The organism is Saccharopolyspora sp. NPDC045941 (assembly GCF_056431445.1).
Window position 1 is genome coordinate 56,117 of the sequence record NZ_JBWKKU010000019.1, and the last position, 55,594, is coordinate 111,710.

At 70.8% G+C, this 55,594-nt stretch carries 56 protein-coding genes (2 of these 56 cut by a window edge); 25 read left to right on the forward strand and 31 right to left on the reverse strand.

All coding sequences use genetic code 11. The features are described 5' to 3' along the window. The 7 genes from AC07FN_RS17590 to AC07FN_RS17620 form a co-directional block, all read left to right on the forward strand. Window positions 1-851, forward strand: partial view of a sigma-70 family RNA polymerase sigma factor gene (locus AC07FN_RS17590; RefSeq protein ID WP_478396561.1) — the 3' portion only. It extends 433 nt beyond the left edge of the window; the window shows 851 of its 1,284 coding nt (coding positions 434-1,284); its start codon lies beyond the left edge, outside the window; its stop codon occupies window positions 849-851. A 63-nt stretch (window positions 852-914) separates the two neighbouring features. Next, the gene (locus AC07FN_RS17595) at window positions 915-1,178 is read left to right on the forward strand and encodes a hypothetical protein (protein ID WP_478396562.1); all 264 of its coding nucleotides are present in this window, start codon (window positions 915-917) and stop codon (window positions 1,176-1,178) included. A gap of 193 nt (window positions 1,179-1,371) precedes the next feature. Then, window positions 1,372-1,881: a hypothetical protein gene (locus AC07FN_RS17600; RefSeq protein ID WP_452617736.1), complete on the forward strand. Its 510-nt coding sequence runs from the start codon at window positions 1,372-1,374 to the stop codon at window positions 1,879-1,881. Next, a complete protein-coding gene (locus AC07FN_RS17605; protein WP_478396563.1) occupies window positions 1,851-3,269 on the forward strand; it encodes a hypothetical protein in 1,419 nt (472 codons plus the stop codon). Before AC07FN_RS17600 ends, AC07FN_RS17605 begins: the two co-directional genes overlap by 31 nt. Further along, window positions 3,266-4,606: a VWA domain-containing protein gene (locus AC07FN_RS17610; RefSeq protein ID WP_478396564.1), complete on the forward strand. Its 1,341-nt coding sequence runs from the start codon at window positions 3,266-3,268 to the stop codon at window positions 4,604-4,606. The genes AC07FN_RS17605 and AC07FN_RS17610 overlap by 4 nt, the downstream gene beginning before the upstream one ends. Window positions 4,607-4,758: 152 nt before the next feature. Further along, window positions 4,759-5,871 (forward strand): ATP-binding protein, encoded by a 1,113-nt coding sequence (locus AC07FN_RS17615; RefSeq protein WP_478396565.1) that lies wholly within the window; start codon window positions 4,759-4,761, stop codon window positions 5,869-5,871. After that, on the forward strand, window positions 5,868-8,627 hold the full coding sequence (locus AC07FN_RS17620) for a DUF5682 family protein (protein WP_478396566.1): 2,760 nt from the start codon (window positions 5,868-5,870) through the stop codon (window positions 8,625-8,627). The genes AC07FN_RS17615 and AC07FN_RS17620 overlap by 4 nt, the downstream gene beginning before the upstream one ends. 118 nt (window positions 8,628-8,745) lie before the next feature. On the opposite strand, the gene AC07FN_RS17625 is transcribed toward AC07FN_RS17620, so the two are convergent. After that, window positions 8,746-9,159, reverse strand: a complete 414-nt coding sequence (locus tag AC07FN_RS17625; protein ID WP_452617731.1) for a winged helix-turn-helix transcriptional regulator — start codon at window positions 9,157-9,159, stop codon at window positions 8,746-8,748. Between the two features lie 139 nt (window positions 9,160-9,298). On the opposite strand from AC07FN_RS17625, the gene AC07FN_RS17630 reads away from it, so the two are divergent. Beyond that, entirely contained in the window at window positions 9,299-9,955 is a 657-nt protein-coding gene (locus AC07FN_RS17630) for a maleylpyruvate isomerase N-terminal domain-containing protein (RefSeq protein WP_478396567.1), read from the forward strand. A 167-nt stretch (window positions 9,956-10,122) separates the two neighbouring features. Here the strand turns inward: AC07FN_RS17630 and AC07FN_RS17635 are convergent, their stop codons facing one another. Both AC07FN_RS17635 and AC07FN_RS17640 read right to left on the reverse strand, forming a co-directional pair. After that, window positions 10,123-10,380 (reverse strand): helix-turn-helix domain-containing protein, encoded by a 258-nt coding sequence (locus AC07FN_RS17635; RefSeq protein ID WP_478396568.1) that lies wholly within the window; start codon window positions 10,378-10,380, stop codon window positions 10,123-10,125. A gap of 67 nt (window positions 10,381-10,447) precedes the next feature. Beyond that, window positions 10,448-11,335, reverse strand: coding sequence for a TrmH family RNA methyltransferase (locus AC07FN_RS17640; protein WP_478396569.1), 888 nt, complete (start codon window positions 11,333-11,335; stop codon window positions 10,448-10,450). A 303-nt stretch (window positions 11,336-11,638) separates the two neighbouring features. Here AC07FN_RS17640 and AC07FN_RS17645 point away from each other — a divergent pair, with 303 nt between their 5' ends. Beyond that, window positions 11,639-13,936 carry an ATP-binding protein gene (locus AC07FN_RS17645; RefSeq protein ID WP_478396570.1) on the forward strand — a complete coding sequence of 766 codons (2,298 nt, stop codon included), beginning with the start codon at window positions 11,639-11,641 and terminating at the stop codon, window positions 13,934-13,936. Between the two features lie 103 nt (window positions 13,937-14,039). On the opposite strand, the gene AC07FN_RS17650 is transcribed toward AC07FN_RS17645, so the two are convergent. Further along, a complete protein-coding gene (locus tag AC07FN_RS17650) occupies window positions 14,040-14,543 on the reverse strand; it encodes an ester cyclase (RefSeq protein WP_478396571.1) in 504 nt (167 codons plus the stop codon). A 212-nt stretch (window positions 14,544-14,755) separates the two neighbouring features. Between AC07FN_RS17650 and AC07FN_RS17655 the strand changes: the two genes are divergently transcribed. Beyond that, window positions 14,756-14,995: a hypothetical protein gene (locus AC07FN_RS17655; protein WP_478396572.1), complete on the forward strand. Its 240-nt coding sequence runs from the start codon at window positions 14,756-14,758 to the stop codon at window positions 14,993-14,995. Next, window positions 14,992-15,195 (forward strand): hypothetical protein, encoded by a 204-nt coding sequence (locus AC07FN_RS17660; RefSeq protein WP_452617722.1) that lies wholly within the window; start codon window positions 14,992-14,994, stop codon window positions 15,193-15,195. Before AC07FN_RS17655 ends, AC07FN_RS17660 begins: the two co-directional genes overlap by 4 nt. A gap of 239 nt (window positions 15,196-15,434) precedes the next feature. Here AC07FN_RS17660 and cynR read toward each other — a convergent pair whose 3' ends face one another. Further along, window positions 15,435-16,322 (reverse strand): transcriptional regulator CynR, encoded by an 888-nt coding sequence (gene cynR, locus AC07FN_RS17665; RefSeq protein ID WP_478396573.1) that lies wholly within the window; start codon window positions 16,320-16,322, stop codon window positions 15,435-15,437. Between the two features lie 117 nt (window positions 16,323-16,439). Here cynR and AC07FN_RS17670 point away from each other — a divergent pair, with 117 nt between their 5' ends. The 4 genes from AC07FN_RS17670 to AC07FN_RS17685 all read left to right on the forward strand — a co-directional run bounded on the left by AC07FN_RS17670 (window position 16,440) and on the right by AC07FN_RS17685 (window position 18,677). Continuing rightward, window positions 16,440-17,036, forward strand: coding sequence for a carbonic anhydrase (locus AC07FN_RS17670; RefSeq protein WP_452617719.1), 597 nt, complete (start codon window positions 16,440-16,442; stop codon window positions 17,034-17,036). A gap of 28 nt (window positions 17,037-17,064) precedes the next feature. Continuing rightward, entirely contained in the window at window positions 17,065-17,646 is a 582-nt protein-coding gene (gene cynS / locus AC07FN_RS17675; RefSeq protein ID WP_478396574.1) for a cyanase, read from the forward strand. A gap of 39 nt (window positions 17,647-17,685) precedes the next feature. Beyond that, window positions 17,686-18,183 carry a nucleoside deaminase gene (locus AC07FN_RS17680; RefSeq protein WP_478396575.1) on the forward strand — a complete coding sequence of 166 codons (498 nt, stop codon included), beginning with the start codon at window positions 17,686-17,688 and terminating at the stop codon, window positions 18,181-18,183. Between the two features lie 230 nt (window positions 18,184-18,413). Beyond that, on the forward strand, window positions 18,414-18,677 hold the full coding sequence (locus AC07FN_RS17685; protein ID WP_478396576.1) for a mycothiol transferase: 264 nt from the start codon (window positions 18,414-18,416) through the stop codon (window positions 18,675-18,677). 48 nt (window positions 18,678-18,725) lie between these two features. Here AC07FN_RS17685 and AC07FN_RS17690 read toward each other — a convergent pair whose 3' ends face one another. After that, window positions 18,726-19,118: a DUF5997 family protein gene (locus AC07FN_RS17690; RefSeq protein WP_478396577.1), complete on the reverse strand. Its 393-nt coding sequence runs from the start codon at window positions 19,116-19,118 to the stop codon at window positions 18,726-18,728. A 60-nt stretch (window positions 19,119-19,178) separates the two neighbouring features. On the opposite strand from AC07FN_RS17690, the gene AC07FN_RS17695 reads away from it, so the two are divergent. Beyond that, a complete protein-coding gene (locus AC07FN_RS17695) occupies window positions 19,179-19,934 on the forward strand; it encodes a LysR family transcriptional regulator substrate-binding protein (RefSeq protein ID WP_478396578.1) in 756 nt (251 codons plus the stop codon). 435 nt (window positions 19,935-20,369) lie between these two features. Here AC07FN_RS17695 and AC07FN_RS17700 read toward each other — a convergent pair whose 3' ends face one another. Beyond that, window positions 20,370-21,839: an FAD-dependent oxidoreductase gene (locus AC07FN_RS17700; protein WP_478396579.1), complete on the reverse strand. Its 1,470-nt coding sequence runs from the start codon at window positions 21,837-21,839 to the stop codon at window positions 20,370-20,372. A 4-nt stretch (window positions 21,840-21,843) separates the two neighbouring features. Beyond that, window positions 21,844-22,761, reverse strand: coding sequence for an AurF N-oxygenase family protein (locus AC07FN_RS17705; RefSeq protein ID WP_478396580.1), 918 nt, complete (start codon window positions 22,759-22,761; stop codon window positions 21,844-21,846). Window positions 22,762-22,935: 174 nt separating this feature from the next. On the opposite strand from AC07FN_RS17705, the gene AC07FN_RS17710 reads away from it, so the two are divergent. Further along, a complete protein-coding gene (locus tag AC07FN_RS17710; protein WP_452617710.1) occupies window positions 22,936-23,505 on the forward strand; it encodes a dienelactone hydrolase family protein in 570 nt (189 codons plus the stop codon). A 337-nt stretch (window positions 23,506-23,842) separates the two neighbouring features. Here the strand turns inward: AC07FN_RS17710 and AC07FN_RS17715 are convergent, their stop codons facing one another. The 5 genes from AC07FN_RS17715 to AC07FN_RS17735 form a co-directional block, all read right to left on the reverse strand. Beyond that, complete coding sequence (locus tag AC07FN_RS17715) at window positions 23,843-24,322, reverse strand: (2Fe-2S)-binding protein (protein WP_478396581.1); 480 nt, start codon at window positions 24,320-24,322, stop codon at window positions 23,843-23,845. After that, window positions 24,315-25,163: an FAD binding domain-containing protein gene (locus AC07FN_RS17720; protein ID WP_478396582.1), complete on the reverse strand. Its 849-nt coding sequence runs from the start codon at window positions 25,161-25,163 to the stop codon at window positions 24,315-24,317. Before AC07FN_RS17720 ends, AC07FN_RS17715 begins: the two co-directional genes overlap by 8 nt. Beyond that, complete coding sequence (locus tag AC07FN_RS17725) at window positions 25,160-27,532, reverse strand: xanthine dehydrogenase family protein molybdopterin-binding subunit (RefSeq protein WP_478396583.1); 2,373 nt, start codon at window positions 27,530-27,532, stop codon at window positions 25,160-25,162. Before AC07FN_RS17725 ends, AC07FN_RS17720 begins: the two co-directional genes overlap by 4 nt. A 148-nt stretch (window positions 27,533-27,680) precedes the next feature. Next, the gene (locus tag AC07FN_RS17730) at window positions 27,681-27,872 is read right to left on the reverse strand and encodes a DUF397 domain-containing protein (protein WP_478396584.1); all 192 of its coding nucleotides are present in this window, start codon (window positions 27,870-27,872) and stop codon (window positions 27,681-27,683) included. Window positions 27,873-27,890: 18 nt separating this feature from the next. Then, window positions 27,891-28,757, reverse strand: coding sequence for a helix-turn-helix domain-containing protein (locus AC07FN_RS17735; protein WP_478396585.1), 867 nt, complete (start codon window positions 28,755-28,757; stop codon window positions 27,891-27,893). Window positions 28,758-28,876: 119 nt separating this feature from the next. On the opposite strand from AC07FN_RS17735, the gene AC07FN_RS17740 reads away from it, so the two are divergent. After that, window positions 28,877-29,179: a hypothetical protein gene (locus tag AC07FN_RS17740; RefSeq protein ID WP_478396586.1), complete on the forward strand. Its 303-nt coding sequence runs from the start codon at window positions 28,877-28,879 to the stop codon at window positions 29,177-29,179. A 166-nt stretch (window positions 29,180-29,345) separates the two neighbouring features. Here AC07FN_RS17740 and AC07FN_RS17745 read toward each other — a convergent pair whose 3' ends face one another. The 5 genes from AC07FN_RS17745 to AC07FN_RS17765 form a co-directional block, all read right to left on the reverse strand. Then, a complete protein-coding gene (locus AC07FN_RS17745) occupies window positions 29,346-30,539 on the reverse strand; it encodes an MFS transporter (protein ID WP_478396587.1) in 1,194 nt (397 codons plus the stop codon). A gap of 482 nt (window positions 30,540-31,021) precedes the next feature. Further along, complete coding sequence (locus AC07FN_RS17750) at window positions 31,022-32,407, reverse strand: M1 family metallopeptidase (RefSeq protein ID WP_478396588.1); 1,386 nt, start codon at window positions 32,405-32,407, stop codon at window positions 31,022-31,024. Continuing rightward, the gene (locus AC07FN_RS17755; RefSeq protein ID WP_478396589.1) at window positions 32,400-33,251 is read right to left on the reverse strand and encodes a M20/M25/M40 family metallo-hydrolase; all 852 of its coding nucleotides are present in this window, start codon (window positions 33,249-33,251) and stop codon (window positions 32,400-32,402) included. Before AC07FN_RS17755 ends, AC07FN_RS17750 begins: the two co-directional genes overlap by 8 nt. 114 nt (window positions 33,252-33,365) lie before the next feature. Beyond that, on the reverse strand, window positions 33,366-34,616 hold the full coding sequence (locus AC07FN_RS17760; protein ID WP_478396590.1) for a dihydrolipoamide acetyltransferase family protein: 1,251 nt from the start codon (window positions 34,614-34,616) through the stop codon (window positions 33,366-33,368). A 24-nt stretch (window positions 34,617-34,640) separates the two neighbouring features. Further along, on the reverse strand, window positions 34,641-36,818 hold the full coding sequence (locus tag AC07FN_RS17765; protein ID WP_478396591.1) for an alpha-ketoacid dehydrogenase subunit alpha/beta: 2,178 nt from the start codon (window positions 36,816-36,818) through the stop codon (window positions 34,641-34,643). 455 nt (window positions 36,819-37,273) lie between these two features. Here AC07FN_RS17765 and AC07FN_RS17770 point away from each other — a divergent pair, with 455 nt between their 5' ends. The 6 genes from AC07FN_RS17770 (at window position 37,274) to AC07FN_RS17795 (ending at window position 42,545) form a co-directional block, all read left to right on the forward strand. Beyond that, a complete protein-coding gene (locus AC07FN_RS17770; protein WP_478396592.1) occupies window positions 37,274-37,819 on the forward strand; it encodes a VOC family protein in 546 nt (181 codons plus the stop codon). A 243-nt stretch (window positions 37,820-38,062) separates the two neighbouring features. Then, the gene (locus AC07FN_RS17775; RefSeq protein WP_478396593.1) at window positions 38,063-38,740 is read left to right on the forward strand and encodes a GntR family transcriptional regulator; all 678 of its coding nucleotides are present in this window, start codon (window positions 38,063-38,065) and stop codon (window positions 38,738-38,740) included. Further along, window positions 38,733-39,470 (forward strand): SDR family NAD(P)-dependent oxidoreductase, encoded by a 738-nt coding sequence (locus AC07FN_RS17780; protein WP_478396594.1) that lies wholly within the window; start codon window positions 38,733-38,735, stop codon window positions 39,468-39,470. The genes AC07FN_RS17775 and AC07FN_RS17780 overlap by 8 nt, the downstream gene beginning before the upstream one ends. A 243-nt stretch (window positions 39,471-39,713) precedes the next feature. Next, complete coding sequence (locus AC07FN_RS17785; RefSeq protein WP_478396595.1) at window positions 39,714-41,060, forward strand: MFS transporter; 1,347 nt, start codon at window positions 39,714-39,716, stop codon at window positions 41,058-41,060. 72 nt (window positions 41,061-41,132) lie between these two features. Continuing rightward, complete coding sequence (locus tag AC07FN_RS17790) at window positions 41,133-41,648, forward strand: VOC family protein (RefSeq protein ID WP_478396596.1); 516 nt, start codon at window positions 41,133-41,135, stop codon at window positions 41,646-41,648. Between the two features lie 99 nt (window positions 41,649-41,747). Then, the gene (locus AC07FN_RS17795) at window positions 41,748-42,545 is read left to right on the forward strand and encodes a thioesterase family protein (RefSeq protein ID WP_478396597.1); all 798 of its coding nucleotides are present in this window, start codon (window positions 41,748-41,750) and stop codon (window positions 42,543-42,545) included. A 7-nt stretch (window positions 42,546-42,552) separates the two neighbouring features. On the opposite strand, the gene AC07FN_RS17800 is transcribed toward AC07FN_RS17795, so the two are convergent. Genes AC07FN_RS17800 through AC07FN_RS17860 form a run of 13 tightly spaced genes read right to left on the reverse strand, consistent with a single transcriptional unit; the run spans window position 42,553 to window position 55,038 of the window. Then, the gene (locus AC07FN_RS17800; protein WP_478396598.1) at window positions 42,553-43,506 is read right to left on the reverse strand and encodes a discoidin domain-containing protein; all 954 of its coding nucleotides are present in this window, start codon (window positions 43,504-43,506) and stop codon (window positions 42,553-42,555) included. Window positions 43,507-43,510: 4 nt separating this feature from the next. Beyond that, window positions 43,511-44,071 (reverse strand): phage tail protein, encoded by a 561-nt coding sequence (locus AC07FN_RS17805; RefSeq protein WP_478396599.1) that lies wholly within the window; start codon window positions 44,069-44,071, stop codon window positions 43,511-43,513. Continuing rightward, window positions 44,068-46,041 carry a putative baseplate assembly protein gene (locus AC07FN_RS17810; protein ID WP_478396600.1) on the reverse strand — a complete coding sequence of 658 codons (1,974 nt, stop codon included), beginning with the start codon at window positions 46,039-46,041 and terminating at the stop codon, window positions 44,068-44,070. The genes AC07FN_RS17805 and AC07FN_RS17810 overlap by 4 nt, the downstream gene beginning before the upstream one ends. Further along, the gene (locus AC07FN_RS17815) at window positions 46,041-46,457 is read right to left on the reverse strand and encodes a GPW/gp25 family protein (protein ID WP_478396601.1); all 417 of its coding nucleotides are present in this window, start codon (window positions 46,455-46,457) and stop codon (window positions 46,041-46,043) included. Before AC07FN_RS17815 ends, AC07FN_RS17810 begins: the two co-directional genes overlap by 1 nt. Next, window positions 46,454-46,768, reverse strand: a complete 315-nt coding sequence (locus AC07FN_RS17820; RefSeq protein ID WP_358566273.1) for a PAAR domain-containing protein — start codon at window positions 46,766-46,768, stop codon at window positions 46,454-46,456. Before AC07FN_RS17820 ends, AC07FN_RS17815 begins: the two co-directional genes overlap by 4 nt. A gap of 37 nt (window positions 46,769-46,805) precedes the next feature. Beyond that, window positions 46,806-48,605 carry a VgrG-related protein gene (locus AC07FN_RS17825; RefSeq protein ID WP_478396602.1) on the reverse strand — a complete coding sequence of 600 codons (1,800 nt, stop codon included), beginning with the start codon at window positions 48,603-48,605 and terminating at the stop codon, window positions 46,806-46,808. Beyond that, complete coding sequence (locus tag AC07FN_RS17830) at window positions 48,605-49,321, reverse strand: CIS tube protein (protein WP_478396603.1); 717 nt, start codon at window positions 49,319-49,321, stop codon at window positions 48,605-48,607. The genes AC07FN_RS17825 and AC07FN_RS17830 overlap by 1 nt, the downstream gene beginning before the upstream one ends. Before the next feature lie 13 nt (window positions 49,322-49,334). Further along, window positions 49,335-49,760 carry a phage tail protein gene (locus AC07FN_RS17835; RefSeq protein ID WP_478396604.1) on the reverse strand — a complete coding sequence of 142 codons (426 nt, stop codon included), beginning with the start codon at window positions 49,758-49,760 and terminating at the stop codon, window positions 49,335-49,337. A gap of 23 nt (window positions 49,761-49,783) precedes the next feature. Next, window positions 49,784-52,432, reverse strand: a complete 2,649-nt coding sequence (locus AC07FN_RS17840; RefSeq protein ID WP_478396605.1) for a hypothetical protein — start codon at window positions 52,430-52,432, stop codon at window positions 49,784-49,786. Between the two features lie 4 nt (window positions 52,433-52,436). Beyond that, complete coding sequence (locus tag AC07FN_RS17845) at window positions 52,437-52,595, reverse strand: DUF6760 family protein (RefSeq protein WP_478396606.1); 159 nt, start codon at window positions 52,593-52,595, stop codon at window positions 52,437-52,439. Further along, window positions 52,592-53,056: a hypothetical protein gene (locus tag AC07FN_RS17850; RefSeq protein WP_478396607.1), complete on the reverse strand. Its 465-nt coding sequence runs from the start codon at window positions 53,054-53,056 to the stop codon at window positions 52,592-52,594. Before AC07FN_RS17850 ends, AC07FN_RS17845 begins: the two co-directional genes overlap by 4 nt. Beyond that, complete coding sequence (locus tag AC07FN_RS17855) at window positions 53,053-53,493, reverse strand: phage tail protein (RefSeq protein WP_358304911.1); 441 nt, start codon at window positions 53,491-53,493, stop codon at window positions 53,053-53,055. The genes AC07FN_RS17850 and AC07FN_RS17855 overlap by 4 nt, the downstream gene beginning before the upstream one ends. A 30-nt stretch (window positions 53,494-53,523) precedes the next feature. Then, the gene (locus AC07FN_RS17860; protein ID WP_478396608.1) at window positions 53,524-55,038 is read right to left on the reverse strand and encodes a phage tail sheath family protein; all 1,515 of its coding nucleotides are present in this window, start codon (window positions 55,036-55,038) and stop codon (window positions 53,524-53,526) included. Window positions 55,039-55,268: 230 nt separating this feature from the next. On the opposite strand from AC07FN_RS17860, the gene AC07FN_RS17865 reads away from it, so the two are divergent. Further along, window positions 55,269-55,594, forward strand: partial view of an eCIS core domain-containing protein gene (locus tag AC07FN_RS17865; protein WP_478396609.1) — the 5' portion only. Its footprint extends 868 nt past the window's final position; only the first 326 of its 1,194 coding nucleotides appear in the window; its start codon is at window positions 55,269-55,271; its stop codon lies off the right edge, out of view.

Sequence of the window (55,594 nt, forward strand, 5' to 3'; positions counted from 1 at the left end):
AGATGGTGCTCTGGCACGTGGAGATCGAGGGCGAATCGCCGTCGAAGGTCGCGCCGATGCTGGGCATGACGGCCAACGGCGTTTCCGCGCTCGCCTACCGGGCCCGCGAGGGCCTGAAGCAGCAGTACCTCCAGGTGCACCTGATGCGCATGGACGCGGAGGCCGTCGAGTGCCGGTCGGCGATCGACCGGCTGGGGTCGTGGACCCGCGAGGGCCTGTCGAAGCGGGAGACGACTCAGGTCAACGAGCACCTGGGCAAGTGCGACCGGTGCGCGGCGCTGGCGGCCGAGCTGATGGAGATCAACGGCGTGCTCAAGGCGTTCATCGCCCCCGTGGTGCTGGGCGGGACCGCGTCGGCCACCGGATACCTCGCGGTCTCGGGCAGCGGGAGCCTGGTCGGCGCCGGGGTGGTCGGCGTGGTGCGGTCGAACCCGCGCAAGAGCACGGCGGTGGGTGGCGCGGTGCTGGCCGCGCTGGCGGCGCTGGGCATCGCGCTGGCGGCGAACCAGGCCGATCCGCCGCCGCTGGCCGCCGCACCGGTCGACCCGGAATCGCCGACCCAGCAGTCGCAGGGCCAGGCCGCAACCCCGCCGCCGGCGGCTCAGCCCAACCCGGCTCCGCCGCCCGCCCCGCCCGCGCCGCCGGCTCCCGGGCAGCAGCCGGTGCCGGGGACTCCGATGGAAGACGGCGTGCCGTTGCTCCCGCCGCTGCCGCTGGTGCCGCCGGGTCAGCAGCACATCGCCGACGTCGAAGCGAACCTCCCGCTGCCGTTGCTGAACCGGAGCGTGGCGGTCGATCTCGACGTCGACCGGGACCGGGTCCAGCTGGACGCCGGCGTGACCCCGGGCTAGTGCCGCACCGGGGAACGCCGGCGTCGCATTCCGCGTCCGCTTGATCGCTCACCTCGACAGTCGGTGGTGTTCGTTCGCGAGTTGGAGCCGGCGCAGTCGCAGCAGCTGGTCAAGATCGTCCGCATCCGCCACGACGAACAAGAGCGCGCCGCCCGCGCATGCGTGATCAACGACGAGCATCGCCGCGGCGACCTCATCGCGCGTCGGGGATCGCGGTCGCGCCTGTTCGAGCACGAGCAGCCGCGCGCGAGCGCCTCGCCGTTGCCGACCGGGAAGAACCCGTCGCGACGGCCGTGGCCGGGTCGTGAGTGTTTTGGATCGCCATAGCAGTCCAAAGTGCTCACGACCCAGCGGGCGTCACCCGCCACCCGGAGCTGCTGGAGGGGCTTGGCGGCACGTCGTCGCCGGGCGAGAGCTCCGCGTGCGGCGCCCTGAGCGCCATGATCGGGATTGTCGGGGGTCGCAAGTACGTTCGTCGCGTCGCGTCGTTGCGGCGTGGAATCCGCTTGGTGCATTGGAGATGGTGTTGGAAGCTTGGGAGACGTCGAGCACGGCGCGGGTGCTGCCACCCGCGCGGCCGCGCAAGCTCGCCAAGGTGCCGTTCGTCGAGCTGGCGGACGGGCGCTTGCAGGGCGTGGTGTCCAGCGGGTCGGACATCGAGCGGGTCTACGTCTCGTCGGTCGCGGCCGGTGACCACGCGTTCGCCTGCAGCACCAACAACAACCGGCCCTGCGGCGGTGCTCGCGGCTCGTTCTGCAACCACATCCGGGCCCTGATCAACGAGGCGGTCCTGCAGTACGGCGCCGGGCGCGTCGCGCGCTACCTGAAGGTCGAGATCGCGGACGAGGAGGCGGGCGCTCTCGCCATCGCCGACGGCATGAGCAGCGCGAATCCGCCGCAGGCAGACAGCAAGGCCGCCGCGACCGTCTTCAGCCGGTTCTTGCGCCACCTGGCCTACCTGGAGCTCGCCCCGTCCACCGCGCCGCTGCCGGAGATGCAGTGGTTCCCGCCGACCAGGGCGGTGGCGTGATGCGCGCCGATCTGCTCGCCGAAACCATCGCCGGGTTCGACGAAGCCCTGGCGGCCGTCGACGCCTTCGACCGCGCGCTCGTCGGCGGCCTGCTCCGGCCGCAGCCGGCCCAGGCCGCGGAACTGGCCGAACTCGCCGACGCGGTCGCGGGAACGCCGCTGGCCGCCGCGGTCGCCGAGGCGGCCGAGAAGGCGGCGGCCGGCGCCGCGGGAGAAGACCACTTCGTCGCCCTCGCCGCCGCCCGCACCGCGCTGCTCGGCTCCGTCCACGATGCACTGATGGCCCGGGTGGCGGAGGCGACCGGCCGGGCCGCAGGCGACGATCCGGCCCCGGCGACCGGCGGGCAGCACGGGGCGAACCTCCTCGCGGCCGCCCGTTCCTGGCTGTCCGACCTGGCGCGATCCGGGTGGCGGGGCATCGACCACGACGTGGTCTCCGCCTCGGCGCAGGTCGTCTCCGCGATACTGCCGGACCCGGCCCTGCGCCGGCTGGCGTCGCTCCTCGACGGCTTCGCCGCCGAACTCGCGGCGTCCTGTCCGGGCACGGCGCTGGCGCGCATCCCGGCGCGCCGCTGGGCAGACCTGTGGTCGCGCGCGATGCTGCTGACGCTGCCCGGGGCTGCCGACGTGCCGGAGACCGGCACCGCCACCGGCCGGCTCCTGCCCCTCGGCGTGGACGTGCACGAGCACGCGACCGCGGTGCAGGCCCAGGTCCACGCGGTGTTCGAGCCCGCCGACGGCGCCGCGCCCCGCCTGGTGCGGGCGAGCGTGTCGGCGCCCAAGCCCGACACCATCGTCGGAGCGGGCCTCTGGCAGCTGCTCCGCCCGCACATGGCGCTGCTGGCGGCGGTCAGCGAGGGCCGCTCGATGAACCTCGACGGCATGCCGATCACCGCCGAGGGCGACCTGATCTGGAGCGACGAGCACGCCCGCCCGGGCGAGCCCGCCGACGCCTTCGCCACCGCCCGCGTCGCCCTGGCCACCGCGACCGTTCCGGCGACCGCGCCGCTGGACCGGCACCCGGCGCGCATCGCCGTGCCCGTCTTCTTGGAGGGCTACGCCGCCGAAGTGGACGGCGACGCAATGGTTTTCGCCATCGCCGGGCACCGCTTGGCCGTCGACGCCGACCGCATTCCGGCCGCCGGGCCGCTCACCCCCGAAGCCGTCGCGGCGTCGAGCGCGTGCATCGGCCTGCTCCGCTGGGATTCCGGAGCTTTCGGCATCCAGCCGCTCGCCGTCGAAACCACCAAGCGGAAGAAGGCCGTCGCGGTCCACGCCGGGGCGTGGGCCGGCGGCACCACCGACAAGGCCGGCGTCAAGGCGGAGAAGGCCGCCACCGACGCCGCAGCGGTGCTGCGCGAGCGCGCCGGGAGGCTGTTGCGGAAATGACCGAAGAGACCATCTCCCACGACAACCGCCGCCAGGTCCTGTACTGGCGGCTGCTCGCCCGGCTCTTCGACGACGAGGAGCAGGCGACGCTGGAATCCGCGAGCGTCGCCGTGGTCGAGGACATCGGCCTGCCGCCCGCATTGCTGGACCCGCAGGTCTCCGTCGACTCGATCGTGCAGCGCCATCCGGACCTGGCCGCCGAGTTCGACGGCCTGATGACCCCGGAGTCCACATCGGACGATGACGAGCGCGACCGGGCCGCCGAGGTGCGGCGCGCGGCGCTGGTGTCGAAGGTGCTGCTCAACGTCTTCAACTCCGGCAGCGGCACGGTCACCGCGGGCCAGCTGTCGCGCTGGCAGTCGGACGCGGGCTGGCTGGAACGCGCGCTCGGCTGCAAGCCGGGGGAGCTGCGGGGCGGTCGATCCGGTGGCTCCGGCGGTGCGCACGGCCTCGGCCAGGAGCTCGGTGACATCGAGGCCGACCTGGTCAAGCGGATGCACCTCCGCGAGGTGCTGGCCGATCCCGCGCTCGCCGCGCAGCTGACCCCGAGCATGTCGCTGATCGAGCAGTTGTTGCGGGACAAGAGCAATCTGTCCGGCGTGGCGCTGGCCAACGCCAAGGCGCTGATCCGCCGCTTCGTCGACGAGGTCGCCGAAGTCCTGCGCACCCAGGTGGAGAAGGCCACCGTCGGCGCCGTGGACCGCTCGGTTCCGCCGAAGCGGGTGTACCGGAACCTGGACCTCGACCGCACGATCTGGAAGAACCTCACCAACTGGAGCCCGGAGGAGGAGCGGCTGTACGTCGACCGCCTCTTCTACCGGCACACCGCCCGCAAGACGACGCCGCAACGGCTGATCGTGGTCGTCGACCAGTCGGGCTCGATGGTCGACTCGATGGTGAACTGCACCATCCTGGCGTCGATCTTCGCCGGGCTGCCGAAGGTCGACGTGCACCTGATCGCCTACGACACGCAGGCGATCGACCTCACGCCCTGGGTGCACGACCCGTTCGACGTGCTGCTGCGCACCAACCTGGGCGGCGGGAACGACGGACCGGTGGCGATGGCCATGGCCCGGCCGAAGATCGCCGAGCCGCAGAACACCGTCATGGTCTGGATCTCGGACTTCTACGAGTTCGACCGCTCCCAGCCGCTGTTCGAGGGAATCGAGGCGGTCCACCGGTCGGGCGTGAAGTTCATCCCCGTCGGCTCGGTGACCAGCTCCGGCCGCCAGGAGGTCAACCCCTGGTTCCGCGAGCGCTTCAAGGCCCTCGGCACGCCGGTGATCTCCGGCCACATCCGCAAACTCGTCCAAGAACTCAAGACATTCCTCGGGTAGGAGACCGGTTTCCGGCCTCGCTCCTGCAGGTGCGGAGGCCGTGCGCGTTTCGGGGCGCTCAGGCACCCCAAAACAGTCACGGCCCCGTGGCCGGCGGAAGCGTCGAACCGCGAAGTCCAGCTCCAAGACAAGCACTGAGAAAGGCTCTCAACATGTCCGACCTGTTGCGCGCTCCGGCCGAGATCAAGTACGCCGAGGAGCTGGACTGGCTGGAGTCGATCGACGACGGCCCCAAACCGTTCGCCTGGCGGCTGTCCCCGAAGATGGTCCGCCTGTTCGTGCTCGGCTCCGAGCGCGCCGACGGCCTCGACCGGGAGATCGCGCCGAAGTGGTTCGGCGACCGCAGTTTCGTCGAGCGCTCCATCGTCACGCTGGCCTCCGACCGCGGCCTGCTGCTGATCGGCGACCCCGGCACCGGCAAGAGCTGGCTGGCGGAGCTGCTGGCCGCCGCGATCAGCCGGAACTCCACGCTCGTCGTGCAGGGCACCGCGGGTACCACCGAGGACCAGATCAAGTACTCGTGGAACGTGTCCATGGTCATCGCCAAGGGGCAGTCGCGGGAGTCGATGATCCCCTCGCCGATCATGACCGCCATGGAGACCGGCGCGATCGGCCGCTTCGAGGAGCTCACCCGCTCCACCAGCGACGTGCAGGACGCGCTGATCTCGATCCTGTCGGAGAAGTACATCTCGGTCCCCGAGCTCGACGGCGACAACATCGTCTTCGCCAAGCCGGGCTTCTCGATCATCGCCACCGCCAACAGCCGGGACCGGGGCGTCAACGACCTGTCCTCGGCGCTCAAGCGCCGCTTCAACTTCGTGCGAATCCCGGTGGTGACGAACAAGAAGAGCGAGGCGGAGATCGTCCGCTTCCGCACCGAGGAGCTGTTGCGCCGCCACCAGATCGAGCTCGACGTGCCGCCGACGCTGCTGGACGTGCTGCTGCGCAGCTTCGCCGATCTGCGCGCCTCCGCGGCCGCGGCCGGCAGCGACGACGAGAAGCTGGAGTCGGCGCTGTCCACCGCCGAGCAGATCGGCGTGCTCGAAGACGCGATCCTGCACGGCAACTTCTTCGGCGAGCACGCGCTGACCGCCCGCACCCTCGCCTCCTCGCTCGTCGGATCGCTGGCCAGGCGAGCGCCGGAGGACCTGGCGATCCTCAACAAGTACCTGCACGGCGTCGTCGAGCCGCGCAGCAAGGACGAGGGCGGATCGTGGCCGGACTTCCTGGAGGGCGGCCGCGACGCGATCGCCACCCTGTCATGAGCGGCGCCTTCGACGCGCTCCGCACGCAGCTGCGGGAAGCCGCCGCGGCGTTCGCCGACGGGCCCGATGCGCTGGAAGGCATCCTGCTCGGCATCGTCGACGACGTCGACCGCGCGCAGCGCGAACCGCTGGAGATCTTCCCGGTCTGCCACCACTCGCCGGCCTCGGCCATCGCGATGGCCCGGCGGCTGCGGGAGAAGCAGCCGAAGGTGGTCTACCTGGAGCTGTGCGAGGACATGGCGCCGCTGCTGACCGAACTGCGCAACTGCCGGCTCCCGGTCGCGGTGCAGGCGTTCGCGACCGAGGTCGAGGGCTTCCCGGTCGAATGGTCGCCGCTGTCGGTGGTCGCCCCGATCACCGAGGCGTCGGCCGAGTACCAGGCGATCGCCTACGCGCTGGAAACACCGGGCGTCGAACTGGTCCTCGTCGACCGCTCCTCCGACCACGTCTTCCAGTGGGAGGAGCCCGCCGACCCGGACGCGCCGCAGGCGGCGGAGGAGGCCGCGCTGCACGGCGACGCGCGCGGCGTGGAGATCGGCGACCTGCGGCCGCGCTTCGCGGAGCTGGAGGAGCACCTGCTGCGCCACGGCCGGGTGCGGCACTGGTCGGAGTGGTGGCACCAGTACGTCGAACTGCCGCTCGGCGACAGCGACCACGACGCCTACCGGCAGGTCATGCTCCTGATCGGCAGCCTGTTCCGCCGCCTCGCGCCCGGGGATCAGCAGCGGGTGCGCGTGGACGAGGACCGCGAGCGCTACATGTGGACCAGGATGCGCGAACACCTGGCCGCGACCGGCGCCGATCCGGCGGACTGCCTGTACGTCTGCGGCGCGTTCCACGCGGCCAGCCGCGTCGCGGAGTTCGGCGTGCACGGCACGGACACCTTCGAGATCAGCCCGCCCAGCGCCAGCAAGTGGCAGCACGGCCTGATCCCGTCGAGCAACGCGGCGATCGAGGCGCAGTTCGGCCTGGCCGCCGGTTCGGTGTCGATCGCCGCGACGGAGTGGGCGAAGAACCTCAAGCGCACCAAGGTGCAGCCGTTCCGGCTCGCCGGGCAGGCGGGTGCGAAGAAGAAGCCGGGGAAGACCGTGCCGCCGGTCGATCCCGCGCCGGCCGGCCCTTCGGACAAGCTCTCCGGTTTCCTCCAGCGGCCGCCCGTCCTCGACCGGCTGGACGAGGCCGAGCTGCTGGGCTGGTCGGTGGACATCGTGCGCGCCGCGCGCCGCAACGGCTACCTCGCGTCCACCGCGGACGCGATCGCCGTGTTCGAGACGTCGATCCTGCTGGCCGGGATGCGCGACCGGGCCAAGCCCACGCCGTACGACTTCCAGGACGCGGCGATCACCTGCATCGAGAAGGACGCCGTGCCGGGCAGGCGCGACGTGCGCCGCCTCGTCGAGATCATGATGGGCGGCGACCGGATCGGTCAGGTCGGCTACGACGCGCTGCCGCCGCTGGCGCGCGACGTGCACGACCGGCTCGCGCCGCTGGAGCTCAAGCTCCAGCAGCGCGGCGTGCAAAGAGCGTTGCTGGACATCGCTTCCCGGCCGAAGCTGGCGCAGTGCTCGGACGTGCTGTGGATGCTGCGCTACCTGCTGCCGCGCGGGGCGGCGCGGCCGATCATGGGCGAGCGGCGGCTCGGCGAGCGGCCGATCCAGGAGTCGTGGGACGTGGCGCTCGGCACCCACCAGCGGGCGCTGATCGAACTCGGCTACGAGGGCGTCAGCATCGAGCAGGTGCTGGAGCAGCGCCTGCGCAGCGCGGCGTACGGCCCGCGCGCGACCACGGCCACCGTCCTCGAAGCAGTCGAGGACGCGACGCTCTACCTGCGCAGCCGGCGCCTCGCCAACGAGTTGGGCACGCGTGCCCTGGAAGTCCTGGCGACCGAGCGCAGCGTTGATGGCGCGCCGGAAGTCCTGCGCCGGGTGCGCCGACTGCTGGCGTACTACCGGACCAGCGAGCCGGTGCTGCCGCCGTGGATCGAATCGTTCGTCAGGACCGGCTACGCGCACTACTGCACCCTGCTGCCGACGGCGTTCACCGACGAAGACGCGACCGTCGACCAGGTCGCCGCCATGCTGGGCTTCCTGTTCAGCATGGAGGGCCTGGCGCTGTCGCTGGGCTGCGACCGGGCGCAGCTGGAGCTGGCGTTCGCGCAGTCGCATCCGCAGGAGCCGGCGAAGCTGGCGCTGCTGTGGGCGGCTCAGGTGCAGCTCGGGCAGCTCTCCCGCGCGCAGCTGCGGGCGCGGTGCGACGAGTTGCTCGCCAACCCCATGGTGGTGCCTGTTTACCCGCGCTACCTCAGCGGATTCGTGCACGCGCTGGAGCCCGTGCCGGGCCTGACCGACTTCGTCGTGGAAGCGGTGTCGAACGCGTTCCGGCGGCTGCCGGACCCGATGCTGCTGCCGTGGTTGCCCAGCCTGATCAGCACTCTGCGCTCCGGCGGCGCGGAGCTGGCGCCGATGCTCATCCGCGAGGCCGGGCGGATCTTCCCCGACCGCCTCGCGGCGCTGGACGAATGGGTGCCGCCGTGGCTGGCCCAGCCGACGCCGGAAGCGGTGCCGCCCCGGCGAGCGCCGCGCGGGAGCGGGGTCGCGCTGCTGGCCGCACATCCTGCGACCTGCGACGCGGTGGCGGATCTGCTGGGCTGCGACGGGGCGTGGCAGCCGGCCGATTCCGGTGGGGCGGGCGCCGAGCTGCTCGGCCGCTATCCGGAAACGGCGGCAGCGCTGGCGGAACTGCTCGCCAAGCCGTGACGTCGGCGCGGTGGCCCGGGTCTGCGGGCCACCGCGCGAGGTCCATAGTGGATGGTTTGCCGTGGGCTGCGGGATCGTTCGCGGCGCGTCATCGGCAACGCGCTCATGGCGCTCCCCGTTACCGGATGTCGTGGTCCGGATGGGTCTGGTCGTACTGCTGCCGTGCCTCCGCGATGACGGCGCGATGGGTGAGGGACCAGTCGGCGAGCGCTTTGACCAGGTGGGTCAGGCTGGTCCCGGTCTCGGTCAGGCGGTAGTCGACCTGGGCCGGGACGGTCGGGTACACGGTGCGCAGGATGAGTCCGTCGCGTTCCAGCCTGCGCACGGTGAGCGTGAGCATGCGCTGGGAGATGCCGTCGATCGCGCGTTGCACCTCGCGGAAGCGGCGCGGCCCGCCGGCGAGTTCGACGATCACGAGCACCGACCACTTGTCCCCGATGCGGTCCAGGACATCGCGGATCCCGCAGTCCGGATGATCCGCGCGTCCGCAGGGATCCAGACCGGTGGTTACCCCGGTGTGCGTCAGTGACATCGAACTGCCTCCTTGTGGCCGGTGCGCGAGCTGATCAGGATCAAGCGTAGTTACCGAAGAGAACCACGACGGGAAGACCATGACTGACTTGATCTTGGTGACCGGAGCGAGCCGCTTCCGCTCTCGGTACGGTCCTGCCATGTCCCGATCAGCCGAGACCGGCCGCATCCCGTCCCCTGTCACCGCTGACGACCTCGACCTCGCCGTGCGACTTGCCGTGGCGAGTCTTCGCGGCGCGCCCCAAGCGGCGTGGGATCGCAAGGCGGGTTCCCTGGAGTGGGACTGCTGGGAGACCGTTGAGCACCTCAGCGACGACCTCTTCGCGTACGCGGTCCAACTGGGCCCCAGGACACCGCCTTTGGACGGCGAGGTGCCCTTCGCCTGGGAGAGCCGGCGGCCCGGTGGCCCCGCGAACGCCGTCCACGCGAATCGGGCTGCGGGGCCTGCCGGGCTGTTGCAGGTGCTTGAGGCAAGCGGCGCACTGCTGGTCGCCATGGTGCGCACCACGCCGCCGCAGACCCGCGCCTACCACGTCTACGGCGTCTCGGACGCCGAGGGCTTCGCCGCGATGGGGATCGTGGAAACCTTGGTGCACACCCACGATCTGGCCGAGGGCCTCGGGGTTGCCTGGACCTCGCCTGCCGATCTGTGCTCGCGGGTGCTCGCCCGGCTGTTCCCCAACGCCCCGAAGACCACGGATCCCTGGCCGACCCTGCTGTGGGCCACCGGACGCGCCGAATTGCCAGGGCACCCTCGTCTTTCCACCTGGCGCTGGGACGGGACACCTCGGGCGTAGACCGAGACTGCGCGGCGAAGGGCACGTAGCCGCCCGACGCGCAGATGCCCAGCACGCCGATGCGCCCGGCGTCGACGTCGTCGCGGACGGTCAGGTGCGACATGGCATTGCGGAAGTCGTCGGCGCGCTGGAAAGGGTCCTCCAAGCCGCGCGGTTCGCCTTCGCTCTCATCCGGTGGGCGGAGTCGAAGGCCAGCGCGATGAAGCCGGCTGGACCTTCTGCGCGTTGCGTCGCCGCGGACGGGAGGTGTCCTTGCCGGCGAGCTCGAACATGTACTCGCGCCCGTCGTCGTCGAGGTGCAGCACCCGGGCGATGGTATCCAGCACCGGCGCGGAGGACTGCATCCGACCCTGCTCCACGCGCGTGTAGTAGTCGGTGCTGATGGTGGCGAGCAGCGCGACCTCCTCGCGGCGCAAGCCCTTCACGCGCCGGGAACCGCCGGACCTGTGAGGGGGACAGATCCGTCCCTGGCTGCGCGGCGGGTCCGCGCGATCAGCCGGCGGCGGGGAAGCCGCGCTGCCGAGCGGCCTCGTACAGCACCACGGTCCCCGCCGAGGCCGCGTTGAGCGAGCTCGCGGCGCCTCCGATGGGAACCCGGACGATCTCGTCGCACAGGTCGCGCCAGGTCGCGCTCATCCCGGAGGTCTCGTTGCCGATCACCAGCAGGACGGGCCGGGTGAAGTCGAATTCGGTGATCTCGGCGGTGCCGCGCTCGTCGGTGCCCACGACCGCGATCGGCACGCCGCGCCGCCGGTGCCCGTCGACCCAGTCGAGCACGTCCTGCGGCGACGGCACCCGGACCGCGGGGACCGAGAAGAGCGAGCCCGTGCTGGCGCGCACCGACTTCGGGTCGTAGACGTCCGCGGCGTGCCCGCTGACGATCAGGCCGCCGGCGCCGAAGGCGTCCGCGGAGCGAGCCAGGGTGCCGATGTTCCCGGGGCTGGTGGGCCGGTCGAAGACCAGGCCCAGGAAGTCCTGCCCGACCGGCAGCCGGTCGAGGTCGTCGGCGGGCAGGGCGGCGACGGCGATCAGCTCCGGCGCCTCGGACTCGCGTTCGCCGAGTTCCCAGAGCAGATCCGGGTGCACCTCCACGGCGGGCGCATCGCATTCGTCGATCAGCCGCCGGGCCCAGGTGGACAGCTTCCGGCCCGACGGGTACAGGAGGTTGCGCAGCGGCCAGCCCTGCTCGACCGCCAGCGTGATCGGCCGGACGCCGTGGATCAGGAACTCGCCGGAACGCTGCCGCTTCGTGCGGTTCGACAACAATGCTTGCCACTGCTGGAAAAGCGCGTTCCGGGTGCTGACCCGGAGTCCTCGGGAACGGCCACCCCCGCGCTGCTCCTGGCCCTTTCGTCCCCGGTTACGTCCTGCGTCCGACACCGGAGAAGGCTAACAGGCGGCGGCGCCCGCGAGCGCTCGGCGGTCCAATGTCGACCGACGCCCGAGAACGCCGGACCGACGGCTCCGGCCTGCCGCCCGCGTCCCCGCCCGCACGGTTCCGCGCGATCTTGCGGCGCGGGGCCCAGGTGCGCAGTTCGCATTCTGGGCCGCACCCGCCGTAGGCTGGCGGTGGAGAAGGCGGGCGCTGCGCGCCCGGTGCCGCTACTTCGTTGTGGGGCCGAAATGGCCAGTCGAACGTCGCGCAGGCTGGTGGGAAATCTCCCCGCCGAGCGAACGAGTTTCGTGGGTCGTCGGCAGGAGTGCGCCGATGTGCGAGAACTCCTGTCCCGCTCCCGGTTGGTGACGCTGACCGGCGTCGGTGGGGTCGGGAAGACCCGGCTGGTACTGCGGGTCGCCGCGCAGCTGGGCCGCGCCTACCGGGACGGCGTGTGGCTGGTCGAGCTGGCCGAGGTGCGCGACGACGACCTGGTGGTGCACACCATCGCTCAGACGCTCGGCATCCAGGACTGGTCGTCCCGGGGCGTGGACTCCGTGCTCGCCGAGTACGTCCGGGACAAGGACGTCCTGATCGTGCTGGACAACTGCGAGCAGGTGCTGGACGGGTGCGTCAAGGCCAGCGCCGTGCTGCTCGACGCCGCGCCCGGGCTGCGGATCCTGGCCACGAGCCGGCAGCCGCTGGACGTCTACGGCGAACACGTCCTCGTCGTGCCGACGTTGCCGGTGCCCGGCCCGGCGGAGGTCGACGGGGGCGCGGGCACGTCCAATTCGGTTCGGTTGTTCATCGACCGGGCTTCGGCCGCGGGCTTCCGGTGCCCCGGGGGCCGGGAGAGCACCATCGTCGAGTTGTGCCGGGCGCTCGACGGGATCCCGCTGGCGATCGAACTGGCGGCGGCCCGCACCCGGTTCCTGTCGCTGGACGAACTGCTGTTGCGGATCGGCGACCGCTTCCGGCTGCTCTCCAGCGGGAACCGCACGTCCCTGCCGCGGCACCAGACGCTGCAGGCGACCATGGACTGGAGCTACGAGCTGTGCTCGGCCGAGGAACGCATGCTGTGGGCGCGGTTGTCGGTCTTCGCCGGCGGCCTGGACCTGGCGGCCGCCGAGCACGTCTGCAGCGGCGACGGCCTCACCCCGGACCGCGTGCTGGACCTGATCGCGTCGCTGATCGACAAGTCGATCCTGATCCGCACCGCGAACCCGACCGGCGATCTTCCCGCCGGCACCCGCTACCAGCTGCTGTCGACCGTCCGCGAGTACGGCCAGAGCCTGCAGGACGAGGAGGAGCGGGCCCGGCTCCGCCTGCGGCACCGGGACTGGTACCTCGGCCTGGCCGAACGCGCCGCCCGCGAATGGTTCGGCCCGCGCCAGCTCGAATGGCGCGCCCGGATCACCACCGAGCACGACAACCTGCGGGCGGCCATGGAGTTCTGCGCGTCGAAGCCTGAGCACGTGCAGGCCGGGCTCCGCCTGGCCGGGGATCTGTGGTTCTACTGGACGGCCTGCGGGCTCATCGCAGAGGGACGGCAGTGGCTCGACCGCCTGCTGGCGCTGGATGCGAGTCCGACCGCGGCCCGGGGCACCGATCTGTGGGTCTGCAGCTGGCTGGCTTCGCACCAGGGCGACGTGGCCTGGGGCCGGTCCACGGCCGAACGGTGCATCGCGATCGCCGAGGAGCTCGGCGACCCCAGCCTGGCGTCGTTCGGCATGCACTTGCGCGGCGTCGCCGCGTTGGCCGAAGGCGAGCTGGAGCAGGCCCACGACCTGTGCATGCAGGCGTGGTCACGGCACCGCACGCGCGAGGAGATCACCAGCCCGATGGTCATGTCGCTGGTTCAGGCGGGCCTGGTGGCGTGCCTGCAGGGCGATGATGAGAACGCGATCGAGCACGCCGAGGAATGCCTGCGGATCACGTCGAAGGCCGGCGAGCTGTGGACCCGCTCGTGGTCGCTCGTCGTGCGCGGCCTCGCGCGCTGGATGCGGGGCGACGCGAAGGCCGCGATCGCGGATCTTCGCGAGGGCATCGGCATCAAATGCCGCTTCAACGACCTGTTCGGCCTCGGGGTGGCGGTGGAGGTCCTGGCGTGGTCGCACGTGTCGCTGGGCGAACACGACCAGGCCGCCAGGCTGTTCGGCGTCCTTGGGCGCATCTGGCCGCTGGTCGGGATCCCGCTGCTGGGTTCGCAGCAGCTGATCGACTACCGGAGCCGGGCCGAAGCCGAAGCGCGCGCGGAGCTGGGGGACAGCGTCTTCGACAAGCTCGCCGCGGAAACCGCCAAGCTACCGCTGGCGCAGAGCCTCCCGATGATGGTGCGGGGCCAGGCCCGGTCGGTTCCGGTGCAGAGCGCGGCCCCGCCGGCCGGGGACCGGCGGGGCGGGCCGCTGACCCGGCGCGAACTCCAGGTCGCCGAGGCCGTCGCCCGGGGTATGTCCAACAAGGAGATCGCGGCGAACCTGGTGATCAGCCAGCGCACCGCGGAGGCGCACGTCGAGCACATCCTGACCAAGCTCAACTTCGGCTCGCGCACCCAGATCGCGGCGTGGGTCGCGGCACAGCGCAAACACGAGGGGGCCACCTACTAGCGGGCAACCGCCCGGGGCGGGGCCACAGCCGCCACTGGTCGTGAGTGGTTATGGCCGTTCCAGCGGCCATAACCACTCACGACCACCGACCTGCCGAAGCGGATCAGCTCGGTGTCAGGCCGATGCCGATCGGCGCGTTCTCCTCGCCGCGCATCTGGCGCAGCACGGTCTCGTTGTCGAAGTAGATCCGCTCCGCGAGCAGCTTCGCGGCGTCGTCCGAGCGGAACAGGTAGAACGCCGCCAGCTCGAACGAGACCCGTTGGCCGGTCGGCGGGACGCCGCAGTACTCGCCCTGGTGCGTGCCGCTGACCGTCACCTCGCGCACGGACGATCCGGGCATGTCGTACTCGGCGTTCACGGTGACGCGGAAGTCCGGAACGGCGGTCTCCAAGATCTGGTAGAAGTCCTGGACGCCCTCGAACCCCGCGTACCGCGTGCTCAGCGGGACGACGTCGTAGTAGGCGTGCTCGTCCTGGGTGAAGGTGCCGTACACCCGCGACCAGTCGTGGGCGTTCTCCGCGTCGATGTGCTCGGCGATCGTGCGGCGCTGCAGTTCGATCCGTTGTCCGTCGCTGGTCGCCATGTCGGCCCCCGATTGCTCAGCCATGGCAGTACTTCCGCGTTCGAGCCTACCCGTCAGGTATCCGGAGCCCGTGCGCTTCCGCCGTGCGCGCTCACCGGCCGGGGAAGCGGTGACCCGTACAGAGGCGAAGGTCCCGGATTTAGGTAGTCACTACGTAGAACTCCCGTGTTCCCCCGGGGGCCTCGCGGGCCAAGCTGGGTTCCGTACCGAACAGATACCCCTCAGGAAAGAACACCATGCACACCCCCCGGTCCACCACCGAACACCCGGCAGTCCGCACGCTCGAGCTACGTACCCCGTCCCGCCAGCGGCCCCACGTCTACCGAAACCTGTTCATGGGCACCTGGATCTGCGATCAAGAAGGCACCCGAGCCAACCCCGGTCCGGAACACGCCCGCACCGTCTACCGCACGCACCTCGACGCGGTGCAGGCCGCCGTCTACATCGAATCCGCGCAGCAGCCGGTCGCCGCGTGAACGGCGAAGACGACGATTTCCCGGGCAACGAGATGATTTTGCACAAGTGCACCGAGGCGGAGCTCGACGACCGGGCCCGCCGCGCCGAGCACCACATGAACATCGCCCTCGAATCCCGCCGCTGGAACCTCGCCCAGCGCTACCGCGAAGAGATGCGCGCCGTGGCGGCGGAATCCGCCCGGCGAGACCGGCGGGGCTGAACGCGGTGACCTGGTGGTCCCGTCACTGGCAATTCCACCAGCGTGCCCGCCGTGTGCCCGGAGGCCATCATGGCCTGGCTGGACGCCGGACGTCCCGAGCCGAACGAGATCGCGGACCGGATCGACCGGGCGGTCGAGGGCGTGATCCGGGCGGCCGGAAGTCCCTGAATCCAGGGGAAAACCGACTGCGTCGCGACGCAGGTCTTAAGTAGACGATTTCTTGGTGGGCGTCGGTCCGGTTACGCCTGAGCCCAGCGGTGCGTCAGCTGGATCAGCGCCCGGGCGGCCGCGCTGAGGTAGGCGTTCTCGCGGCGCAGGACGCTGACGGTGCGGCTCGGGAGCCCGGGATCGAGCGGGATCGGGTGGAGGCGGGGGTGCTCCCGCGTGATGGCGTCCGGCAGCACGGTGGCCAGCGCGGTGCGCTGGATGATCTCGGTCAGCGCGGTGATCGTGTTGGTCTCGACCGCGATCGGCATCTGCGCCCGGTGCTGCGCGAAGTAGGCATCGATGTGGCCCCTGGTGGCGAAGTTCTGGCTGAGCAGGGCCAGCTGGTGCTGCGCCGCTTCGGCGATCGGCAGCGGCCGGGTCCGCCCGGCGTGCGGATGGCCGGGCCCCACGACGAGGCTGAGGGATTCGGCGAACAGCGCGGTGCTCTCGATGCCCGGCAGGTGCGCGCCTTCGAAGGCGATGCCGAGGTCGAGTTCGTCGGCGAGCAGGGCGGATTCGATCCGGTCCTGGGTCATCTCCCGGACGTCCAGGCGGATTCCCGGGTGCCGGTCGTGGAATTCGCCGGCGAGCGGCCCGATCAGGTAGGCCGTGAAGGTCGGCGTCATCGCCAGGCGCAGGTGGCCGCGGGTGAGGTCCTGGACCTCCAGCACCGCGCGCCGGCCTGCGGCCAGGTCGCGCAGCGCCCGCCGGGCGTGGTCGGCGTAGGTCGCGCCCGCGTCGGTCAGCCGCACGGTGCGGCCGGTGCGGTCCAGCAGTTGCACGCCCAGCGACTTCTCCAGCTGCTTGATCTGCTGCGACAGCGTCGGCTGGGAGATGTGCAGGTCCTCGGCGGCGCGGGTGAAGTTCGCGTGCTCGGCGACCGCGAGCAGGTAGCGCAGATGGCGCAGCTCAAGGGGCATGCCACGACTATAGATGAGATCAATCGTGATCATGCGAAGTGCGACTTGGACACTATCGCCCCTGCTGGTGCACGGTTGAGTGGTCGGTCCACGCAGAAGTCCGGAAGGAGAGTGGGCATGCACCACCTCGCCGAGGGAATCCACCGCTTCCAGGAAGAGGTCTTCCCGGCCAAGGCGGACCTGTTCGCCGGCCTCGGCGCCGTCCATCGGCCGAGCACGCTGTTCATCGGCTGCTCGGACGCGCGAGTCGTCCCAGAGCTGATCACCCAGCAGGAGCCGGGCGAGCTGTTCGTCATCAGGACCGCGGGCAACCTGGTGCCCGCCTACGCCCCGGGTGCGGACGGCGTCACCGCGAGCATCGAGTACGCCGTCGCGGTCCTGGGCGTGTCGGACATCGTCGTGTGCGGTCACTCCGCCTGCGGCGCGATGACCGCCATCGCCGAGGGCCACGACCTGACCGGCATGCCCGCCATCGCCGACTGGTTGCGCCACGCGGACTCCGCTCCCGGCCGCACCGCGCCCGGCGATCGCGATGCCGTGGGCGCGCTGGTCCGCGACAACGTCGCCGCGCAACTGGCGAACCTCGCCACGCACCCGTCGGTGGCGCGGGCCCTCGCGAAGGGCACCGTGCGAATGCACGGCTGGATCTTCGACATCCCGACCGGCGCCGTCGACGAGCTCGACGCCGGCGACCTCCGCCCCCAGGTCGCCTGACCTCGGCTCGTGCGCGTTGTGGAGCGCCATGGCACTCCACAACGCGCACGAGGCAGAACGCAACCGCCCCGACACCGCGGGCGGACCCGCTCAAGCCCCGCCGCAGCGCGCGGCGGCCACCCGAGAGGAAGCAAGTCCCATGCCGCACGCCCAGTTCGACCCCACCGCCCGCCAGTCCGTTGCCGCGGCCGCCGTGGAGGCCAAGACCCGCAAGAACCTGACCTGGCAGCAGATCGCCGAGGCCGCCGGCTTGTCGCCGGCCTTCGTCACCGCCGCGGTCCTCGGCCAGCACGCCCTGCCGGAGGCGTCGGCCAAGGCCGTCACCGAACTGCTGGGCCTCGACGACGACGCCGAGATGCTGCTGCAGACCATCCCGACCCGCGGCTCCATCGACGGCGCTGTCCCGACCGACCCGACCATCTACCGCTTCTACGAGATGCTCCAGGTCTACGGCACCACCCTGAAGGCCCTGGTCCACGAGCAGTTCGGCGACGGCATCATCAGCGCCATCAACTTCCGGCTGGACGTCAAGAAGGTCGCCGACCCCGAGGGTGGCGAGCGCGCCGTGATCACCCTCGACGGCAAGTACCTGCCGACCAAGCCCTTCTGAGGCGGAACCCGAACCAGCGCAACCGGAGGAAGGAATCCCGTGGACTTCGCACAACGCACCATCGACCTCGCCCGGCAGAACGTCGCCGAGGGCGGCCGCCCGTTCGCGACGGTGATCGTCAAGGACGGCCAGATCGTCGCGGAAAGCCCCAACAAGGTGGCCCAGACCGGCGACCCCACCGCCCACGCCGAGATCCTCGCCATCCGCGAGGCCTGCACGAAGCTCGGCACCGAGCACCTCACCGGCGCCACCGTCTACGTCCTGGCGCACCCGTGCCCGATGTGCCTGGGCTCGCTGTACTACTGCAGCCCCGACGAGGTGGTCTTCCTCACCGCCCGTGACGACTACGAGCCGCACTACGTGGACGACCGGAAGTACTTCGAGCTCGCCACCTTCTACGGCGAGTTCGCCAAGGACTGGGACGAGCGCCGCCTGCCGATGACCTACGACCCCCGCGACGCCGCCGTTGACGTCTACCGGGAATGGCAGGCGCGCAACGGCGGGGAGCGCCGCGTCGCCGGAGCCCCGACCGCGTGATCGCGTCGGCTCGGCCGGTCAGCCGGCGGATTCGCGTGTCGGTCGAGTGCGGTCTGGTGCGGCGAACTCCGGGAGGCGATCGCGATCCGCGCCGTTCGTCCTACGCCCGCCCACGCTCGGCTTTCCCGTTGCCGGCGAGCAGAAATGAGACGCACGTGGCGCAGCACGTTCCGGTTTGCGCAGACGCTCCGCAGCGTCGGATCCCGAAGCACGGGCTCGGGGAGAAGGAAATGCTCCAGGCCTGGCTGGAGTTCGGCCGCAACACCATCCTGGCCAAGGTGACCGGGCTCTCCGAGGACGGCGCCCGGTACAACCCGACGCGTTCGAACACCTCGCTGGCGGGCATCGTCAAGCACCTGACCACCGTGGAACAGCACTGGTTCCAGCTGACTACACGCTCAGCTGGGCGCTTTGCCACGTCGCCCTGGACACCGCCCGCCACGGGCCACGCGGACCTCCTGCGCGAGCAGTGGGACGGTGCCCGCGGCTGGTGAGACCGCGGCGGCGCCGCCCGACCCCGCCGGCGGCGCCGGTGGTCGGCGTCAGGGACGCCGTTGGCGGTGTTCGGCCGCCTTCTCCTTGATGCGCGCCGTCTCCTTGCGGACATCCGCCTGGGTGGCGCGCTCCTGCTGGAGCCACTCGGGGTTGTCCGACTTCAACTCCTCGATCTGCTCCGTGGTGAGCGCCTCGGTGACCCCGCCGCGCGCGAGGCCGCCGATGGAGACGCCCAGTTTCGCCGCGACGACCTGCCGCGGGTGGGGGCCGTTGCGGCGCAGCTCGCGCAGCCACTCCGGCGGGCTGGTCTGCAGGGCGTTCAACTCGTCGCGCGAGACGACACCCTCCTGGAACTCCGCGGGGGTGGCCTGGAGGTACACGTTCAGCTTCTTCGCCGCGGTCGCGGGCTTCATCGTCTGGGGGGTCTTCTGCGACGTCATGCCCTCAAGGGTATCGACCGGGTGCGCACTACCTGCGATGACGCCCGGTAGCCTGGCCACGTGACAGGCTCGGACGGACAACCCTCGTTCACGCTCGCTTACGTACCGGGGGTGACGCCCGGCAAGTGGGCGCGGACCTGGCACGAGCGGTCGCCCGAGGTCCCGCTGCACCTCGTGCAGGTGACCGCCGCCGAGGCCGCGGGCCTGGTGCGGGCCGGTGACGCCGACGCGGTCCTCCTCCGGTTGCCGACGGACCGGGAGGGCCTGCACGCGATCCCGCTCTACACCGAGACGACGGTGGTCGTGGTTCCGAAGGACCACGTCGTGACCACGGCCGAGGAGGTGTCCGTCGACGACCTCGCCGACGAGCTCGTGCTGCACCCGCTCGACGACACCCTCGACTGGGAGCGGCCGCCCGGCCGCCCGGCGATGGAGCGCCCGGCCACGACCGCGGACGCGATCCAGCTGGTAGCCGCCGGCGTGGGCCTGCTCGTCGTCCCGCAGTCGCTCGCCCGGCTGCACCACCGCCGGGACCTCACCTACCGGCCGATCGTCGACGTGCCGCAGTCGCGGGTCGCGCTGTCATGGTTGGAGGACGAGACCACCGACCGGATGGAGCAGTTCATCGGGATCGTCCGCGGGCGGACCGTCAACAGCACGCGCGGACGCCCGCCGGCTCCGGCGCAGGCGAAGAGCAAGCGTCCCGAGGGCGACGCCAAGAAGGCCGCCGCCCGCAAGCCGGCCGGTGGCGCCCGGCAGTCGCGTTCCGGCGCCCCCAAGGGCGGCAAGCGCGGGAAGCCCCGCCGCCGTTCGTAAGCGCCTGCTTGATCCGCAATTTCCATTGAAATCGAACCTTCGATTTCAATGGAAATTGCGGGGCTCCGAGGCGGTGGAGGTTCCGTCTACTGAGGACTCGACGGGCGGGTCTGGGTGACGCACCACAGCCTGCGGGGCAGTTCGCCCTCTTCGAATGCGTGCACCTCGTCGAGGCGTCGGTGGCGAGGTCGTCCACGAGGGCCCGGCCGAAGAAGTGCACCGCGAAACCGCCGTGCTCGTAGATGTCGTCGCCGTGCGAGATTCCGGCGCCCCAGTGCGCGTCGCCGGTGTGGCGGACGGACGATCCCAGATTCGAGGACATCGCTGCTTCGCCTTCTGCGACTACCGTTGCCCTCGGGTTCTACGAGTCCAGGGAGTTCGCCGGACCCGCGGCGGGGCGGGGCAAGCCCTGCCGCGGGCCCGGCGAGGCCGCCGTCAGCGCGATGCCGGGAGGCGGCCGGCGATGGCGTCGTCGAGCAGCGCGTCGACCGTTTCCCGGGCGCACGTCCGGTTGGCGCCGATGCCGCCGGTGGGGCCGCGCTTGATCCAGCCCACGACGTAGGTCCCCGGCCGTCCGTCCACCCGGCCGTCCGCGTGCGGGATGGTGCCGGTGCTCTCGTCGAAGGGCAGGCCGGGCAGTTCCGTGCCCCGGTAACCGATCGCCCGCACCACCTGGCCGGCGGTGACTTCCACTTCGCCGGCGTGGCCGGTGACGCGCAGCGCGCGCACCTGCGTGTCGCCGCTGATCTCCACCGGCGCGGAGTGGAAGCGGAGCACAATGCGGCGGCGCCCGTGCAGGGGCGGCGCGGACCAGTCGACGGCCTCGCGCGGGAGGCCCCGGAGCAGGTTCGCCTTGCCGCCGGCGGGTGCGGTCTCGATGGCCGCCTCGATCTGCGCGTCGTGGCCGTCCACGACGAGTTCGACGTCGTCGAGCTGGGTGAGCGCGAGCAGCTCCGGCGTCGTGTACGCGGCGGATTCGGGGCCGCGGCGGCCGAGGAGCACGACCTCGCGGACCTTGCTCGACCGGAGCTGCGCCAGCGCGGCGGGGGAGATGCTGGTGCTTTCCAAGGCCGCCGGATCCGCGGTCAGGATCCTGGCCACGTCGAGCGCGACGTTGCCGTTGCCCACCACGACCACCCGCTCCGCCGAGAGGTCGATCGCATCGGCCGGGACGTCCGGGTGCCCGTTGTACCAGCCCACGAGGGTGGTGGCGGCGACGCTGCCGGGCAGGTCCTCGCCGGGAATGCCGAGACGGCGCGCCGAGGAGGCGCCGACGGCGTAGATCACCGCGTCGTGCCGGGCGGCGAGCTCGTCGGCGGTGACGTCGCTGCCGACCTCGACGCCCAGGCGCAGCCGCAGCCGCGGGTGGGTGTGGAAGCGGCTGAAGGTCTCGCCGATCTTCTTCGTCGACGGGTGGTCGGGCGCGACGCCGTAGCGCACGAGCCCGCCCGTGACGGGCAGCCGGTCGATCAGCGTGACCCGGGAGTTGGTGCGCAGGAGCAGGTCCTCCACCGCGTACATGCCCGCGGGGCCGGTGCCCACGACCGCGACGTCCAGCGGCGCGAAGTCACTGGGGATGGCGCGGCCGAACACCGGAGGACCCCAGCGGTGGAAGTTCGGCGCCGGATCGGCCGTCTCCGCCGCGGGCTCCGCGCCCGCGTAGTAGGCGGCGTTGACCTCGGCGTACGCCTGCAGCGGCGCGGTCAGGTGCTCCACCGGGAAGATCGCCTCGACCGGGCAGGCATCGGCGCAGGCGCCGCAGTCGATGCAGGAGGCGGGGTCGATGTAGAGCATCTCGGTGGTGCCGAAGTCCGGCTCGTCCGGCGTCGGGTGGATGCAGTTGACCGGGCAGACCTTCACGCAGGTCGCGTCGTTGCAGCAGGTCTGGGTGATCGCGTACGCCATGGGCTCAGATCAGGTTCGCGCGCTTGTAGAACCACTGCGATGCCTTGGTGAGCAGGCCGGCGGAGCTGAGGAACTCCATCAGGCCGGCGCAGCTGGAGCGCAGCATCGACCTGTGGTGCTCGTTCGCCTTCGCCTCGCGGATGGCCCGCTTCGGGTCGAGCCCGGCGTTCTCGTACACCTTGCGGTTCCACATGCTGGTGACGATGAAGTACGACGCGCCGGCCACCACGACCGCGGTGATCTGCCGACGCAGCCGGCCCGCGCCCTCCAGCCGTGTTTTGGTCTCCTCGCGGGCGAACTTCATGTGCCGCGATTCCTCGACGACGTGGATGTTGTTCACCGTCCGGACGAACGGCACGACCCGCTCGTCGCGCATCCAGTCCCGCTGCATGACGTCCAGGACCTCCTCGGCGACCAGGATCGCCGCGTAGGCGGCCTCGCCGAACGCGACGGTCTTGAACACGCGGCCGAGCTCCACCACCAACCGGGTCGGCCGGTACGCCGGGGCGCGCAGCTTCGCGGCGCCGCGCGCGAACATGATCGAGTGCCGGCACTCGTCGGCGATCTCGGTCAGCGCCCACTGGAAGGCGGGATCGGTCGGGTCCTTCGCGTAGAAGTCCCGCAGCACCATCTGCTGCAGGATCATCTCGAACCAGATGCCGGTGCTCGCCACCGACGCGGCCTCCTGGCGCGTCAGCTCGCGCTGCTGCTCCGGCGTCATCTCCTGCCAGTAGGAGGTGCCGTACAGCGTGCTCCACTCGGGGCTCGTGCCGTGGTAGCTCGTGTCCAGCGGCGTCTCCCAGTCCACCTTCTGGACCGGGTCGTAGGAGAGGATCTCCGAGGAGCGCAGCAGCCGGTCCGCGAAATCGGCGCGGTCGGACTGCGGCGGCGTTCCGTGGTCCCGGGCGATGCTGCCGGTCATGGGCGCTCCCTGCGACGGTGACGGCGGTGTCTCGCGTTACCCGGCGATACCTGCTAACGCGAGTAACAGGTATCAGGATCGATGACATCGACGACTGTGTCAATGACTATTGCAATGAGTTGGCGGCCCTGCCCGTCCCGGGTCCCGGTCGCGGCGGGCTGATTGGATGTCCCCGTGGACATCCTGTTGCTTCATTCCGCGTTCGGTCTGCGGCCCGCCGTGCAAGCCGCCGCCGAACGGCTGCGCGTGGCCGGTCACGAGGTGCACGTCCCCGACCTCTTCGACGGCCGGACCGCGGAGACGGTCGAGGACGGCATGCGCATCACGGAGGAGATCGGCCGGGACGAGCTGCTGCGCCGCGCCGTGCAGGCGGCGGCCCCTCACAGCGACAAGGGGCTGGTGTACGCCGGGTTGTCGTTGGGCGCGGCCATCGCGCAGAACCTCGCGCTGGCCGACGAGAAGGCCCGCGGCCTGCTGCTCCTGCACGGCACCTCGGACATCGCCGAGAACGCGGCCGTCGACGACCTGCCCGTGCAGCTGCACGTCGCCGATCCCGATCCGTTCGAGACGGCCGACTGGCTGAACTCCTGGTACCTGCAGATGCGGCGGGCCGGGGCGGACGTCGAGATCTTCCAGTACCCGGGCGCCGGGCACCTGTTCACAGACCCGGACCTGCCGGACTACGACGCGGAGGCCACCACGGAGGCGTGGTCGGTCGCGCTCGCGTTCCTCGAATCGCTCTGAACCGGGCTGCTATACACAGCGGCTGTTTGTGAACCCGTTGGCGCAGTGGTGAGTCGTCGGTGGCTGGTGTGGAGTCAACGACCTGTTCGCCTCGGTAGGTGAGGTGAACGGTCCGTTCGCTGCAGCCGCCCGGCGTCGACGGGCATCGGCCGGTGTGGAGTGAACGGACCGTTCATCCCAATAGGCGAGGTGAACAGGCCGTTCACCTCACCATTTCGAAGCCACCACCCGACCTGGCCATTCATGATGCCGGGGATCCCACAGCGAGAAGGCGACCGTAATTCCCATAGGGGGCCGCCACTCGCACCGCTACGCAGAACGAGCCTGGAAACAAGCTCTACCCCCGGCCCCAGGCCTCGTTGACGGCGTCGACGATGTGCTGGTAGCCCGTGCAGCGGCAGATGTTCCCGGACAGCAGCTCGCGGATGGCCTCGTCGTCGGGGTGCTCTTCGGGATCGGCGGCGGACAGCGTCGTGATGAACCCCGGCGTGCAGAAACCGCACTGGAGTCCGTGGCAGTCCTTGAACGCCTGCTGCATCGGGCTCAAGCCCCCGTCGGGGGTGAGGCCTTCCACCGTGGTCACCTCGGCTCCGTCGGCCTGCACGGTGAGCGTGATGCAGGAACGCGCGGGCTCGCCGTCGATGAGGACCGTGCACGCGCCGCAGACACCGTGCTCGCAGCCGGCGTGGGTGCCGGTGTGGCCGAGGTCGTCGCGCAGGAAGTCCACCAGCAGGCGGCGCACCGGCACGAGGCGGCGGACCTCGCGACCGTTGACGGTGAGCGCGATCTCGCGGTTCGCGGCCGGGACGTCAGTCATGCGCCACCTGCTCCAGGGCTCGCTGTGCCGCCGCGCGCAGTGCGGCGCGGCGGGTTTCCGGATCGGCGTGGAGGTCGTCGGGCGGCGTGGCGGAGTCGGCGGCGGCGTCTGCCGCGGCACCGATCGCATCGGCGTCGAGCGCCCGCCCGAGCAGGACCTCTTCGGCCTCCGGCAGCCGCCGCACCGTGCCGCCGATGCCGAGACCGGCAAGTCGTGCGCGGGTCACGGTGCCGCCGTCGAACTCCAGGGCCGCGGCCACGCCGGCGAGGGCGAAATCCCCGGCCCGCCGGGCGATCTCGGCGAAGCCGTGGCGGGCGCCGCGGATCGGCAGCCGCACCTCGGCGAGGATCTCGTCGGCGGCCAGCGAGGTCTGGTAGGGGGCGACGAACAGCTCGTCGGCGGGCACGGTGCGCCGGCCGCCGGTGCCCGTCACCACGACCTCGGCGTCGAGGGCGCACGCGGCCGCGCACAGCTCCGCCGCCGGGTCCGCGTGCGCCAGGGAGCCGCCGATGGTGCCGCGCGAGCGGACCTGGTGGTGGCCGACATGGCGCAGCGCCTGACCGAGCAGCGGGCAGGCCTGCCGCACCAGCGGCGAGGTCTCGGCGGCCCGCTGCCGCACGCCCGCTCCGATGACCAGGACGCCGTCTTCGCGGCGCAGTTCGGTCAGCTCGGGCAGGCGGCCGATGTCGACCAGGACGCTCGGGCGGGCAAGCCGGAAGTTCATCATCGGCAGCAGGCTCTGCCCACCGGCGAGGGCCTTCGCGTCCTCGTCGACGGCGAGCAGCCGCACCGCTTCGCCGAGGCTGCCGGGGCGGACGTAGTCGAACGGCGGCGGCTTCACGACGCGGCCTCCTCGATCAGCCGCCGCACCACCGACGGCGTCAGCGGCGTGGTGTTGATGTCGGCCACCCCCAGCGGTTCCAGGGCGTGCTCGACGGCGCGCACGATCGCGGCCGGCGGGCCGATGATGCCCGCCTCGCCGACGCCCTTGATCCCGAACGGGGTTTCGGGTGCCGGGCTGCACAACTCCTCGGTCGCGATGTCCGGGATCTCGCAGGCGGTGGGCAGCAGGTACTCCATGAACGTGGTGGCCAGCGGCTGGCCGTCCTCGTAGGGCAGCTGCTCGTAGAGCGTGCCGCCGATGCCCTGCGCGACGCCGCCGTGGATCTGCCCGGCGACGGTCAGCGGGTTGATCACCTGCCCGCAGTCGTGCACGACCGCGTACCGCACCACCCGCACCTCGCCGGTGGCGGGATCGACCGCGACGACCGCGGCGTGCGCGGCGTTGGTGTAGGTGGTCGAGGCGTTCATCTTCCCGTCGGGACGCGGCACGTGGTCCATCCCGGGCGGCTCGTAGCTCGCGCGCGCGTCGAGCCCGGGCGCCATGCCCGGCGGCAGCTCGAAGGTGCGGGTCAGCGCCACCCGCGCCACCCGCTCCCAGGGCACCGAGCTGCCGGGGCTGCCGCGCACCTGGAATCCGCCGTCGGCGAGCTCCAGGTCTTCCGGCGCGGCTTCCAGCAGGTGCGCGGCGATCTCGGTTCCCTTGCGCCGCAACACTTCCGCGGCCTGCGCGATCGCGCCGCCGGCGACGACGGCGCCGCGGCTGGCCCAGCTGCCCAGGCCGAACGGGGCGGTGTCGGTGTCGCCCATCACGACCCGCACCTGCTCGATCGGCAGGGCGAGCTCCTCGGCGACGAGGGTGGCGACCGTGGTGTGCGCGCCCTGGCCCATGGCCGAGACGCCCACCGCCGCGGTGACGCCGCCGTCGGCGTCGAAGCGCACGTCCGCGGAATCCTGCCCGCTCCAGGTGCCGGTGATCGAGAACGCGCTGGCGGCAACGCCTTCGATGTAGGTGGCGTAGCCGACGCCGAGGCGCGTGCCGGGCTCGGCGCGTTCCTGTTCGGCGGCCAGCAGCCGCTCGCCGATCTCGACGGCGCGGTCGAAGGCCGCGCGGTGGCTGCCGGAGTCCAGCCGGGCACCGGCGGCGGTCTCGTAGGGGAGCTCGTGCGGATCGAGGATCATCCGGCGGCGCAGCTCGACCGGATCGATGCCCAGCTCGCGCCCGATCTTGTCCACCAGCCGCTCGATGGCGAAGGTGCCCTCCGGCATGCCGAAACCGCGGTAGGCGCCGAGCGGCGTCTTGTTGGTGACCACGCCCTGCACCGCCACGCACTGGTGCGGAATCCGGTACGGCCCGCACAGCGAACCGACGGCGACCAGGCTGGGGCCGAACCCGCCGGGGAACACCTCGCCGGAACCCAGATCGGTGCGCACCCGCCCGCGCAGCGCCGCGATGGTGCCGTCGTCGCGGACCGCGGCGGACAGCTCGATGCGCATGTCGCGGGCGTGGCAGGCGGTGATCAGGTGCTCGTGGCGGTCTTCGAGCCAGCGCACCGGGCGGCGCAGCCGCATCGCCAGCCACGGGACCACGTAGTCCTCGGGGTAGACCTCGTTCTTCTGCCCGAATCCGCCGCCGACGTCGGGCGTGATCACCCGGATGTCGCGTTCCGGCAGGCCCAGCACCTGGGAGAGCATCGATCGCACGATGAAGGCGGCCTGGGTGGAGGTCCACACCGTCAGCCGGTCGTCGCGGTACTCGGCCACGACGCCGCGGGGTTCCATGGGCACGGCCGCGTGGCGGTGCGTGGTGTAGGTGCCGCTGATCGTGCGCAGCCGCTCGAACGCCTCGTTCACGGCGGGGTTCTCCGGGGCGGGCATCGACAGCAGGAGGTTGTCGCCCCACTCCGGGTAGAGCAGCGGTGCGTCCTCGGCGAGGGCGTCCTCGGCTGTGTCGACGGCGGGCAGCGGTTCGAGGTCGGCGTCGACCAGTTCGGCGGCGTCCTCGGCGAGGTAGCGGTCGTCGGCGACGACCACCGCCAGTGGGCAGCCGACGAAGCGAACCCGGTCGCGCGCCAGCGGGAAGTGCTGCACGCCGCGCACCCAGGGCATCAGGTCCGGAACGGCGCGAACGTCGAGGTCCGCACCGGAGAACGCCGCGTGCACCCCGGGGGAATCCAGCGCGGCCGCCGTCTCGACACCGCGCACCCGCGCGTGCGGCACGTCGCTGCGGACGAACGCGGCCTCGACCATGCCGGGCAGGACGACGTCGGCGATGTACCGGCCGCGCCCGGTGACCAAGCGGTCGTCCTCGATGCGGGGCACCCGGACGCCGAGCAGCGTCGGGCGCATGCTCTGCTCCGGTTGCACCATCGGGCCTCCCGACCGCCGTGTGCGCCGCAGCCGGGCGCGGTGGCGGCGGCGATCCCTCGGGTAGCGTGCGGCAGCCCCGGCGCGCGCGCAATCCTCCGGAAGTTGGCTCTGCAGACGAAGTTGGCCCTGAACGGGCAATTCTGCGTGCCTAGCCCTTCAAGGTGCCGAGGAACCGCGCGAAGGAGCCGGAGTCGAAGACGAGCACCGGGCCATCGGGATCCTTCGAGTCCCGAACACCGACGACAGTCGGCTGAACAGCAACCTCGACGCACACGCCGCCGTTGCCCTGGCTGTAGCTGGACTTGCGCCAAGCGGCATTCTCAAGAGCTAAGGCCGACATCGTTGTTCCTCCCGGTGGTCACCGGTACTTCTTGAGCACGCGAGCAATGAGTTGTCGGGTCTTCGGGACAGGCAGTGCAGCGTTGCTCAGTCGCTCGAAGATGACGCTGTACCGAGTGTATTCCTCCGGCTCCCACAGATAGGTGGCGCCGAGGAAGTCCTCCAGGTACACCGTCGAAAGTTGCTGGTCGGAGAGATGCATCAATGCTGCCGATGAAGTGACAGCGATGCGATTGGCGTCGAACGGCAGGACCTGGAGTCGGACGTTCGGCAGCTCTGAGACTTCAAGCAGGTGGCCGAGTTGTCGCGCCATCACGTCTTGGCTGCCCTGCACCCGGTGCAATGCTGACTCGCTGAGCACGACATGCAGATCGAGCGCCGGGTCAGTCCGCGTGAGTACGGCTTGACGTTCCATCCGGGTTTTGACGTGGCTTTCCACGAGCCGTGGGTCGGCCGCAGGCTCCCATGCGAGCAGCGTGGCCCGGGCGTAGTCCTCGATCTGGAAGAGCCCGGTGATGATCTCTACTTCGTAGATCTTCATCTCGGTGGCTTCGGATTCCAGGGCGAAGAATCGTTGAACCCAGTCCGGTACGGCGTCGCGGTACATGGTTCGGCGACGGCTGCGTTTCGGGACCTGTGCTGCGAGTCCCACCAGGTACTTCCGGCGTTTCGCCGGTGTGCCGTAGAGGTGGGCCAGCTTCTCGACTTCTTCTGGTGTGGCGGCCTGTTTGCCGTTCTCGATCTTGCTGATCTTGGGTACCGCGCCGCCCAGGACCTCTGCTGCTTCGGCTGCTGTGTGGCCTGCGTTCTCGCGCAAGCGGCGCAACTCGATCCCGATCTGGATCTTGAGCACCTTCGGGTCCGGGGACATCGCCATGCCGCTCATCTTGGCACCCCGCTGCACCCAAATCGGCTACCGGAAGATCGATCACCTGGATCAGCGACTGTTAAGGAGCAAGTTTCTCGATAACCTTCTTGCAGGTTGATCGGCAGATGGGAGTCGGGATGTTGGAGCCGCGTTTTTCGCTGGGGCCTTGGGGTGAGGACGAGCTTCCGGCGGTGCTGGAGGACTTGGCCGGGGCTTACCAGCCGAGGAAGTTCGCGTTGTGCGAAGTCGCGCGCGATGGTGATGGGGTCACCGACGCGCGGATCTACCTGTGGGGCTTGGACTTCTGCCGCGCTCCCGACGCCGACGGTCCGGGCGCGGTGTTCGTCAGCCCGCACGGCTGGACCGGCAACTCCGACTCCGCCGAAGGCGCGCTGGAATGCTTCTCGTTGATCCGCGACCTCCGCCTCGTCTGGCTCTGAAAGGGCGGGCGTGGGCCGTGAGTCTTTTGTGCTGCCGCAGCGACACAAAGGACTCACGGCCCTGCTCGCCGGTCAGCGGCCTGCCGGGTGGAAGTGCTGCACGTCGCGCACCCACGGCATTAGGTCTGGAGTGGCGCCAACGTCGAGGCCCGCGCCGTTGCGGGGTTCAGCGTTCCGCTGCAGTCGCCGCACCGCTAGGCGTTTTCTTCGCGGCGGCGATGGCGAGTGCCAGCAGCGCCAATGCGCTCAGTCCGAGGACTGCCGCGACGGCCGGCAGCAGTCCGGCCCCCAGGCTGCTCAGGGTCAGCCCTCCGATGGCTCCGCCCAGCGAGACTCCGAGGTATGTGCCCGACGTGTTGAGCGCCAATGCCTGCGGTGCGGTCGGTCCGGCGAGCAGGTGGAGGCGCGCTTGAATCGCCGGGGAATTCCAGAAGGCCATGCCGCCCCAGACCGTTCCCACCACGAGGAGGGCGGAAAACGGTACGGGGCGGGCGAACCAGAGCACGCCCAAGAGCACCATGATGCCGGTGAAGGTGCTGATCCCGGCGACCAGTGTGCGGTCCGAACCCCACCGGTCGGTGGCCTTCCCGCCTGCCCAGATGCAGACGATGCCGGCCACCCCGGAGGAGCTGAACGCGAGTGCGCGCTGATCGACGTCGGCCTCGCTCACCGCGTCGAGGTAGGGGGCCGTGTAGGTGAGCATCATCATCGATCCGGTCATGAGCGCGCAGTTCGCCATGAGCCCGAGCGATACCGGCGCGCTGGCGAGAGCGCGCAACTGTTCGGGGATGCTCGGCACGTCGCCGGCCTCGCCGCGCTCGCGAGGCAGGGTTGCGAGCAAGAATGCCAGCGCCGCGGCTCCGGCCACCGCCATCGAGACGAATGTCGTTCGCCAGCCCCAATGGCCGCCGATCCAGGTGCCGATCGGGACGCCGGCCGCGATCGAGCCCGTGACGCCGAGCGCCACTACTGCGACGTACCTGCCGATGTGGCTTTCCGGAGCTCGCTCGGCGGCGTAGGCGAACACCGCCGGGGTGGACGCCGCCGCCGCGATCGCCGCCACGACCCGCAGGGCCACCAGGAGGCCGAAGCTGGTTGCGGTAGCCGCCAAGAGGTTCGCCACGACGAAGATCACGAACGAGGCGGTGAACAGGTACCGGCGGGACACCCGCGCCAGGGTGACTCCGGCGATCGGCGCGGCGAGAGCGACGGTGAGGGAGAAGACGGTCACCAGCTGTCCGGCGTGCGCCTCGCTGACACCCAGATCTCGCGCGATCTCCGGCAGAACACCCGCGATCACGTAATCATCGGTGTAGAAGACGAAAGCCGCTGCGAGCAGTGCGAACAGCCACGCGGGCACAACTGATCTCCCTTTGCAGTGCAACAATGCCTGACAGTGCGCGTACCAGGTCACTGGATGGTCGGCTCGGCGTCGGCGCGTCGAGAACGCCCCTGGGCACGAGCGATCGCACACCGGTCTTGTTCGGCCACCGGGCGGAAGACCGGCATTCGTCGTGCGGAAACGACGAATCCCGATCGACGCTCAAGCAACTCCGCGGCCAGGCCCTGCAGGGCGTCGATGGCAGATCCACCCGCGAGTCCGGTCAACGTGCGAATCGAACACCAGGTGAGCCCTTTCCCGTGCGATCACGCCTTGGTCGCAGCCGCCCCGAATGGGTTCGGAGCGCGCGTCAACCGCCGAGTCCTTCGGCGCCAAGAGGCGGAAAGCCGCCTCGATGACGTCCTCGCTGCGCTGTCCCAGGTCGATCCGAGCTGGCATTGCCGCACGTTATCACAGGTGTGATAGAAATCGGCGCCGCTGTCGGCCGGCAGGCTCGCCGGTCAGCGTCCTGCCGGGTAGAGGTACTGGTCAGGCGGGATCGTCGTGCTGTGCGCCCAGGCTTCGAAGAAGCCGTCGAGATCCTTTCCGGATACTTCCGCCGCCAGCTCCTCGAACTGCGGCCAGGAGGCGTTGCCGCCCGCGTACCTGGTCTGCCACTGCCGGAGGGTGCCGAAGAACGCCTCGTCGCCGATGCTCCGGCGCAGCGCGTGCACCATCAGCGAACCCTTGTCGTACAAGGCTTGGTGCAGCGGGTTCTCCGGGCCCGGGTCGTACAGCTTCACCGACCAGAACGCCGGATCGTTCCGCGCCTCCTCCACAGTGGATTCGTAGAACGACTTGTCGATGTCGACGCCGTTGTGCTCCTCCCACAGCTGGACGGAGTACTGGGCGAAGCACTCGGCTATGCAGCCGTCGCGCCAGTCGGTGAACGACACGTTGTCGCCGAACCACTGGTGGGCGTTCTCGTGCAGCAGCGAGAAGTCGAAGACGGCGCCGAAGTACGTCGGCCGGGTCTGGGTTTCCAGTGCGCCCGGGTTCTCCCCGGAGCTCTGGCCGAGCACGATGCTGCCCGCCGAGGAGAACGGGTACTTCCCGAATTTCTCGGCCAGCACGTCCATGATCTCGACGTATTGCTCCTCGGTGGCCGGGTCGATCTGCGTGCCGGGGGAGTAGGCGTTGATGACCGGCGTGCCGTCGGAGAGCTCGGACGTGCGCACGGTGAACTCGTCGATCGCGACCGTCGTCAGGTAGGTCGCGATCGGCTGGTCTTCGTGCCACCGGAAGGTCGCCTTGCCATCGGCGGTGGTGGTCTCGCCGGGCAGCCCGTTGCCGATCACCGTCCAGCCCTCGGGGACGGTGGCCGTCAGGTGGAACGCGGCCTTGTCGGACGGGTGGTCGTTTGCCGGGTACCACGACGTGGCCGACTGCGGCTCGCCCAACGCGTTGGCGCCGCCGTTGGGGAACGTGTGCCAGCCGCCACCGCCAGGCCGCCCGGAATACCGGACGCGCACGGCGAACAACGCGCCCGCGGCGATGGGGCGGGCGGGCGTGATCACCAGCTCGTGCTCGCCCGCGCGGCCGAACGACTTCGCGGCGACGCCGTCGACGGACACCTCGGTGACCTGAAATCCGGACAGGTCGAGGTGAAAGCCGTCCAGCTCCGCGCTCGCAGTCGCGGTCACCGTGGTGTCGCCTTCCAGGTAGCCCGGCCTGGCCGGGTCGTAGCTGATGCCGACGTCGTAGCGGGTCACGTCGTAGCCGGAGTTCCCGTCGTCCGGGAAGTACGGGTCGCCGAGGCCGCCGCCGCCGGGCTGGGCCGACGCGGTCGCGATGCCCAGCACCATGACGCCGGCGACCGCGCCCGTCACGAGGAGTCGGTTACGCACCGGCCACGCTCCAGACCGCCTGGATGATGGCGTTCGTGCTGATGACCTCGGCTTCCGGATCGACGTTGTCGATCGTGTCGCAGGCGTCGTGGATGCACGCGCCGATGCCGTTGGTGAACCCGGACACCGGCACCCCGGCCGCGTCGAAGGACTCGTGGTCCGAGCCGCCTACGCCGATGTCGAATGTCGGGATGCCCTGGTCGGCGAAGTGGCGTTCGAACACGTCCGTCGCGGGCGCGCCCGCGTGGATCACCAGCCACTGCCGGTCGCCCTTGGAGCCGGTCATGTCGAAGTTGAGGTACACCGCGATCTTCGCCAACTCCTCGGGCGTGCGCGCCGCCACGTACTTCGCGGAGCCGATCAGCCCGGGTTCCTCCGCGCCCCACCAGGCGAATCGGAGGTGCTTGGCCGGGGCCAGGTGCGTCTCGCTCACGGCCAGCGCGGTGGCCAGGATCGCGGCCGAACCCGTGGCGTTGTCGCTGATCCCCGGGCCGGCGGGCACGCTGTCGAGGTGGGCGCCCAGGAGCACCACCTGGTCCTCGTCGCCGCCGGGCCAGTCCGCGATCAGGTTGTTGCCCTTGGCCCCGTCGTGCTCGAACTCCTCGACGGAGGTCCGGAAACCCGCTTCGTCGAGCCGTTCCTTCACATAGTCCAGGGATTCCTGGTACCCGCGGGTGCCGTGCGCCCGGTTGCCGCCGTTGCGGTCCGCGATCCGCTGGAACTCCTGCAGGTGCGGCAGGACGTCGGCAGTGGAAACGACGGGGGTTTCGGCGGAGTGCGCGGCGGGTGCCCAGGTCAGCGCGGCACTTGCGGCGAGCACGGCCGCCAGGGTGCGTGATCTCATGTGCCGGAACGGTAGGGATGAGCTGTCAAGAACCTGTTGAGATCGAATGAGATTCCCTTTCGGGACACCATTTCCGGGGCCTGCCTGCCCACCGGCCGGCCCCGGAGGCGTCGATCAGATCAGGATCTGCAGGGGATTTTCGACGGTCTTGGTGAACGCGTCGAGCCACTTGGCCGCCAGGGCGCCGTCGGCGGGCCGGTGGTCGACCGACAGCACCACGTCGATCACCTCGGCGGGCACCACCTGGCCGTCGCGGACCACCGCCTCTTCCCGGGCCGCTCCGACGGCCAGGATCGCCGCCTGCGGCGGGTTGATGATGGCATCGAACTCCGCCACCCCGAACATGCCCAGGTTGGAGATCGTGATCGAACCGCCCTGCAACTCCTCGGGGCGGAGCCCGCCGTTCTTGGCCCTGTCGACGTACTCGCGCATCCGCCCGGCGATCGCCGTGACCGACATGTCCTCGACGCCGCGCAGCACGGGCGTCACCAGCCCGCCGCCGGTCGCGACGGCGACGGAGACGTCGACGTGGTGGAACCGGCGGACGGCGTCGGGTAGCCAGATCGCGTTCATCTCCGGCACCCCGGCATGCGCCTTGGCGACCGCCTTGATCAGCAGGTCGTTGACCGAGACCCGCACCGGTCCGGTCGAGTTGACCTGCTCGCGCAGCGCCAGCAGCGCTTCGACCTGGATCCGGGCCCGCAGGTAGAAGTGCGGGGTGGTCTGCTTGCTCTCGGTGAGCCGGGCCGCGATCACCCTGCGCATCCGGCTGTGCGGAACGTCCTCGTAAGCATCGGAAGGCGGTGCGGGCTGCGGGGATTCGGCCTGCTGCGGCGAGGTTTCCGGCGACTCCTGCTGTCGTGCGGCGATGGCGGCCTCGATGTCGCGGCGCACGATCCGGCCGCCCGGGCCGGTGCCGGTCAGCTCGGCCAGGTCCAGGCCCGCGTCCCTGGCCTGCCGCCGGGCCAGCGGGCTCGCGAAGATCCGGCCGCCGCGGTCGGCGGATTGTGCCGGTGCAGGCCGGGATTCCGGGATCTCCCGGCGAACCGCCTGCTTGGTCTCCGCCGGCCGCGCGACCGCGACGCCCAGCTCCGCCAGCAGGGCATCGACGTCTGCGACGTGCTCGCCGTCGGCGCCGAGCACCGCGATCGCGGCCCCGACGGCGACCTCGGAACCCGGCTCGTACAGTGTTTTCAGTAGCACTCCCGCGGAATCGGCGCTGATCTCGACCTCGGCCTTGTCGGTCTCGACCGCGACGAGCGCGTCGCCCTCGGCGAACGCGGTGCCCTCGGTGAGCTGCCAGGTCGACAGCACGACTTCCGCGGTGTCGGCGGCCACCTCGGGCACGCGGAGAAGCTCGGCCATGTTTTACCTCCTGGGTGCCTCGGGTCAGCGGCCGGTGATGTTCTTGAGCCGGTCGACGATTTCGTCGGTCTGCGCGATCGCTGCGCGTTCGAGCACCTTGCTGATGCTCGGCGAGGCCTCAGCGCCGTGCACCCGTTGCACCGGCTGGTCCAGCCAGTCGAAGAACCGGCGCTGGATCTCGTCGGCGAGCCACGAGCCGTAGGAGGTGCCGGGCGGGCCCTGCTCGGCGATGAGCACGTTGTTCGTCTTGCGGATGCTGGCGCCGATGGTCTCCCAGTCGATGCTGGCCCGGTCCAGCCAGCGCAGGTCGATGACCTCGGCGTCGACGGTGCCCAGCCGCTCGACCGCGTCCAGCGCGTACCCGGTCATCGCCAGGTAGGTCAGCACGGTGATGTCCGAGCCGGTGCGGCGGACCGCTGCCTTGCCGACCGGCAGGCAGTAATCGAAGTCGTCTACCGGGGCCTCGCCGACCGAGCCGTAGAGGTCGACGTGCTCGATCACCACCACCGGGTCCTTGCACCGCAGGGCGCTGTTCATCAGGCCCACGTAGTCGAACGGTGTGGAGGGGGCGACGATGCGCCAGCCGGGCGCGGTGGCGAAGATCCCGGCGGGATCCATCGAGTGCTGCGAGCCGTAGCCGGTGCCCATCGCGACCTTGCTGCGCAGCACGAGCGGAACGTCGCTGTCGCCGCCGAACATGTGCCGCGCCTTGCCGATCTGGTTGAAGATCTGGTCGGCCGCCACCCACATGAAGTCGGCGTACATCAGCTCGACGACCGGCGTGTAACGCCCGTCGAGGGCGATGCCGCCGGCCAGGCCGGTGAAGGCGTTCTCGCTGATCGGCGTGCCGAGCACCCGGTCCGGGTGCGCCTCGGCCAGGCCTCGGGTGGCCCCGTTGGTGCCGCCCTTGAGCCGGTGCACGTCCTCGCCGAGGACCACCACCGGGTCGACGTCCATGCGCCGGCGCATCACCTCGGAGACCACGTCGATGAACTTGCGCCGGTCGGTGCGGCCGGTGAAGGTGTCGCGGTCGGCGATGCGGGCGTCGGTGAACTCGCCGAGGTCACCGCGCACCCCGACGTCCCGGAACGCCGGGTCCGGCCATTCGCCGGGCTTGATCCGCCGCCGGCCGGGCTTGCCCTGCGGATCGGCTTCGAGGATCTCGTCACCGATCGACGCCATCAGCCGCTTGGCCCGCTCGGTGGCGGCCTCGACGTCGTCGGCGCCGAGGATGCCGCGCGCCACCAGCCGCTCGGCGAGCCGGGCCAGCGGGTCGCGGGCCCGCCACTCCTGCTCCTCCGTCTTGGTGCGGTAGCCGAACGCGCTGCCCGGGAACGGCCCGTTCTGGTGGAAGTAGCGGTAGACGTCGGCCTCGACGATGGTGGGGCCCGCGCCGGAGCGCATGTGCGCGACGGCTTCGGTCATGGCGAGGTGCACGGCCAGCGGATCCATCCCGTCGACCCGCCAGCTCGGGATGTTGAACCCGAGGCCGCGCGCCGACAGCCGGGGCTCGGCGGTCACCTCGTCGACGTGGGTGGACACCGCGTAGCGGTTGTTCTCGATGAAGAAGCACACCGGCAGCCGCCACGCCGCGGCGAGGTTCATGGTCTCCAGCACCGAGCCGATGTTGACCGCCCCGTCGCCGAAGTAGGTCACCGACACCGCGTCGGTTCCGGCCTGCTTGGCCGCCCAGGCGAACCCGGCCGCCTGCGGGACTCCGCCGCCGACGATGGCGTTGGTGCCCATCGCCCCGGCTTCCTTCCACTGCAGGTGCATCGAGCCGCCGCGGCCGCGGCAGAAGCCGCGCGACAGGCCGCAGATCTCCGCCAGGCTGCGGGACAGCACCTCGGCGACCGCCGGGTCGGCCGGTTGCCGCGGGTCGATGCCCTCCGGCGCGACGTGGCCGAGCGCCTTGGCCAGGAACTGGTGGTGCCCGCGGTGCGATCCGTTGACGAAGTCGCTGCTGGTCAGCGGCAGGATCGAGCCGACGGCCCCGCCTTCCTGCCCGATGCTCGAGTGCGCCGGGCCGTGGATCAGGCCCTGGCCGGCGAGTTCGAGGACGTACTCCTCGAAGGCCCGGATCAGCAGCGTCTGGGCGAACATCGACCGCAGCAGCCGCGGGTCGGCGGCCGCCCAGTCCGGCTCGGTGGTGGTCACCTCGATCCACGGCGATGACGCGGTCAGCTTGCGGTGTTCAGGCATGGCACTCTCCTGTGCGACCCGGCGGGGCCGGGCGTCCTTCAGGGATGGCGGAGCGCCGGCCGCGGCTATCGGCGCGGCGGGCGGAAGATGGATCCAACGGTGACATCGATTGGATCCATTTTCAAGTCCCAAGCCGGCGAGGGCGTGGTTCAAGATCCACTCAAGGGGCCGTTTCGGAAGGGCTCCGCGCAAGGCCACCCCAAGGGGCGTCCGAGCCCTGGCGCCGGTGGCGATTTCGCGCGAATTCGCCACCTCGTCCCCACGTGGAGCGCCGATTTCACGCGAAATCGGCGCCCTGTGTTCCAGGTGGGCGTGGCTCGCGCGTGCCCGCGCCTCGCTCCGGAACGCCCCTTGAAAACTGCGTATTGACAGGTCGGTGGAGCTGGCTGAAACTTGTCGCAACTTCGCCATTGGATCCAATGGTCGTTCCCTTTGATGTGGAGGTGATGGTCGCGATGCCCGGACCGCGCCCCGGCGGGCTGCCCGGCCTGGCCGGTGTCGAGCACGTCGGATTCACGGTGCCCGACCTGGACGAGGCCACCAGGTTCTTCGTGGACGTGATCGGCTGCGAGCTGGTGTACTCCCTGGGCCCGTTCCGCTCCGACGGCGAATGGATGGCCGAGCACCTGGACGTGCATCCCCGCACGGTGATGCGGGAACTGCGGTTCTTCCGGTGCGCCAACGGCCCCAACTTCGAGATCTTCGAATACGAAGCGCCGGACCAGCGCACGGCCCAGCCGCGCAACGGCGACGTCGGCGGCCACCACCTTGCCTTCTACGTCACCGACCTCGATGCGGCCGTCGAGCACCTGCGCGGCCACGGCGTCCGCGTGCTGGGCGAGCCCACGACCAGCTCCGGCGCCAGCGCGGGCCAGCGGTGGGTGTACTTCCTGACGCCGTGGGGCATGCAGCTGGAGCTGGTGTCCTACCCGGACGGAAAGGCCTACGAGGAAAACGCCCCGGTCCTGCTATGGCAACCTCAGCAGGAAGAAACGGGCTAGAGAGGCTGTTTGGATGTCGTGGTGTGGCAGGGAGGGCTTTTGCCTTTGAAGCGGCGCAGCCGCTCAGCCCACCCTCGCAGCTTGCACCGCTGCGGGTTCTCAGATGTTTTCTCGCGAGGACAGCCCCGACGTGGTGAATTGGCTCGGGGATCCCACAGCGAGAAGACGCCCGTAATTCCCGCAGGGGGGCCGCCACCCGCACCGCCACGCAAAACGAGCCTGGAAACAGAGCATTGGGGAGAGATGGTGTCCGAGAAGGCAACGGCGTCGACGGTGGCGAGCCAGCGGGTCGCCGAGCACCTGCGGAGCATGATCCTCAACGGGGAACTCGCGCCCGGCACGCGGATCCGGCAGGAGAACGTGGCCGCCCGGCTCGGCGCCAGCCGGTTGCCGGTCCGCGAGGCGCTGCGGATCCTGGCCGCCGAAGGCCTCGCGGTGCTGAAGTCCAACACCGGCGCCTGGGTGTCCAAACTGGACATGAACGAGTGCGAGGGGATCTACAAGATCCGCGAACGCATCGAACCGCTCGCGCTCAGCGAGAGCGTCCCGAACCTCACCGCCGGCGACATCGCCCGCATGGAGCGGATCCAGGACGAGATCGAGGAGAACACCGACGTCGACCGGTTCCTGCTGCTGGACCGCGAGCTGCACCTGGCGACCTACGGCGGATGCGAAAACCGCGAGCTCACCTCGATGGTGCACCGCTTCTGGAACACCACGCAGCACTACCGGCGCGCCTACGCGCGGGTCATCGCCCCGGCGGGGCACCAGCTCATCAACTTCGAGCACCGGCTCATCATCGAAGCGATCAAGCGCGCCGACACCGTCGACGCCGAGCGCTTCCTCACCGGCCACATCCGGCGCACGCGCCTGGAACTGGCCAAGCACCCAGAACTCTTCGCCGAGGACGAACATGACTGATTTCCAAGGAAAAACGCTGGTGCTCTCCGGTGCGGGCGGCTCCATCGCCCGCGAGATCGCCCGGCAGTTCTTCGACGCGGGCGCGAACCTCGTACTCGGCGATCTCGATGGGAACGCCCTGCACGAACTGGCGACGACGCTGGATCCAACCGGCGCCCGGACCGCCACCTTCGTGCTCGACGCCGCTTCCTCCGCCGCCAACGACGAGTTCGTGCGGCTCGCGGTCGAGCGGTTCGGCGGCATCGACCACCTGGTTCCCGCCGCCGGGATCTACCCCGAGCAGCCGGTCGCCGAGATGACCGACGAGCAGTGGCACCGCGTCGTGTCGATCAACCTCGACGGCGTCTTCTTCCTCGTCCGCGCGGCCCTGCCGCACCTCAACCGCGGTGGCTCGATCGTGCCCATCGCCTCCGTCGCCGGGCACCGCGGCAGCGCGCGGCACGCCCACTACGCCGCCACCAAGGGCGCGCTGCTGTCCTTCTCCCGGAGCCTGGCCTGGGAACTGGGCGACCGCGCGCGGATCAACGTGGTTTCGCCCGGGATCATCGAAACGCCGATGACGGACGACCTCGTCGCCGCCAAGGGCGGGGACCTGATCGCGGCCACCCCGATGGGCCGGCTCGGCAAGCCCGGCGAGGTCGCCTCCGTGGTGGCCTTCCTGTGCGGTTCCGCCGCCGCTTTCGTGCAGGGCGAGGTCATCCACGTCAACGGCGGCCTGCACATGGCCTGATCCGGCCACGACTCACCTGACGACGCCGCGCCGATCGGACGCGGTGCTACCGACGCGCTCCGAAGCCGTTCTTCCCCAGAGGTTCTTGGAGGACGCGGCGTCAGCCGCATGCGGTGGGGGACTCGGCTTGCAACGCCGCGGGTTCCCAGGCGGTGCCCACCCCACTGGGGTTCTTGGCGAGGACAGCCGCCACGCAAGCCCATTGAAGAAATCATTTCTTGACTCACAACGAGGTGACCGACCATGGCGCAGAACGCCGCAACGACCGAGGCGCCCGATCGCAGAGCCACCCGCAGGCTCATGGCCGCCGGCCTGATCGCCAGCTCGATCGAGTGGTACGACTTCTTCATCTACGCCACCGCGGCAGCGCTGGTGTTCGGACCGCTGTTCTTCCCCGGCGCCTCGCCGCTGGTGGGAGTGCTGCTGTCGTTCGCGACGTTCTGGGCCGGATTCGTCGCGCGCCCGATCGGCGGGCTGATCTTCGGCAACCTGGGCGACAAGGTGGGCCGGAAACGCGCCGTCGTCATCTGCCTGATGATGATGGGATCGGCGACGTTCCTCATCGGCCTGCTGCCCACCAGTAGCGCCATCGGCGTGCTGGCGCCGATCGTGCTGGTGGTGCTGCGGTTCCTGCAGGGCATCGCGGTCGGCGGCCAGTGGGGCGGAATCGTGTTGCTGCTGACGGAAAACGCCGACCCCAAGCGCCGCGGCTTCGCCGGCACGTTCGGGCAGATGGGCGTGCCGCTGGGCGTGATCCTGGGCAACGTGGTGTTCCTGGCCGTCACCGCGGTCACCAGCACCGAGTCGTTCACCTCGTGGGGCTGGCGCATCCCGTTCCTGGCCAGCGCCGTGCTCGCCCCGGTGGTGCTCTACATCCAGCTCAAGGTCGAGGACGGTCCCGTCTACCGGCAGCTGGAGCAGCAGCGCAAGGCCGATCCCGGCAAGGTCGAGCAGGCGCCGCTGTCGGAGGTTCTGCGCAACCACAAGCGGATCGTGCTGCTCGGCACCGGTCTGCTGTTCGCCACCAACGCCATCTTCTACGCGTGCATCTCGGGGCTGCTGGACTACGCGACGCGAACCCTCGGGGTGGCCCGAACCCCGCTGCTGATGATCTCGCTGGTGGCGACCGGGGTGATGGTGTTCGCGATCCTGATCAGCGGTGCGCTGTCGGACCGGTTCGGCCGACGGCCGCTGATCCTCGCCGGTTCCGGGTTGATCGCGGTCTGGGGATTCCCGTTCTTCTGGCTGGTCGACACCGCATCGCTGCCGCTGATCGCGATCGCCACCACGGTCGGCCTGATCGGCTCCGCCTTGACCTACGGCCCGCTCGCCGCATACCTCGCGGAGCTGTTCGCGCCGCGGATCCGCTACTCCGGCGCGTCCCTGGCCTACCAGCTGGGCGCGATCGTGGTCAGCGGTGGCACGCCGCTGCTCATGACGACGCTGTTCGCCACGACCGGCACCTCCGCCTCGGTCTCGGTGTTCCTGGTGGTGATGGGCCTGGTGACGTTCCTGTCCGCGTGGCGGCTGCACGAGACCGCCGGCGTCCGCGCCGGCGAGTCGCAAACCGAACGCGCCGCGGCCGCCTGAACACTCGTGAGTGCCTGCGCCGGTTTTTACCGGAATCAACACCCACGAGGCCCGAAGAGGAGGAGCGAGAACATGGATCCAGCGCGAAAGGAACTCCTGCCGCCGAGCCTGCGGTCCCGGCCGGTCGCGCAGGTGGGCATCCTGGTACCCGACCTGCGCGCCGGGATGCGAACCTGGAGCCCGCTGCTCGGCGAGGACGACTGGCTCGTCTACACCTACGGGCCCGAGACGGTGCAAGACCTCACCTACCGGGGCGCCGCAGCCGGGTTCGCGATGCGGGTCGCGCTGGCCGGCACCGGGCCGCAGGTGGAACTGATCGAGCCCCTGCGCGGGCCGAGCATCTACCACGAGTGGCTCCGGGAGCGCGGCCACGGGCTGCACCACCTCGGTTTCCACGTCGACTCGATCGCCGAAGCGATCGAGGACTTCCAGGACAGCGGGATTCCGCTGCTGCAGTCCGGGCGCGGTTACGGCCTCGACGGCGACGGCGGATTCGCCTACTTCGACACCCAGGACACCGTCGGCGTGATCATCGAAGCGATCGAGGTCCCGAAGCGGCGGCGGCCGAGCGAAGGCCCGGCCGACTGACCGGTGCGGCTGTGGCGATGCTCACCGGGTGTTAGGCCATCCGGTCCATATCCTGTAGTCCTGACCAGTCGCGCCGCCAAGCATGGGGAGAGGACCGCGTTGACCGAGGCATCCGAGAGCACGCCCAGCTACTTCGAGCGGCTCGACGCGCATCGCTTCAAGCCGACCGCCCACGCCAGCGGCGCGTGGCGCAACGACGAGCAGCACTTCAGCCCGCTGGGCGGGCTCCTCGTCCACTCGATCGAGCGCGCGCGGACCGGCCGCCCCGAGCTGCTGCTCAGCCGCGTCAGCTTCGACATCCTGGGCAAGATCGCGCTCGACGAGTTCGAGATCCAGGTGGAGACGACCCGGCCGGGCCGCACCATCGAGCTGGTGGAAGCCACCGCGATCATCGCCGGGCGGCCCGTGGTCCGGGCCCGGGCGTGGTTCCTGGCGGAGCTGGACACCAGCGCGGTCGCCGGGGGCGAACCCGATCCGCTGCCGGACCCCGAGTCGCTGGCGCCCTGGCCGATGAACTCCCTGTGGCCGGGCGGCTTCATCGCGTCGCTGGACACCCGGCCCGTCGGCACGCGCCGGCCCGGGCGCAACACGGCGTGGGTGTCCACCCGGACCGACCTCGTGGCAGGCGAGCCGGTCAGCCCGGTGGCGTCCTACGTGGCGCTCGTCGACACGGCCAACGGCATCGCCGTGCGGCAGGAGCCGACCAAGTGGATGTTCCCCAACGTCGACCTGTCGATCCACCTCTACCGCAAGCCGGAAGGCCGCTGGACCGGGCTCGACACCACCGTCGTCTTCGGCGGCCGCGGTCAGGGCCTCACCAGCACCGTCCTGCACGACGCCCGGGGCCCGATCGGGACCGCGCAGCAGAGCCTCACCGTCCGTCCCCTGGAGCAGTAGCCGGCGCTCACTTGCGCCCGAAGAACTCGAGCTCGCCCAGCGCGATGTGCTTGCCCTCGGTCAGGCCGGTCACCGTCTTGATGTGCACCCGGATCCTGACCACGTCGCTGGTCTTGATGCGGACCTCGTACGGGGCCGGGCTGTCGGGCACGTCGACCGTCTCGGTGCGGGTCCGGCCGTCGGAGCTGGTGGCGGTGATCTCCAGCCGGGCGGGCCGGGCCTGGCTGCGGAACTCCTCGTCCTTCCGCGACGGCCCGGTGCTCACCAGCACGCCCACCAGCCGGAACGGGTGATCGAAGTTGAACTCGGCCCATTCCCCGGGCCGCTCGGTTCCCCAGTACACGTCCCTGAGCCCGTCCACGGCCTTGCCGCGCGGGTGGTCGGGCATCTCGCCGCTGGCGCTGGAGCTCACCGGTCCGATCGGCGCCGCCCCGAAGGTCTTGTCGAGCACGTCCTCGACGATCTCCCGGCCGGTCGGGTAGAACAGGACGCCGCCGATCACCAGGGCGATCAGCACGGCGAGGACGACGAGCCGCCGCCACACCTTGCTGCGATCGATCCGGCGCCGCCGGCGGCGCGCGCGATTCGATTGCGGCGCTTCGGAATCCGGGGTGAGCGGCGCGGCGCAGCGGATGCAGAACCGCCGTTCGGGCGGGTTGGGGGCGCCGCACGCGCCGCACGGCGGTCCCTCGGGAGCCTGCTCCGCGACCGGCGCGTTCGGCTCGGGCCGTGGTGCGACGGGCTTCGCCGGTTGCACGGCGGCCGGTTGCTCCGGCTCGGCGACCGGTTTCGCAGGTGGTCCGGGTGCCGCCGGGACCGGGATGCGTGCCGTCGGCGCTGATGGGTCCGGGGCGGGTGGTTCGGGTTCGGTGCCCTTGTCCCAGCCCAGGTAGGCGCCGCAGGTGGTGCAGAAGTCCTCGCCGCGGGCGACTTGGGCGCCGCACGTCGAACAGGAGCGCATCGGGTCATCCCCCTTCCCGTTGTGGCGGCCCCGGCAGGACCTCGACGGTGCAGGTGAGGTGGATCGGGCAGGCCGCCTCGACCACCGCGTCGACCTGCTTGCGGTCCACCGCCGAGCGGCCCGGCCAGACCTGGACCACGGCCCGGGTGATCGCGTTGCCGGGCAGCGCGGTGCCCGGCCGGGTCGACCAGACCGCGCCCGGGCCGTCGAGCACCCGCGCGTGCACCCCGGCGCACAGCCAGAGCCGGTCCACGAGCCCCCGCACGGTGCCGTTGCGGCGGTGCAGTTCGATGGCGCGCATCACGACCGCCCGCCGCAGCGGCGGCGGCCACGCCGGGTCGAGCTCCACCGCGACCCAGCCGGCCAGCCAGGACACGAAGTCCTCCGGCGTCACGCGCGGGTCGAAGTAGCCCGCGATGTTGTCCATGGTGGACAGGATCGGGGCGAGGACCGAGTCCAGGCCGGCGGTGAACCGCTGGGCGAAGTCGTCCCCGGCGTACAGCGCGGGCAGCAGGTCGCCGAGCGGGTAGCGGCTGGGCAGGTCGGGTACCGCGCGGCGGCTCATCGCGGCCCCTGGCCTTCCGCCGGATCCCCGGAACCCACCAGCACCTGGTGCTGGTGGGAGAAGACCAGCGCGTGGTCAGCCAGCTCGACGCGGTCCACCGGCGTACCCCGCTGCCCGGTGATCGGATCGGCCGGGAACAGCCGGATCTCGTCGATCAGCTCGACGCCCTCGACCTGCTGGAGCACGGCGAAGACCTCGCCGACCTGCACCGGTCGCCCGAACGGCCAGCCGGTGCCGTCGGCGCCACCGCGCAGCGGGTTGAGGTACCGGTAGAGCGCGGCGACGGCGTCCCGGTTCACCCGGTTCGCGTCGGCTTCCGCGGAACGCATCCGCGCCACGACGGTGATGCCCTGGTAGAACGGCGGCTCCACGACCAGGCGGGTGCCCAGCAGCCGGTGCTCGTCGAGCCGGGCGGCGATCGCGGAGAGCAGCTGCGGCGAGGGGATCAGCTGCTCGAAGCGCAGCTGATCGCCCGCGTCGGCCACGGCGTTCGGCACGACCAGCACGCGGGCCGCGCCAGGCTCGTGCTCCGCGCCCGCGGGCAGGCAGCGGATCCGGGCCGCGGCCGGCGCCGCCTGCCACGCGATCTGCTCGTAATCCGCGGCGGTGACGGCCCGTTCCTGCACCCGAAGTTGGTGCGGCGCGCGCACTTTCGCCTCCGAGACGGTCTCCCCGTCGACGCCGCCACCGGCGGCCTCGCGGTTCTCGACGTCGGCCACGTAGGGCACCGAGCTGCGCAGCACCGAGATCGCGCCGCGCGCCACGTTGCCCGACCGGCCGCCGCCGGTGCGGTACTTCGGCACCCTGATGTGCGAGCCCTTGGGCGGCACCGCCCCGAACCGGCGCAAGGTGCCGTCCGGCGCGCGCACGGCGGGCGGGAAGAGGAACTCGCCGTTCGTCGCGTCGAGCGTGACGTGCCGGTCGGCGGGGCCGGAGTTGCCGAAGTGCTCCACGACGTGCCAGTCCTGCCAGCCGTCGTCCGCGGCGACCTGCACCACGACCGGCTCCGCGTCGGTGAGCACCGGCGCCCGGTCGAGCCGGAACCGTTGGCCCGGCACGCCTTCGGAGAGGCCCAGCGCGACGTCGGTGACGGTCTCGGCGTGCTCGACGGTCGTGGTGCCGCCGATGGTGAACGCCTCCGCCACCCGGACGGTCGGCGACTCGGAGTAGAACGGCTGGTTCTGTTCCGGGGCCACGACGCGGCAGCGCAACCAGCCCGCCCGGACGCCCGCCACCGACGACAGGGCGTGCCCGGCGGGTACCTGCAGCACCACCTCGCCGGGCCGGTTGAGGCCGCCGGTGGTGTCGTCGAAGACCGCGCACTCCGTCCAGCGCACTCCGTCCCACGACTCCCACACCAGCGGCGGCTGCCGGGGATCGACGCCGATGCCTTCGACCTGGCTGTCCAGCCGCACCGCGACCACGCAGCGCGGGACGGCGTTGCTGAGGCCGAACAGCATGGCGTCGTCGACGGCCGGTTCCGCCTGGAAGCACGGCACGTCCTTGCCCGCGTCGAGGTCGCCGGTGTGGTTCTGCTGCGCCCCGGCTGCCGAGATCGTCACGAGCGTCGTCAGCTCGCAGGGCACGATGGGCAGTTCGCCGGTGGTGGCGAAGACGACCGCCTCCTCGGTCTCCGAACGCGCGGTGGCGACCTCGGTGCCCAGCGGGAGGAGCACCGTCTCCGGCTGCGCGGCCGACAGCCAGAAGGTCACGTCGGCCCGCGCCGCCGCCGGCGGGAACAGGCGGACGCCCAGCAGGTCGAGGAACGCCAGGTAGTTCTTCTCCGGCACCCTGTTGAGCCGGTAGATGAGCTGGTCCACCATGTGCGCGAACGTCTCGATGAGGGTCACGCCCGGATCGGAGACGTTGTGGTCGGTCCACTCCGGGGCGCGCTGCTGCACGTAGCGCTTCGCCTCGTCGACGAGTTCCTGGAAGCGGCGGTCGTCCAGGTTCGGCAGGGGCAGGGCCATCAGTCCGCGTCCTCCTCCGCCGCGCTGTGCGGGATCGTGTAGAAGGGGAAGACGAGGTTCCTGCGGTCGTTGGTGGCGCGCAGCGTGTAGTGCACGTCGATGTACAGCACGCCTTCCTCGGCGGTGTCGAACGCGACGACCACGTCGGTCACGTCGATCCGGGGTTCCCAGCGCCGCAGCGCGCTGCGCACCTCCTGGGCGATGCGCCCGGCGGTGGCGCCGTCGCTCGGGGCGAACACGTACTCGTGGATGCCGCAGCCGAATTCCGGGCGCATCGGGCGCTCGCCCGGCGCGGTGCCCAGCACGAGGCGGATCGCCTCCTCAATCTCCTGCTCCCGCTCGACCATCGCGATCCCGCCGGTCGCCCCGACCCGCATCGGGAAGGCCCAGCCGCGGCCGATGAAGCGCTCGCTCACAGCGGGCCTCCGATCAGCACGTTCGGCGCCCCGATGACCACGGTCGCGCCGCAGGTGGTCTTGTCGTTCATCCGCGCGGCGGGCAGGCCGCCGATGAGCACCACGCCGGAGCGAGGTGGGCTCGGCATGAGCACGTTCCCCGCGCTCAGCACGGTGTGCGGCAGCAGCGGGCACACGTGCTGACTTCCCGTCACCGCGGCGGGTTTGCCGCCGATGAGCACGGTGGCCACCTTGAGGGCGGCGGCCGCGGGAGGCTGGCCGATGGTGCCTCCGTGGGAGGTGGGATCGCCCATCCGGGCTGCGGGTGGCATCGCGGGAACTCCTCGTCGGCTTGCGGAATCGGGCTGATCAGTTGATGTGGACCATGCGGCCGCGCAACGTGGCCATCGCGCCGCCGTCGATTCCCACGTTGGTCCCGCCGTTGATCGAGACCGACGTCTTCGCGTCGATCGACACCGACTTGCCGGTCAGGGTGAGGTCGCCGGTACCGGCGTCGAGCGTGATCCCGCGGTCGGTCAGCGACACCGTGCTCAGCGTCCGCCGGCCGCCCACGGCCGACACCGTGATGTCGATCGTCCGCCGCTTCTCGTCCATCCGGATGTCCAGCCGCTTGTTGCCGCTGGTGAGCCGGATCCCCGGCGTTCTGGTGGTGGAGTCGATGAGTTCGAGCCGATGTCCCTTGCGGGACACCAGGGAACGCCGGTTGACCTTGCCAGTGGTGCGGTCGACCAGCGGCAGGTCGTGCGGCGACGGGTTGTCCCGGCCGTTGTAGAGCCCGCCGAGCACGTAGGGCTTGTCGAGGCAACCTTGCTCGAAGCCGACCAGCACCTCGTCGTTGACATCGGGGCTGAACACGCCGCCCCCGCCCTGCCCGCCGAGCTGCACGGTGCGGACCCAGTCGGTCACGTAGGCGTCGTCGAGCCACGGGAACTTCAGCTTCACCCAGCCTCGCTGGGCGCCGCCCGCCTCCTTGATGTCGGTGACGATCCCGGTGGCCAGGCCCGGGATGCGCGGGCCCCGGTCCGGCGCGTTGGCGCCGGTGACCAGCCCGGTCAGCGACCGGTCGGGGGAGGTGCTGACCAGCACCGTGGTGCGGTAGCCGTTCCCGGGCTCCAGCACGTGGTGCACCGCCGTCGCGGTGAACCGCCCGGAGAACTTGGGCCCGACGTTGCCGAGCGCGATCGGCACTCCCGCGCGCAGTTCCGGGTTGCCTTCCGCGACCGCTTCGATCTCGCTGAGCCCCGCGCTCATCGACGCCGCCAGCGCGCGTGCCGCCGCCGTGGCCTCGGCCTGCGTGCCGTAGGGGGTGTCGGTGACGCGCATCCGGGCGCCCTTGCCGAACTTGCCGGTCGCCTCCGCCGCGGTGAGCCCCGGCCGCACGGTCTTGCTCCGGGTGGCGTCCTCCTCTGCTATCAAAGGACGTTTGGTGGCCACGTTCCAGCCGCGCACCTCGACCTTGTCGACCTGGTCCACGGCCGTGAGCACCGCGCGCAGCGCCATCAGGTTCCGGCCGTACTCCAGGACGAACGGGCTCTTGGTCGCCGGGGTGTCGGGCGAGGGAGCGCTCGCGGCGGGTTTGAGCGCGGCGAAGTCCAGCCGCCCTTTCTCATCGATCCGCACGGTGACGCCGTGTTCCTGCGCCAGGTCCTGGAGGAACTCCCAGTCCGACACGTTCGCCTGGGAGAGCTGGGTGTAGGTGATCGGCTTGGCGTCGATGAGGCCGGCCCGCAGACCCGCGCCCGTCGCGACCTTCCGCACGATCGCGGCGGCGGTCATGTTGCGGAACGCCGTGACCTTCCGGCCCCGCATCAGCCGGTGCGCCTTGCTCATCGCCCGCACCACGGTGAACGAGCCGGTGCCGTCGGTGTCCAGCTCCAGGCCGGTGACCTCGCCGGTGAACAGGCGCTTCGGCGCCTGGCTGCCGGTGGTGGCGACCGACACCGTCAGCGGCGAGCCGATGGTGATGCCGGTCGCGGTCAGCAGCTCGTGGTTCGGATCCCGGAAGGTCAGCAGGGCCGCGTCGGGCAGCCCGACGTTCTCGTCGACCACGCAGCTGGTGAGCTGTTCCTGCCAGGCCGCGGGCAACGGGCCGGGCGCGGCCACGATCGGATCGGCGGCGACGGAACGCCCGCCCTCTTTCGCGCCCATCACGCACCGTCCTGTCCGTCGTCGAAGGCGGGCACCAGCAGTTCGGTCCCGGGCGCCAGGATCATGGGGTCGTCGATCTCGTTGGCCTCGGCGATGATCCGCCACGCCGTGGCGTCGCCGTACTCGTGCCAGGCGAGCTGCGGCAGGCTGTCGCCGGCGACGACCCGGTGCGTGCGGCGGGTGTTCTCGGAGCCCGATGTCGGGTTCTGGCCCGGGGTGTCGACGCTGGCCTCTTCGATGCCGAGCGAACAGGTCGCCCGCAGCGGCTTCCCGTCGACGTCGAACAGCGAGTAGTCGACCGAGAAGCTCGACAGCACGCCGTTGAACGAGGTCGTCCTGGCGGTGCCCCATTCGAACCGGACCCACGGGCTGGCGGGCTTCTTGCTGGCCAGGCTCTTCGGGGTGGGCACGCAGGCCACCATCAGGTCCTCGATCTTCTTCTCCACCGAGCCGTCGTGCTTGTCGGTGGCGTCCAGGAACACTTCGAGGGAGAGGGAACGCGGGCCGCTGCCGACGAATTCGGGCAACGCCGCGTCGGGCGCCATCCGGGACGGCTTGCGCCGCCACTCGGTGCTCTTGGTCAGCGAGAGCTTGTTCGGGTTGAACTGGAACCGGACCCGCTTGATCGTCGCCCCCGGTTTCGCGCCGACCTTCGCGGGCGGCTCCATGATCAGCAGTTGGGCGCGGGCGAGGTTGTTGCCCGGTGCGGCGGCCATCCGGCCCCTCCTCTCACGACGGTTGCACGCCCAGGTGGGCGATTTCCAGCGTCTCCACCGCGGCCTGCGCGTTGGACGGGTCGAAGGACGGGCCCTGCCAGCTGACCGGGATGATGCCGAGCACCTGCCATCGGGCGATGGGCGTGAGATCCGGCTTCAGCGCGACGATCTCGCCGTTCTTGCGCTCGGCGCGCCGGATGATCTGCGTGAGCCACCGCGAGATCTTGGCGGTGTCGCTGGTGACCGGGCGGGTCAGCGTGATGTTGGTCCAGGTGATCCGGGTGGGCAGCTGCCAGGTGAAGCCGTTGTTGCCGCCCTCGGCGAACTGCTCCACCTCGACCTGGGCGCCGAGCCCGGAGCAGGTGTTGAACCTGCCCAGGTCGTTGCCCCCGATGACCAGCCGGAAGAACACGCTGGACGCGAAGATCTCCTGAGGCACCGGCAACACTCCTTCCGAACGTGCTAGCGGCGGCGATCGTGCGGCCGCCCGATTCGTTCCCTGCCGTGGCGGAACTCGGCGCGCAGCAGCCGTCCCACCGGCTCGATCAGGCGACGAGCGAGCTCGTCGATGTCCTGCCCGCCGGAGCCGCCCGCCCCGGCCGGGGTGGCGTCCTGCTCCCCGGTGGCGGCCGGCTCGGGCTTGCGCTGGACCACCGTGACCGGAACTCCCGCCGGGACACCGGGAATCGGGCTCGGCGCGGCGACCGGTTTCGGGGCAGCGGCCTTCTGCCGTTCTGCGGGCTGCTCCACCGGGGCTGCGCTCGAACGCTGCACGGCTGGAGCCGCTGAGCGGGACACCGGGAGGACTTCCGGCGCGGCGTGCGGAGTTTCGGCTGCCTGCTGTGTCAGCGCAGCGCTCGGCAGGGCTTCACCGCTGGGTGGTGCCGGGAGCGGGGCGAGCTGCACCGGAGCGCTGGATGCCGGGGGAGCGGCGGAGACCCGGGCTCGCTGCACCGGCGTGCTTGGCGCTGGGCGCGGCGGCGTGATCCCGGAAGGAGGTGCCGGATCGGCGTGGTTCCAGCGCACCGGTGCCACCGGTCGCGCGGGTTGCTGAGGGCTGCGCGCCGCGCCGACGCCCGGGTCTTGCCCGATTCGTGCGGTCAACGGCCGCGCCGACAGCAGCGGCAGGATGCGCTGGACGGGTTCGTGAAGGCGAGCCCCGGCCCGCGTCGTCGCACGGTTCGGTGGTGCGGATCCGGGTGCCCGAACCTGGCGCTGGACGTCGGCGGCGGAGCTCTGAGCGGGGGAAGCCCCGGTCAGCGGGAGCGCGGTCGGCGCATCGCTTTCCGGCGGGTGAAGGCCTGCCGTCGGACCCTCGGTCTCTGGTGTGGTTGTGGAAGACCCTTGGTGCTGGCTCCGGGCCGTGCGCTGGACCACTGGCACCAGGTCCGGCCCGGGTACTGCCTCGACCTCCCCGACCGGAAGGCCCGGGTTCGTAGCCGTCCGATTTCGCCTGAAATCGGGAACCTCCGGATCTTGCCCGAAATCGGGGGCTTCCTGGTGCCGGACCGCTTCGGTGCCGTCCTGTTCGGGTTCCGACACCCCGTGTGCCGCCGGGAGGGGATGGCCGGGCGGTGCGCTCAGCGGGTTCTCGATCCGTGGCACGGCAGCGGATTCATGGATCAGGGGTGCTACCGGCGCATCCCCGCCGCGTCCTCGTTCGGGGTTGGCCGGGGTGGTCGCATCTTGCGTTGAGCGCGGGACGACGAGTTCGGCCGGCAGCGAATGCACGTCGGCGGGTTCGGGCCCTTCTGGCGCTTCGCCGGAGGAATCATCGTGCGCAAGCCGCTGCACCACCATGGATTCCGCGGAATCGTGGATCAGCGGTGCGATGGGGGAGTCTGCCGACGCGCTTAGCGGCCGGGTTCCGGCTGGCTCGTGCGGTATCTCGCTTGGGGCGTCCGGCTCGGCAAGGCCGGGTGACGGCAAGGCCTCCGAGACGCTCGTAGGCGAGTGCGAGTGCGAGTGCGAGTGCGAGTTGCGGGCTTCGGGCTCCGGCGGCGCGGCGAGCTGCTGAACCACCACCGGGTCCGTGATTCGTTGCGGCTCAACCGGGTCTGCGGAGTCGGGGCGAACCGTCGCGGGAGAGCCGCTCACCGGGCTTGCGGGAGCCTCCGCTCCGGTCGCCGAAGCGGCCGGTTTCCGCTGCACAACGGGAGAATCGGCCGGAGGTGGGGCCGACTCGGCGGGCGTCGGGCGGTCTTCGGCGCTGGTCGTCGCGGACGGCGGGATCTGGGCGATCGGCGCCCCGATGCCCAACCGGGGGCGAACCCGGGGCGGGGCCTGGCTTCCTGGAGCATCACGTGCGGAGGTCTTCGTGACCCGCTGGACCGCCCGGTGCTCACCGGTGCGGGACGGCGCCGGATCGGTGCTCGCCAGCGGCAACGCCGACCCGTCATCCGGAGCCTGGTCCGCCGAGCGGTCCGCGTCGGGGAAGACCACGGCACTGGGCGGAAGGACGCGCAACGGCTCGCCGGGGCCTGATCGCACGGCGGCGCCGGGCTTGACCGGGCGGGAAACCTGGCGCTGCACGACCGGCTCCGGCGCACCATCCCTTCCGTCGACCGAATGTTGATCGACCACTATGGATGATGGATTGGATGCGACATTCGGGCGCGGCCCCACCGCGCGCAAGGGCCGTGGCGCGAGCGGCGTCGCCGGCCGGGCCACGGTCAGCGGCGGAGAGAGCCGCCGTGGCCGCACCGGAGCAACATTCCCTTCGGCGACAGGGGGTTCCACCGGGACAACGGATGCCGGTGAGTGGTCCAGCGGCACCGGATCGCCGTCGTACGCGGGAACGACCACGGGCAGCGCCCCGGTCGCCGAGCGCTGCACGGGAAGCCCGGCAGCCGGGCGGAGCAGCCCGTGCACGAGGCCGGACGGCGCACCTGCCTGGAGGCTGTGCCCGAGCCCGGTCAGCACGCCGTGGTCCTGGAACGAGGTCACGGATTCCCGGAACCGCATGGCCGCGGTCACGCCGATCCCGGCGCGCTGGATCACGCCGGGATCCGCGGCGGCCCGCCGCCACCCGCCGTCCCAGCCGGGGGTTGCGGTGGCAGGTCGCGCCGAGCCGTCCTCGCGCCGACGGCGGAAGAGGTCCCACAGGCTCACCCGGTCACCCGCCTTCGTTCACCCTGGTGTTGATGCGCGCGATCTCGTGGACCCAACGCCGTCGTTCGTGGTGGTCGAGTTCGAGGATCTCCTCGCGCGGCCAGTGGAAGTGGTAGGCGACGTACGCGACCTCCTCGTGCAGCCGGTCGACCGCGTACGTCACGATTCCCCCAGGCGCCCACCGGCGAGGTCGACCTCGAACGCCGTGCCGCAGGACGGGCAGGTGACCCCCGCCCTGGTGTGCCCCTCGCTGTTGATCCGCCGGTAGAAGTCCTGCAGGAACGCGATGTCGGTGGCGTACATGTTCTCCACCAGGCCCGTGTGCACCTCGGTGAGGCCGCCGAGCCGGGTGATCACCTGGCTGAGCAGCACCACGCTGAGGTAGGCGGGGTTCTCCTTGACCCGCACGTCGATCAGCGGCCGGAGCTCGTCCTTCGCGGTGGCCAGCCGCATCCGGCCGTGCTTGTGCACGGTGCCGTCGGAGTGCACGTAGCCGCGGGGGAGTTCGAAGTCGAACTCGTCGCGCTGCGTCGCCTGCTCGGCCGGGGCCGGGCGGGTGTCCGCCGCCTGGCCCTTGCCCGCGACCTCGTCGAGCTCGCCGAGCGACGCGATGCGTCGCCTCATTCGACCTCGATCCGCTCGAACGTGATGGTGGCCTTCTCCGTCGCGGCCTGGGACTCGCCCGCGGTGAGCGACGGGCCCTCCCACTTGCTGACCCAGGCGTCGAAGAGCTGCATCCGCCGCACCGTGTCGCCCTTGGAGTCCTGGATCTCGATCGTCAGGTTCTCCCGAGCGACCTCGACGTTGCCGTCCAGCAGCGTCTTCTTGATCCAGTCGGTGAACTCGGCGCTCTGGTCCATGCCGCGGGTGATCGTCACCTCGCCGCCCTTCTGACCGCCGGGCTGCTTCTTGTTGATCCGCTCGCCGGTCGGCGTGACCTGCTGGGTCTCGATCACGTCCTGTTCGACGGTCAGGCCGCTGATCTCCTTGACCGATTCCACCGTGATGCCACCGAGTTGCACACCGAACCGGTGCGTGGCGAGACTGTCGCCCTGTGCCATGGCTTATCCGCCGCCTTCCGTGCTGTTGGGCTATTCGCTGAGCAGGCTGGTGCTGTCGGAGAACTGAGAGAGCCGGAAGATGACGAACTCGGCGGGCTTGACCGGGGCGACACCGATGTCGCACACGACCTGCCCCAGGTCGATCGACTCCTGCGGGTTGTTCTCCCGGTCGCACTTGACGAAGAACGCCTCCTCGGCGGTGCGGCCGAACAACGCGCCGTCGCGCCAGGCCTCGTGCAGGAACGCGGAGATGTTGCGCCGGATGCTCGACCACAACCGGTCGTCGTTCGGCTCGAAGACCACCCACTGGGTGCCGATCAGGATCGACTCCTCCAGGTAGTTGAACAGCCGGCGGACGTTGAGGTAGCGCCAGGCGGGGTCCGAGGACAGCGTCCGGGCGCCCCAGATCCGGATGCCGCGACCGGGGAACGCGCGGACGCAGTTCACGCCGATCGGGTTGAGCAGGTCCTGCTCGCCCTTGCTCAGGTTGATCTCCAGGTCCACCGCGCCGCGGATGACCTCGTTCGCCGGGGCCTTGTGCACGCCGCGCTCGGCGTCGCTGCGCGCCCACACGCCGGCGATGTGGCCGCTCGGCGGGACCAGGGTGTTGCGCCCGCTGGCCGGGTCGAAGACCTTGATCCACGGGTAGTACAGCGTCGCGTACCGCGAGTCGTAGCCCGCCTGGTCCATCCGCCAGTTCCGAACCTGCTGGGCGTTGAGGCCCGGGGGAGCGTCGAGCACCGCGACGCGGTCGCCCATCTGCTCGCAGTGCGAGATCGCGGCGAGCTGCACGGTCTTCACGCCTTCGGCGTCGATGAGGCCGCGCTGGTGGGCGCTCATCAGGTCGGGGACGGCGACCATGGTGATCTCGTCGATGGTCTCCAGCCCGCCGAAGCCGGTGCGGGCCGCGAGGTCCCCGACGTACTCCTGGGCATCCACAGCGGCCGGTCTGGATTCGCGCGGCGGCGGCGCGGCGATCGTGACCGACTGGTTCTCCGGCCTGGTCAGGGCCGCGCTGGACCGCTCGGTGACCTCGATGAGCTTGGACCGCTCGCGGACCTGGGTGACCACGTAGCTCTTGACGTTCTTCTTGGTCGAGACGTCGTAGATCTCGGCGACCTTGCCGCCCTGGCCGACCAGCAGCCGGAACCGGTCCTCCGGCGGGTTCTCGCCCTCGGCGTCGGCGACCTCGACGGTGATGTCGCCGCCGGCACCCGGCAGCGCCGAGATCCGCAAGCCACCGAGCTCGACGGGCGTCGCCGGGGCTGCGTCGGGCGCCGCGGCGGGCCCGCCGATGCGGACGACGTAGGCGGTGCCGCCGCCGTTGGCGAAGTAGCCGTAGACGGCGTGTGCGAGATAGCCGTCGTCGAAGCCGCCGAAGGTCTGCACGTACTGGCTCCAGTTCGTCACCAGCGTCGGCTGGTGGAACGGGCCCTGAGGTGCGAAGCCGACGAAAGCGGCGACGGCGGTCCCGACCCCCTCGATCGGTCTGGCCCCGTTCTGGACCTCCTCGACGTACACGCCAGGGGACAGGTACGACGGCATGTTCGCTCCTTCGTCTGAGGTGTGGCGTGCCCAGAGCCTCGCGCCCGGCGACGCGCGCGAACAGGTCCGCCCGACCCCCACCGAGGGCAACACGACTGCCTTCCCGGGCAACCAGGCCCTGCCTTCCCGGGACATGCCGGTCGGCTCTGCCCCGAGGTGTGCCCTTCCGGGCATGCCCCGGTCGCGCCGAGCGCGGTACCAGTGGTGCACGGGCGTTGTGAGGAGACCTGATGCACGACCGCCACAGCAGCGAAGCGGAGTCGTCCGAGCGGGAACGGCGCGCACGAGGACCGGAAGCCGGAGAGCGGCCTGGCGCACCGGGCTCCGCGGAACACATCCTGCACCTGCAACGAACGCTGGGGAATGCCGCCGTAGCAAGGGCGATCGCCGACGCCCGCGGTGGCGACGTGGAGGAGGTGCAACGTTCGGCCGTGCACGACGTGCTGCGGTCGTCCGGAGAGCCGTTGGACGAGCCCGTGCGCACGGACATGGAGAGCCGCCTCGGCGCGGACTTCTCCGACGTCCGCCTGCACACCGGACCCGCCGCGCAACGCTC

Bases quoted from the DNA above. Each gene is read 5' to 3' on its own strand.
- AC07FN_RS17600 (WP_452617736.1), top strand. From the start codon at position 1,372: ATGGTGTTGGAAGCTTGGGAGACGTCGAGCACGGCGCGGGTGCTGCCA.
- AC07FN_RS17610 (WP_478396564.1), top strand. From the start codon at position 3,266: ATGACCGAAGAGACCATCTCCCACGACAACCGCCGCCAGGTCCTGTAC.
- AC07FN_RS17615 (WP_478396565.1), top strand. From the start codon at position 4,759: ATGTCCGACCTGTTGCGCGCTCCGGCCGAGATCAAGTACGCCGAGGAG.
- AC07FN_RS17620 (WP_478396566.1), top strand. From the start codon at position 5,868: ATGAGCGGCGCCTTCGACGCGCTCCGCACGCAGCTGCGGGAAGCCGCC.
- AC07FN_RS17625 (WP_452617731.1), bottom strand. From the start codon at position 9,159: ATGTCACTGACGCACACCGGGGTAACCACCGGTCTGGATCCCTGCGGA.
- AC07FN_RS17630 (WP_478396567.1), top strand. From the start codon at position 9,299: ATGTCCCGATCAGCCGAGACCGGCCGCATCCCGTCCCCTGTCACCGCT.
- AC07FN_RS17650 (WP_478396571.1), bottom strand. From the start codon at position 14,543: ATGGCTGAGCAATCGGGGGCCGACATGGCGACCAGCGACGGACAACGG.
- AC07FN_RS17655 (WP_478396572.1), top strand. From the start codon at position 14,756: ATGCACACCCCCCGGTCCACCACCGAACACCCGGCAGTCCGCACGCTC.
- cynR (WP_478396573.1), bottom strand. From the start codon at position 16,322: ATGCCCCTTGAGCTGCGCCATCTGCGCTACCTGCTCGCGGTCGCCGAG.
- AC07FN_RS17670 (WP_452617719.1), top strand. From the start codon at position 16,440: ATGCACCACCTCGCCGAGGGAATCCACCGCTTCCAGGAAGAGGTCTTC.
- cynS (WP_478396574.1), top strand. From the start codon at position 17,065: ATGGCACTCCACAACGCGCACGAGGCAGAACGCAACCGCCCCGACACC.
- AC07FN_RS17685 (WP_478396576.1), top strand. From the start codon at position 18,414: ATGCTCCAGGCCTGGCTGGAGTTCGGCCGCAACACCATCCTGGCCAAG.
- AC07FN_RS17690 (WP_478396577.1), bottom strand. From the start codon at position 19,118: ATGACGTCGCAGAAGACCCCCCAGACGATGAAGCCCGCGACCGCGGCG.
- AC07FN_RS17700 (WP_478396579.1), bottom strand. From the start codon at position 21,839: ATGGCGTACGCGATCACCCAGACCTGCTGCAACGACGCGACCTGCGTG.
- AC07FN_RS17705 (WP_478396580.1), bottom strand. From the start codon at position 22,761: ATGACCGGCAGCATCGCCCGGGACCACGGAACGCCGCCGCAGTCCGAC.
- AC07FN_RS17715 (WP_478396581.1), bottom strand. From the start codon at position 24,322: ATGACTGACGTCCCGGCCGCGAACCGCGAGATCGCGCTCACCGTCAAC.
- AC07FN_RS17725 (WP_478396583.1), bottom strand. From the start codon at position 27,532: ATGGTGCAACCGGAGCAGAGCATGCGCCCGACGCTGCTCGGCGTCCGG.
- AC07FN_RS17730 (WP_478396584.1), bottom strand. From the start codon at position 27,872: ATGTCGGCCTTAGCTCTTGAGAATGCCGCTTGGCGCAAGTCCAGCTAC.
- AC07FN_RS17735 (WP_478396585.1), bottom strand. From the start codon at position 28,757: ATGAGCGGCATGGCGATGTCCCCGGACCCGAAGGTGCTCAAGATCCAG.
- AC07FN_RS17740 (WP_478396586.1), top strand. From the start codon at position 28,877: ATGTTGGAGCCGCGTTTTTCGCTGGGGCCTTGGGGTGAGGACGAGCTT.
- AC07FN_RS17755 (WP_478396589.1), bottom strand. From the start codon at position 33,251: ATGAGATCACGCACCCTGGCGGCCGTGCTCGCCGCAAGTGCCGCGCTG.
- AC07FN_RS17760 (WP_478396590.1), bottom strand. From the start codon at position 34,616: ATGGCCGAGCTTCTCCGCGTGCCCGAGGTGGCCGCCGACACCGCGGAA.
- AC07FN_RS17765 (WP_478396591.1), bottom strand. From the start codon at position 36,818: ATGCCTGAACACCGCAAGCTGACCGCGTCATCGCCGTGGATCGAGGTG.
- AC07FN_RS17770 (WP_478396592.1), top strand. From the start codon at position 37,274: ATGCCCGGACCGCGCCCCGGCGGGCTGCCCGGCCTGGCCGGTGTCGAG.
- AC07FN_RS17775 (WP_478396593.1), top strand. From the start codon at position 38,063: ATGGTGTCCGAGAAGGCAACGGCGTCGACGGTGGCGAGCCAGCGGGTC.
- AC07FN_RS17780 (WP_478396594.1), top strand. From the start codon at position 38,733: ATGACTGATTTCCAAGGAAAAACGCTGGTGCTCTCCGGTGCGGGCGGC.
- AC07FN_RS17785 (WP_478396595.1), top strand. From the start codon at position 39,714: ATGGCGCAGAACGCCGCAACGACCGAGGCGCCCGATCGCAGAGCCACC.
- AC07FN_RS17790 (WP_478396596.1), top strand. From the start codon at position 41,133: ATGGATCCAGCGCGAAAGGAACTCCTGCCGCCGAGCCTGCGGTCCCGG.
- AC07FN_RS17800 (WP_478396598.1), bottom strand. From the start codon at position 43,506: ATGCGCTCCTGTTCGACGTGCGGCGCCCAAGTCGCCCGCGGCGAGGAC.
- AC07FN_RS17805 (WP_478396599.1), bottom strand. From the start codon at position 44,071: ATGAGCCGCCGCGCGGTACCCGACCTGCCCAGCCGCTACCCGCTCGGC.
- AC07FN_RS17810 (WP_478396600.1), bottom strand. From the start codon at position 46,041: ATGGCCCTGCCCCTGCCGAACCTGGACGACCGCCGCTTCCAGGAACTC.
- AC07FN_RS17820 (WP_358566273.1), bottom strand. From the start codon at position 46,768: ATGCCACCCGCAGCCCGGATGGGCGATCCCACCTCCCACGGAGGCACC.
- AC07FN_RS17825 (WP_478396602.1), bottom strand. From the start codon at position 48,605: ATGGGCGCGAAAGAGGGCGGGCGTTCCGTCGCCGCCGATCCGATCGTG.
- AC07FN_RS17830 (WP_478396603.1), bottom strand. From the start codon at position 49,321: ATGGCCGCCGCACCGGGCAACAACCTCGCCCGCGCCCAACTGCTGATC.
- AC07FN_RS17850 (WP_478396607.1), bottom strand. From the start codon at position 53,056: ATGAGGCGACGCATCGCGTCGCTCGGCGAGCTCGACGAGGTCGCGGGC.
- AC07FN_RS17855 (WP_358304911.1), bottom strand. From the start codon at position 53,493: ATGGCACAGGGCGACAGTCTCGCCACGCACCGGTTCGGTGTGCAACTC.
- AC07FN_RS17860 (WP_478396608.1), bottom strand. From the start codon at position 55,038: ATGCCGTCGTACCTGTCCCCTGGCGTGTACGTCGAGGAGGTCCAGAAC.